This is a genomic window from Corallococcus sp. AB038B (assembly GCF_003668955.1).
Taxonomy (GTDB): Bacteria; Myxococcota; Myxococcia; order Myxococcales; family Myxococcaceae; genus Corallococcus; species Corallococcus exiguus.
Genome location: NZ_RAWO01000008.1, coordinates 1 through 55,614, shown reverse-complemented (window position 1 = coordinate 55,614; position 55,614 = coordinate 1). Strand labels below are relative to the sequence as shown.

At 69.7% G+C, this 55,614-nt stretch carries 56 protein-coding genes; 27 read left to right on the top strand and 29 right to left on the bottom strand.

Annotation, left to right across the window (positions count from 1 at the left end):
* Positions 1 to 106 precede the first annotated feature (106 nt).
* The 6 genes from exoE (at position 107) to D7Y04_RS27470 (ending at position 7,264) form a co-directional block, all read left to right on the top strand.
* Positions 107 to 1,474 (top strand): polyisoprenyl-phosphate hexose-1-phosphate transferase ExoE, encoded by a 1,368-nt coding sequence (exoE, locus tag D7Y04_RS27495; RefSeq protein ID WP_120595989.1) that lies wholly within the window; start codon positions 107 to 109, stop codon positions 1,472 to 1,474.
* Positions 1,475 to 1,584: 110 nt separating this feature from the next.
* Positions 1,585 to 2,667, top strand: coding sequence for a gluconeogenesis factor YvcK family protein (gene yvcK, locus D7Y04_RS27490; RefSeq protein ID WP_120595990.1), 1,083 nt, complete (start codon positions 1,585 to 1,587; stop codon positions 2,665 to 2,667).
* A gap of 36 nt (positions 2,668 to 2,703) precedes the next feature.
* Positions 2,704 to 3,822: a GNAT family N-acetyltransferase gene (locus tag D7Y04_RS27485; RefSeq protein WP_121761354.1), complete on the top strand. Its 1,119-nt coding sequence runs from the start codon at positions 2,704 to 2,706 to the stop codon at positions 3,820 to 3,822.
* Positions 3,810 to 4,988: a DegT/DnrJ/EryC1/StrS family aminotransferase gene (locus D7Y04_RS27480; protein WP_171807096.1), complete on the top strand. Its 1,179-nt coding sequence runs from the start codon at positions 3,810 to 3,812 to the stop codon at positions 4,986 to 4,988. Before D7Y04_RS27485 ends, D7Y04_RS27480 begins: the two co-directional genes overlap by 13 nt.
* Positions 4,989 to 5,068: 80 nt before the next feature.
* Entirely contained in the window at positions 5,069 to 6,265 is a 1,197-nt protein-coding gene (locus tag D7Y04_RS27475; RefSeq protein WP_121761191.1) for a GNAT family N-acetyltransferase, read from the top strand.
* A gap of 36 nt (positions 6,266 to 6,301) precedes the next feature.
* Entirely contained in the window at positions 6,302 to 7,264 is a 963-nt protein-coding gene (locus D7Y04_RS27470; protein ID WP_121761353.1) for a D-2-hydroxyacid dehydrogenase family protein, read from the top strand.
* Between the two features lie 4 nt (positions 7,265 to 7,268).
* On the opposite strand, the gene D7Y04_RS27465 is transcribed toward D7Y04_RS27470, so the two are convergent.
* The 10 genes from D7Y04_RS27465 to ccmA all read right to left on the bottom strand — a co-directional run bounded on the left by D7Y04_RS27465 (position 7,269) and on the right by ccmA (position 15,574).
* Entirely contained in the window at positions 7,269 to 8,231 is a 963-nt protein-coding gene (locus tag D7Y04_RS27465; RefSeq protein WP_121761190.1) for a tetratricopeptide repeat protein, read from the bottom strand.
* Between the two features lie 3 nt (positions 8,232 to 8,234).
* The gene (locus D7Y04_RS27460) at positions 8,235 to 8,738 is read right to left on the bottom strand and encodes a cytochrome c-type biogenesis protein (protein ID WP_120595994.1); all 504 of its coding nucleotides are present in this window, start codon (positions 8,736 to 8,738) and stop codon (positions 8,235 to 8,237) included.
* Between the two features lie 113 nt (positions 8,739 to 8,851).
* Positions 8,852 to 10,084, bottom strand: a complete 1,233-nt coding sequence (locus D7Y04_RS46595; RefSeq protein ID WP_147454559.1) for a zinc ribbon domain-containing protein — start codon at positions 10,082 to 10,084, stop codon at positions 8,852 to 8,854.
* 156 nt (positions 10,085 to 10,240) lie between these two features.
* Positions 10,241 to 10,801, bottom strand: a complete 561-nt coding sequence (locus D7Y04_RS27450) for a redoxin domain-containing protein (RefSeq protein WP_120595996.1) — start codon at positions 10,799 to 10,801, stop codon at positions 10,241 to 10,243.
* On the bottom strand, positions 10,798 to 12,822 hold the full coding sequence (locus tag D7Y04_RS27445; protein WP_120578275.1) for a heme lyase CcmF/NrfE family subunit: 2,025 nt from the start codon (positions 12,820 to 12,822) through the stop codon (positions 10,798 to 10,800). Before D7Y04_RS27445 ends, D7Y04_RS27450 begins: the two co-directional genes overlap by 4 nt.
* Positions 12,819 to 13,313, bottom strand: coding sequence for a cytochrome c maturation protein CcmE (locus tag D7Y04_RS27440; protein ID WP_120578274.1), 495 nt, complete (start codon positions 13,311 to 13,313; stop codon positions 12,819 to 12,821). Before D7Y04_RS27440 ends, D7Y04_RS27445 begins: the two co-directional genes overlap by 4 nt.
* 4 nt (positions 13,314 to 13,317) lie before the next feature.
* Positions 13,318 to 13,488 carry a hypothetical protein gene (locus D7Y04_RS45205; RefSeq protein WP_171807092.1) on the bottom strand — a complete coding sequence of 57 codons (171 nt, stop codon included), beginning with the start codon at positions 13,486 to 13,488 and terminating at the stop codon, positions 13,318 to 13,320.
* A gap of 2 nt (positions 13,489 to 13,490) precedes the next feature.
* Entirely contained in the window at positions 13,491 to 14,204 is a 714-nt protein-coding gene (ccsA, locus tag D7Y04_RS27435; RefSeq protein ID WP_120595998.1) for a cytochrome c biogenesis protein CcsA, read from the bottom strand.
* 3 nt (positions 14,205 to 14,207) lie between these two features.
* Positions 14,208 to 14,912 carry a heme exporter protein CcmB gene (locus D7Y04_RS27430; RefSeq protein ID WP_120595999.1) on the bottom strand — a complete coding sequence of 235 codons (705 nt, stop codon included), beginning with the start codon at positions 14,910 to 14,912 and terminating at the stop codon, positions 14,208 to 14,210.
* Positions 14,909 to 15,574: a heme ABC exporter ATP-binding protein CcmA gene (gene ccmA / locus D7Y04_RS27425; protein ID WP_120578271.1), complete on the bottom strand. Its 666-nt coding sequence runs from the start codon at positions 15,572 to 15,574 to the stop codon at positions 14,909 to 14,911. Before ccmA ends, D7Y04_RS27430 begins: the two co-directional genes overlap by 4 nt.
* Positions 15,575 to 15,984: 410 nt before the next feature.
* On the opposite strand from ccmA, the gene exoL reads away from it, so the two are divergent.
* The 5 genes from exoL (at position 15,985) to exoP (ending at position 21,769) form a co-directional block, all read left to right on the top strand.
* Complete coding sequence (exoL, locus tag D7Y04_RS27420; RefSeq protein ID WP_368666428.1) at positions 15,985 to 17,238, top strand: spore coat polysaccharide deacetylase ExoL; 1,254 nt, start codon at positions 15,985 to 15,987, stop codon at positions 17,236 to 17,238.
* Positions 17,235 to 18,752: an oligosaccharide flippase family protein gene (locus tag D7Y04_RS27415; protein WP_121761188.1), complete on the top strand. Its 1,518-nt coding sequence runs from the start codon at positions 17,235 to 17,237 to the stop codon at positions 18,750 to 18,752. Before exoL ends, D7Y04_RS27415 begins: the two co-directional genes overlap by 4 nt.
* A gap of 101 nt (positions 18,753 to 18,853) precedes the next feature.
* Complete coding sequence (locus D7Y04_RS27410) at positions 18,854 to 19,384, top strand: serine O-acetyltransferase (RefSeq protein ID WP_120578268.1); 531 nt, start codon at positions 18,854 to 18,856, stop codon at positions 19,382 to 19,384.
* 33 nt (positions 19,385 to 19,417) lie between these two features.
* The gene (locus D7Y04_RS27405) at positions 19,418 to 20,479 is read left to right on the top strand and encodes a glycosyltransferase family 4 protein (protein WP_121761187.1); all 1,062 of its coding nucleotides are present in this window, start codon (positions 19,418 to 19,420) and stop codon (positions 20,477 to 20,479) included.
* Positions 20,480 to 20,566: 87 nt separating this feature from the next.
* Positions 20,567 to 21,769, top strand: coding sequence for a spore coat polysaccharide biosynthesis glycosyltransferase ExoP (gene exoP, locus D7Y04_RS27400; protein ID WP_120578266.1), 1,203 nt, complete (start codon positions 20,567 to 20,569; stop codon positions 21,767 to 21,769).
* 72 nt (positions 21,770 to 21,841) lie between these two features.
* Here the strand turns inward: exoP and D7Y04_RS27395 are convergent, their stop codons facing one another.
* Genes D7Y04_RS27395 through thiS form a run of 6 tightly spaced genes read right to left on the bottom strand, consistent with a single transcriptional unit; the run spans position 21,842 to position 26,612 of the window.
* Positions 21,842 to 23,026 carry a DUF4350 domain-containing protein gene (locus D7Y04_RS27395; RefSeq protein ID WP_121761186.1) on the bottom strand — a complete coding sequence of 395 codons (1,185 nt, stop codon included), beginning with the start codon at positions 23,024 to 23,026 and terminating at the stop codon, positions 21,842 to 21,844.
* Entirely contained in the window at positions 23,023 to 23,907 is an 885-nt protein-coding gene (locus D7Y04_RS27390; protein WP_121761185.1) for a DUF4129 domain-containing protein, read from the bottom strand. Before D7Y04_RS27390 ends, D7Y04_RS27395 begins: the two co-directional genes overlap by 4 nt.
* A gap of 6 nt (positions 23,908 to 23,913) precedes the next feature.
* The gene (locus D7Y04_RS27385; RefSeq protein WP_120598754.1) at positions 23,914 to 24,957 is read right to left on the bottom strand and encodes a hypothetical protein; all 1,044 of its coding nucleotides are present in this window, start codon (positions 24,955 to 24,957) and stop codon (positions 23,914 to 23,916) included.
* Between the two features lie 22 nt (positions 24,958 to 24,979).
* Complete coding sequence (locus tag D7Y04_RS27380; protein ID WP_121761184.1) at positions 24,980 to 25,594, bottom strand: thiamine phosphate synthase; 615 nt, start codon at positions 25,592 to 25,594, stop codon at positions 24,980 to 24,982.
* 2 nt (positions 25,595 to 25,596) lie between these two features.
* Positions 25,597 to 26,382 carry a thiazole synthase gene (locus D7Y04_RS27375; RefSeq protein WP_120598755.1) on the bottom strand — a complete coding sequence of 262 codons (786 nt, stop codon included), beginning with the start codon at positions 26,380 to 26,382 and terminating at the stop codon, positions 25,597 to 25,599.
* Positions 26,383 to 26,408: 26 nt separating this feature from the next.
* Positions 26,409 to 26,612: a sulfur carrier protein ThiS gene (gene thiS, locus D7Y04_RS27370; protein ID WP_120530083.1), complete on the bottom strand. Its 204-nt coding sequence runs from the start codon at positions 26,610 to 26,612 to the stop codon at positions 26,409 to 26,411.
* A gap of 336 nt (positions 26,613 to 26,948) precedes the next feature.
* On the opposite strand from thiS, the gene D7Y04_RS27365 reads away from it, so the two are divergent.
* The 4 genes from D7Y04_RS27365 to D7Y04_RS27350 all read left to right on the top strand — a co-directional run bounded on the left by D7Y04_RS27365 (position 26,949) and on the right by D7Y04_RS27350 (position 30,375).
* Entirely contained in the window at positions 26,949 to 27,533 is a 585-nt protein-coding gene (locus D7Y04_RS27365) for a hypothetical protein (RefSeq protein ID WP_233601604.1), read from the top strand.
* 219 nt (positions 27,534 to 27,752) lie between these two features.
* Positions 27,753 to 28,886, top strand: a complete 1,134-nt coding sequence (locus D7Y04_RS27360) for a serine/threonine-protein kinase (RefSeq protein WP_120598757.1) — start codon at positions 27,753 to 27,755, stop codon at positions 28,884 to 28,886.
* A gap of 64 nt (positions 28,887 to 28,950) precedes the next feature.
* Entirely contained in the window at positions 28,951 to 29,958 is a 1,008-nt protein-coding gene (locus D7Y04_RS27355; protein WP_120598758.1) for a dipeptidase, read from the top strand.
* A 36-nt stretch (positions 29,959 to 29,994) separates the two neighbouring features.
* Complete coding sequence (locus D7Y04_RS27350; protein ID WP_121761183.1) at positions 29,995 to 30,375, top strand: hypothetical protein; 381 nt, start codon at positions 29,995 to 29,997, stop codon at positions 30,373 to 30,375.
* 3 nt (positions 30,376 to 30,378) lie between these two features.
* Here D7Y04_RS27350 and D7Y04_RS27345 read toward each other — a convergent pair whose 3' ends face one another.
* The 4 genes from D7Y04_RS27345 to D7Y04_RS27330 are packed head-to-tail and all read right to left on the bottom strand — an operon-like array spanning position 30,379 to position 32,839.
* Positions 30,379 to 30,738, bottom strand: a complete 360-nt coding sequence (locus D7Y04_RS27345; protein ID WP_121761182.1) for a carboxymuconolactone decarboxylase family protein — start codon at positions 30,736 to 30,738, stop codon at positions 30,379 to 30,381.
* Between the two features lie 30 nt (positions 30,739 to 30,768).
* Entirely contained in the window at positions 30,769 to 31,038 is a 270-nt protein-coding gene (locus D7Y04_RS27340) for a peroxidase (RefSeq protein ID WP_120598761.1), read from the bottom strand.
* 38 nt (positions 31,039 to 31,076) lie between these two features.
* The gene (locus tag D7Y04_RS27335) at positions 31,077 to 31,862 is read right to left on the bottom strand and encodes an alpha/beta fold hydrolase (protein WP_121761181.1); all 786 of its coding nucleotides are present in this window, start codon (positions 31,860 to 31,862) and stop codon (positions 31,077 to 31,079) included.
* A 35-nt stretch (positions 31,863 to 31,897) separates the two neighbouring features.
* The gene (locus D7Y04_RS27330) at positions 31,898 to 32,839 is read right to left on the bottom strand and encodes a magnesium transporter CorA family protein (protein WP_120580315.1); all 942 of its coding nucleotides are present in this window, start codon (positions 32,837 to 32,839) and stop codon (positions 31,898 to 31,900) included.
* 88 nt (positions 32,840 to 32,927) lie between these two features.
* Between D7Y04_RS27330 and D7Y04_RS27325 the strand changes: the two genes are divergently transcribed.
* The 3 genes from D7Y04_RS27325 to D7Y04_RS27315 are packed head-to-tail and all read left to right on the top strand — an operon-like array spanning position 32,928 to position 36,099.
* Entirely contained in the window at positions 32,928 to 34,070 is a 1,143-nt protein-coding gene (locus tag D7Y04_RS27325) for a hypothetical protein (protein ID WP_120598763.1), read from the top strand.
* Positions 34,067 to 34,906 (top strand): HAD-IIB family hydrolase, encoded by an 840-nt coding sequence (locus tag D7Y04_RS27320; protein WP_120598764.1) that lies wholly within the window; start codon positions 34,067 to 34,069, stop codon positions 34,904 to 34,906. The genes D7Y04_RS27325 and D7Y04_RS27320 overlap by 4 nt, the downstream gene beginning before the upstream one ends.
* Entirely contained in the window at positions 34,903 to 36,099 is a 1,197-nt protein-coding gene (locus D7Y04_RS27315; RefSeq protein ID WP_120598765.1) for a class I SAM-dependent rRNA methyltransferase, read from the top strand. Before D7Y04_RS27320 ends, D7Y04_RS27315 begins: the two co-directional genes overlap by 4 nt.
* Before the next feature lie 64 nt (positions 36,100 to 36,163).
* Here the strand turns inward: D7Y04_RS27315 and D7Y04_RS27310 are convergent, their stop codons facing one another.
* Genes D7Y04_RS27310 through D7Y04_RS27300 form a run of 3 tightly spaced genes read right to left on the bottom strand, consistent with a single transcriptional unit; the run spans position 36,164 to position 38,072 of the window.
* Positions 36,164 to 36,670: a hypothetical protein gene (locus D7Y04_RS27310; RefSeq protein WP_233597390.1), complete on the bottom strand. Its 507-nt coding sequence runs from the start codon at positions 36,668 to 36,670 to the stop codon at positions 36,164 to 36,166.
* Positions 36,667 to 37,095: a hypothetical protein gene (locus D7Y04_RS27305; protein WP_120580319.1), complete on the bottom strand. Its 429-nt coding sequence runs from the start codon at positions 37,093 to 37,095 to the stop codon at positions 36,667 to 36,669. The genes D7Y04_RS27310 and D7Y04_RS27305 overlap by 4 nt, the downstream gene beginning before the upstream one ends.
* 32 nt (positions 37,096 to 37,127) lie before the next feature.
* Positions 37,128 to 38,072 carry a hypothetical protein gene (locus D7Y04_RS27300; RefSeq protein ID WP_120598766.1) on the bottom strand — a complete coding sequence of 315 codons (945 nt, stop codon included), beginning with the start codon at positions 38,070 to 38,072 and terminating at the stop codon, positions 37,128 to 37,130.
* A 202-nt stretch (positions 38,073 to 38,274) separates the two neighbouring features.
* Here D7Y04_RS27300 and D7Y04_RS27295 point away from each other — a divergent pair, with 202 nt between their 5' ends.
* The 3 genes from D7Y04_RS27295 to D7Y04_RS27285 all read left to right on the top strand — a co-directional run bounded on the left by D7Y04_RS27295 (position 38,275) and on the right by D7Y04_RS27285 (position 41,095).
* Complete coding sequence (locus D7Y04_RS27295; protein WP_121761180.1) at positions 38,275 to 38,910, top strand: alpha/beta hydrolase; 636 nt, start codon at positions 38,275 to 38,277, stop codon at positions 38,908 to 38,910.
* Positions 38,911 to 39,068: 158 nt separating this feature from the next.
* Complete coding sequence (locus tag D7Y04_RS27290) at positions 39,069 to 40,883, top strand: S8 family serine peptidase (protein ID WP_121761179.1); 1,815 nt, start codon at positions 39,069 to 39,071, stop codon at positions 40,881 to 40,883.
* Entirely contained in the window at positions 40,880 to 41,095 is a 216-nt protein-coding gene (locus tag D7Y04_RS27285) for a DUF5818 domain-containing protein (protein WP_120580769.1), read from the top strand. The genes D7Y04_RS27290 and D7Y04_RS27285 overlap by 4 nt, the downstream gene beginning before the upstream one ends.
* Before the next feature lie 33 nt (positions 41,096 to 41,128).
* Here D7Y04_RS27285 and D7Y04_RS27280 read toward each other — a convergent pair whose 3' ends face one another.
* The 6 genes from D7Y04_RS27280 to D7Y04_RS27255 all read right to left on the bottom strand — a co-directional run bounded on the left by D7Y04_RS27280 (position 41,129) and on the right by D7Y04_RS27255 (position 50,581).
* Positions 41,129 to 42,301: a type II CAAX endopeptidase family protein gene (locus D7Y04_RS27280; RefSeq protein ID WP_233601602.1), complete on the bottom strand. Its 1,173-nt coding sequence runs from the start codon at positions 42,299 to 42,301 to the stop codon at positions 41,129 to 41,131.
* A 77-nt stretch (positions 42,302 to 42,378) separates the two neighbouring features.
* Positions 42,379 to 44,934, bottom strand: a complete 2,556-nt coding sequence (locus D7Y04_RS27275; RefSeq protein WP_121761178.1) for a 1-acyl-sn-glycerol-3-phosphate acyltransferase — start codon at positions 44,932 to 44,934, stop codon at positions 42,379 to 42,381.
* A 14-nt stretch (positions 44,935 to 44,948) separates the two neighbouring features.
* Entirely contained in the window at positions 44,949 to 46,670 is a 1,722-nt protein-coding gene (argS, locus tag D7Y04_RS27270) for an arginine--tRNA ligase (protein ID WP_121761177.1), read from the bottom strand.
* 74 nt (positions 46,671 to 46,744) lie between these two features.
* Positions 46,745 to 48,445: a hybrid sensor histidine kinase/response regulator gene (locus D7Y04_RS27265; protein ID WP_121761351.1), complete on the bottom strand. Its 1,701-nt coding sequence runs from the start codon at positions 48,443 to 48,445 to the stop codon at positions 46,745 to 46,747.
* A 138-nt stretch (positions 48,446 to 48,583) separates the two neighbouring features.
* Complete coding sequence (locus D7Y04_RS27260) at positions 48,584 to 49,312, bottom strand: HEAT repeat domain-containing protein (RefSeq protein WP_120599115.1); 729 nt, start codon at positions 49,310 to 49,312, stop codon at positions 48,584 to 48,586.
* An 81-nt stretch (positions 49,313 to 49,393) separates the two neighbouring features.
* Positions 49,394 to 50,581 carry a DnaJ C-terminal domain-containing protein gene (locus D7Y04_RS27255; RefSeq protein ID WP_121761176.1) on the bottom strand — a complete coding sequence of 396 codons (1,188 nt, stop codon included), beginning with the start codon at positions 50,579 to 50,581 and terminating at the stop codon, positions 49,394 to 49,396.
* A 121-nt stretch (positions 50,582 to 50,702) separates the two neighbouring features.
* Between D7Y04_RS27255 and D7Y04_RS27250 the strand changes: the two genes are divergently transcribed.
* The 6 genes from D7Y04_RS27250 to D7Y04_RS27225 all read left to right on the top strand — a co-directional run.
* A complete protein-coding gene (locus D7Y04_RS27250) occupies positions 50,703 to 51,437 on the top strand; it encodes a hypothetical protein (RefSeq protein WP_121761175.1) in 735 nt (244 codons plus the stop codon).
* Positions 51,434 to 51,928 carry a ribosomal protein S18-alanine N-acetyltransferase gene (rimI, locus tag D7Y04_RS27245; RefSeq protein ID WP_120600172.1) on the top strand — a complete coding sequence of 165 codons (495 nt, stop codon included), beginning with the start codon at positions 51,434 to 51,436 and terminating at the stop codon, positions 51,926 to 51,928. The genes D7Y04_RS27250 and rimI overlap by 4 nt, the downstream gene beginning before the upstream one ends.
* Before the next feature lie 219 nt (positions 51,929 to 52,147).
* On the top strand, positions 52,148 to 52,519 hold the full coding sequence (rpsL, locus tag D7Y04_RS27240; protein WP_014395857.1) for a 30S ribosomal protein S12: 372 nt from the start codon (positions 52,148 to 52,150) through the stop codon (positions 52,517 to 52,519).
* A gap of 169 nt (positions 52,520 to 52,688) precedes the next feature.
* On the top strand, positions 52,689 to 53,159 hold the full coding sequence (gene rpsG, locus D7Y04_RS27235) for a 30S ribosomal protein S7 (RefSeq protein WP_014395858.1): 471 nt from the start codon (positions 52,689 to 52,691) through the stop codon (positions 53,157 to 53,159).
* 109 nt (positions 53,160 to 53,268) lie between these two features.
* Positions 53,269 to 55,350, top strand: a complete 2,082-nt coding sequence (fusA, locus tag D7Y04_RS27230) for an elongation factor G (RefSeq protein WP_120600171.1) — start codon at positions 53,269 to 53,271, stop codon at positions 55,348 to 55,350.
* A gap of 139 nt (positions 55,351 to 55,489) precedes the next feature.
* Positions 55,490 to 55,614, top strand: a 125-nt coding sequence (locus D7Y04_RS27225) for a GTP-binding protein (RefSeq protein ID WP_233601620.1), incomplete at its 3' end; no start/stop codon positions are given.

Sequence of the window (55,614 nt, the reverse complement as noted above, 5' to 3'; positions counted from 1 at the left end):
CGGTTGTCGAGTTGAAGTGATTCGTGGCCCGACCCGCTCCTCGCACCGATGAGGTGCGATGGGCGGGGGGCCTGGAGCGGCGGCGGGTTGGGGTTGGAGGAGTCACGTGCTTCGCGTTTTCCACCACTATTTTTCAGCCAAGAAACTGACGTTCTTCCTCGCCGAGTCCTCGGCGATCGCGCTGGCCTGTGTCGCGGGTGCCGCGGCCTGCGCGGCCCTCTTCGCGCCCCTGGGTTCCCAGCCTCCGTTCGCCACGATGTGGCCGACGCTGGTGGGACTGGGCCTGGCCTTCGTTGTCACCTTCCAGTTCACGCTGTACCTGTTGGACCTGTACGACCTGCGCATCGCGGCCGAGGACCGGACGCGCGGTTACCGTTTCCTCAAGGCCGCGGGCGTCACCGCGATGGTGGCGGGCGGGGTGATGCTGCTCCTGCCGCTGGCCCTGCCGGTGGTGCTGCCTCCGGGCACGCTGCTGGGCGGCGCGATGGGCGCCCTGGCCGGCACCCTGGTGGTGCGCGTCTCCATCCGGGCGCTGGTCGGTGAGCCCGACGCGGTGCTCGTCGTGGGTGACGGCCTCAAGGCCCGCGCGGTGGCGAGCGCCATTGAAGACGGCGGCGAGGGTTCCTTCCGCGTGGTGGCCCTGGTGGACCCGCGCAAGGTGGAGGAGCCGCTGGATGCGATGGCGGCTCGGCTCAACGCCTCCTACGTGGTGCAGGCCGCGGATGACATGCGCGGCGCCAACTGGGTGGACTCGCTGCTGCGCTGCCGGCTGGACGGGCGGCGGGTGTACGACGCGGCGGGCTTCTGCGAGCGCGTGCTGCGCCGCATCCCGGTGCAGTTCCTGCGAGCGAGCGACTTCGCCTTCGCGGATGAGATGACGGTGTCTCCGCTGCGCAGGGCCTTCAAGCGGGTGTTCGACGTGGCGGTGGCGTCGCTGCTCCTCCTGATGGCTTCGCCCTTCCTCATCCTGGTGGCGCTGGCCATCAAGCTGGACTCCAAGGGCCCCGTCTTCTACCGGCAGGACCGAGTGGGCCTGGGCGGCCACGCGTATCCGCTCTGGAAGTTCCGCAGCATGCGCACCGACGCGGAGAAGAACGGCGCGGTGTGGGCGCGCTCCAACGACGACCGTGTCACGCGGGTGGGCAAGTTCATCCGCAAGACGCGCATCGACGAGATTCCGCAGGTGTTCAACGTGCTGCTGGGCCACATGAGCTTCGTGGGGCCTCGTCCGGAGCGCCCGGTGTTCACCGAGCAGCTCAAGCAGCAGATTCCGTTCTACGGCGTGCGCGAGGCGGTGAAGCCAGGCATCACGGGGTGGGCGCAGATCCGCTACCCCTACGGCGCTTCGGTGGAGGACGCGCGCAACAAGCTGGAGTTCGACCTGTACTACGTGAAGAACGGGTCGCTGTTTCTCGATGTCGGCATCATCTTCCACACCGTCCGGCACGTGCTGTTGGGGCGGGGTGCTCGGTAGGCAGGTTCAGTAGTAGGCGTTGATGACCGTCCGCGGCCTCCGGTTGTCGGGGGAGGCCGGGATGCCAAGGGTGGGTAGCCATGGATTGGGATGGGCGAGGGGGTCGGAACATGGTGGGCATGGACGTGGACGCACCGTTCTCAGAGCAGTGGAACCAGGACGACGCGCGCAACAAGCAGCAGGCCGTGGAGCGCAACGAGCTGCTGCAGGCGCCGAAGAACCGTCCCACGCGCATCGTCGCGATGGGCGGCGGTACGGGCCTGCCCATGGTGCTCAAGGGGCTGGCCCGGCGCGCGGCCCCCAAGGGCGGCCAGCCAGGCGTGGACATCACCGCGGTCGTGGCGATGAGCGACGACGGCGGCAGCTCCGGCCGCCTGCGCCGTCAGCACGGCGTGCTGCCCCCGGGTGACATCCGCAACTGCCTGGTGGCGCTCGCGGGTGGCAAGAGTGCACTGAAGGACGTGTTCCAGTACCGCTTCGGCGGCGCGAAGGGCCTCGCCGGCCACGCGGTGGGCAACCTGCTCATCGCCGCGCTCGCGGAGCTGAAGGGCGACTTCCTGGAGGCGGTGCGGCTGTCCGGGGAGCTGTTGGGCGCGCAGGGCCAGGTGCTGCCCAGCACGCTCGCGTCGGTGCAGCTCGTGGCGCAGATGCATGACGACACGGAGGTCGTGGGCGAGCGCAACATCTGCCGCGCCCAGGGCCGCGTGCGCCGCGTGTCGCTCAGCCCCCGTTCTCCTCCTCCGGTGGACGGCCTGCTGGAGGCCATCTATTCGGCGGACCTCATCGCCATCGGGCCGGGCTCGCTGTACTCGAGCGTGCTGCCGAATCTGTTGGTGGATGGCGTGGCCCAGGCGCTGAAGGAGACGCGCGCGCTGAAGGTCATGGTGGCCAACCTGATGACCCAGCCGGGCGAGACGGACGGCATGAACTGCCTGGACCACGTGCAGGCCGTCATCGACCACGTGGGGCCGGTGCTGGACGCGGTGCTCGTCAACGGCCGGGCGCCCAATGAGGATGCCATCCAGCGCTATGCGCGCAAGGGCTCCTTCATGGTCACGGCGGAGACGCGGGAGCTCTTGTCCTCCGGCGTGATTCCGGTGCAGGCGGACCTCCTCAAGGAAGGTTCCAAGATCCGACACGACAGCCGCAAGGTCGCTGCCTGCCTGCTGAAGATGGCGCGCAGCGGGTTGTAGGCCGCATTGGCCATCACCACCTTGGGGCCCGCGAACATGGAAGCCATTCAACTATCGACTGCCTCCCAGGTCGTGGAAGTCAACGACCGGGCGGACTTCATGTCCCTGGAAGCCGAGTGGAATCAGCTCGTGGAGACGACCTCCCACGAGCTGTTCTACCGGCATGAGTTCCTGCGGCTGTGGCTGGACAACTTCGCCGCCGGGGCACGCATGCGCGTGCTGCTGCTGCGCGGCGAGGATGGAACGCTCACCGCCGCGCTGCCACTGGTGGAGGAGCGCACGTCGATGTACGGCGTTCCTGTCCGCCAGCTCACCTCCGCGGCCAACGCGCACTCCTGCCGCTTCGACATGCTGGCGCGGGAGCCGGATGCCGCGGCCCAGGCCTTCCTCGCGCACCTGCGCGCGACGGGCGGCTGGGATGTGCTGCGGCTGACGGACGTGCCGGACGGCGGCGCTGGCTTCCGCCTGATCGAGGCCGCGAAGCAGGGCGGTCTGCCGGTGGGCGAGTGGGAGTCATTGCAGTCGCCCTACGTGCCGCTGCCCTCGAAGAAGGACGCGTACTTCGCGAAGCTGCCGTCCAAGTTCAAGGCCAACTGCCGCCGCCGACGCCGCAAGCTGGAGGAGCGGGGGAAGGTCACCTTCGAGCGCATCTCTGGCGGGCTGGACCTGGAGGGCACGCTGGAGGAAGGGCTGCTGCTGGAGCAGAGCGGCTGGAAGGGCGCGAATGGCACGGCCATGGCGCAGGACGCGAAGACGCGCGGCTTCTATACGGAGCTGGCGCGGGACTCGGCCTACCGCAAGCGGCTGGCGCTGTACTTCCTGCGCGTGGACGGGCGCGCGGTGGCGTTCCAGTACGGCCTGGAGTTCGGCGGGCGCTACTTCCTGCTGAAGCCTGGCTACGACGAGTCCCTGAAGGAATGCAGCCCGGGGCAGCTCCTGATGGAGGAGGTGCTGGCGGACTGTCTGGACCGGGGGCTCACCGAGTTCGATTTCCTGGGGCCGGACATGGTGTGGAAGCGCGACTGGACGGATCAGGTCCGGCGGCACACCTGGCTCTACGTATTCAACGACACCGCCTTCGGCCGGGCCCTGTGCGCGGCGAAGTTCCGGTGGGTACCGGCGGCGAAAGAGGTGGTGGCGCGATGGAAGAAGTGAAGACGACCGACAAGATGTTCGTGCCGTCCCTGCCCACGCTGTGGCCGGGCATGCTGATGACCCCGCCGCGTCCGGGGGCGCTGCCGCCGTTCTCGTCTCCCAACGCGCGGTACTTCTACTTCGCGCGCAATGCCGTCTGGCTGACCATCAAGATGCTGCGCCTGGACGGCGGCGAGGTGCTGATGCCCGCCTACCACCACGGCGTGGAGGTGGAGGCGGTGGTGGACGCGGGCGCCATTCCGCGCTTCTACCGCGTGGGCAGCCGCTGGGACGTGGACGTGGCGGACGTGGCGAAGCGGATTACGCCGAAGACGCGCGCGCTCTACCTCATCCACTACGCGGGCTTCCCGGGGCCGGTGGACGCCATGCGCAAGCTGGCGGACGAGCACGGCATCCCGCTGATTGAGGACTGCGCGTTGTCGCTCCTGTCTTCTGACGGCGCGACGCCGCTGGGCACCACGGGCGACGTGGGCATCTTCTGCCTCTACAAGACCCTTCCGGTTCCCAATGGAGGTGCGCTGGTCGTCAACGGCAAGCGCTCGTACAGCCTGCCGGAGCCGCCGTCGCCGCCCCTGGCATCCACCTTCAGCCACACCGTGTCCGCGCTGCTGCAGAACATGGAGCTGCGCGGCGGGGCGGTGGGCCGGGGGCTGCGTGGCCTGGTGCGCTCGGTGGGGCACGGCACGGTGAAGGCCGCGAGCATCGAGCGCGTGGCCACGGGCACGCAGCACTTCGACCGGCGGCACGTGGACCTGGGCATGAGCCCGCTGACGAAGCGGATTGCCCTGGCGCAGGACCTGGAGTCCATCGTCGAGGCGCGCCGCCGCAACTACTTCCTCTTGCTGGGCCGGCTGCGCGACGTGTCGCCGCCGCTCTTCAACCAGCTGCCCGCGGGCGTCAGTCCTCTGTTCTACCCGATGGTGGTGCAGGACAAGGAGCTGCTGCTGGCGAAGCTGCGAGAGAAGGGCATCGACGCCATCGACTTCTGGAAGCGCTTCCATCCCGCGTGCGACCCGTCCGAGTTCCCGGAGGTCGCGCAGCTGCGGCGCACGATCCTGGAGATTCCGTGCCACCAGGATCTGTCGCCGGAGGTGATGGGGCAGGTGGCGGACGCGGTCCGGGAGGCGCTGAAGTCCGAGCGCCGGCCGAGCAAGCGCGCGTCGTGAGGGAACAGGGGCTGGCTCCCGGGTTGCAATCGCCCCCGGGGGCCGGGGCATTGCTTCGGGAAAGGCATCAGGGTGACGCGGTGATCCGCGAAGACGAGTTGACGTCGGGGCCAAGGTTGGCGCCGCGGCTGGACGTGGCGGCGGTGGGCAGTGCCTCGCAGCTGGCGGGGATGCGGGCGGAGTGGAACTCGCTGCTGGACGCGAGCACGGCCGGTCCGTTCAACGCGTGGGAATGGCTGTATCCGTGGTGCAGGCGCATCTCGCCCGACGTGCGGCCGCTGGTGCTGACGGCTCGGGACAGGCTGGGCACGCTGGTGGGCCTGTTGCCGCTGGGCTTGGAGCACCGCTGGGTGAACGGGATGCGCGTGCGGCGCCTGGGCTTCCTGGGTGAGACGCACGTGGGCAGCGACTACCTGGACGTGGTGGCGCGCAAGGGCCGTGAGGCGGAGGTGGCCCGGACGTTCTTCAACGTGCTCCAGGGGCTGCGCGACGAGTGGGACGTGCTGGATTTGACGGACCTGCGCGAGGGTTCGACGACGCTCGGCGTGGCGCGCGAGGTGTTTGGCGACGTGCGCGTGTCGGAGCGCTACGTGTGCCCGTACGAGGCGCTGGTGCCGGGCGAACAGTTCGACGCGTTCCTCAAGCGCACGGGCCGCCGGGACAACTACCTGCGCCGCCGCAAGTGGCTGGAGAAGCAGGACGGCTACCGCATCGAGCGGACGGACGCGCCGGGTGCGCTCGCCGGGCCGATGACGGACTTCTTCCGGCTGCATGCGCTGCGCTGGTCCTCGGATGGAGGGTCGCAGGGCATCAAGGGCGCAGGGGTGGAGGCGTTCCACCGGGACGCGACGCAGTGGTTGGCGGAGCGGGGCCGGCTGCGGATGTACACGATGAAGGTGGGCGGCCAGGCGGTGGCGTCCGTGTACGGCATCCTGCATGGCCAGACGTTCGTGTACTTCCAGTCCGGCTATGACCCGGCGTGGCGCAACCGCAGCGTGGGCCTGGTGCTGGTGGGCGAGACGTTCAAGGACGCCATCGAGATGGGCCTGACGGAGTACGACTTCCTGCGAGGCACGGAGACGTACAAGTCCGACTGGGTGACGAAGCAGCGCCAGACGGTGTCCCTGCGCGCGCACGGCGCGGGCTTCGCGGGCACGTGGTTCACGCGCTCCGAGGAGTGGGCCCGCCAGACGCGCAACGCGGTGAAGGGTGTGCTCTCCGACGAACTGGTGGAGAAGGTGCGCCGGTTCCGTCGGCGGAAGGCCGCGGTGCATTGACGTTCGGTGGCGGCGCGGCGGATCCTGGCGGGTGCCATGGAGAAGCTGCGCTGCGCCGTCCTGGATGACTATCAGGGTGTATCCACGCGGCTCGCGGATTGGTCTTCCGTGAGTGGACAGGTCGAGGTGACGGTGTTCCGCGAGCACTTCTCCGGTGAGGAGGAGTTGGTCGCGGCGCTGTCGCCGTTCGACCTGCTCGTCGTCATGCGGGAGCGCACGCCGTTTCCGAAGTCACTGCTCGAGCGGCTGCCACGGCTGCGGTTGCTGGTGACGACGGGGATGCGGAATGCGTCCATCGACGTGGCCGCGGCCACCGCGCGCGGCGTGACGGTATGCGGGACGGCGAGCGCGACCGAGCCTCCGGTGGAGCTGACGTGGGCGTTGATATTGGCGCTCGCGAGGAACGTGGTGGGAGAGAGCACGGCGTTCCGGCAGGGAGGCCCGTGGCAGCACTCCGTGGGCGTGGACCTGCACGGGAAGCGGCTGGGGCTCCTGGGCCTGGGGAAGATCGGGAGCCGTGTGGCCCGCGTGGGCGCGGCGTTCGGGATGGACGTCGTCGCGTGGAGCCCGAACCTCACGGATGCGAGGGCAGGGGAGGTGGGTGTGACGCGGGCCGCGTCGAAAGAGGCGCTCCTGGAGACGAGCGACTTCGTGTCCATCCACCTGGTGCTGGGCGAGCGTTCGCGGGGACTGGTGGGGCGTGCGGAGCTCGCGAGGATGCGGCCCACGGCGTACCTCATCAACACGTCGCGCGCGGCCATCGTGGACCAGGCGGCGCTGGTTGAGGCGCTTCAGCGGGGCGTCATCGCGGGCGCGGCGGTGGATGTCTTCGAGACGGAGCCGGTGCCCGCGGACGACGTGCTGCGGACGCTGCCGAACCTGCTCGCGACGCCGCACCTGGGATACGTGTCCCAGGGGAACTACGCGACGTACTTCCGCGAAGCCGTGGAGGACATCCGGGCGTTCCTCGACGGCGCGCCCATCCGCAGGCTGGGGTGACTGGCTACTGCTGCGCGACCTGCTCGCGCAGCTGGGCGATGGCGGGGGCCAGCTGGGGGGGCTGCATGTTCTTGGGCACTTCCACCGTGAAGCGTTCGAAATGCTCCAGCGCTCCGGCCTTGTCGCCCCGGCGCAGCGACAGGCTGCCCAGGAAGATGAGCGCCTCCTGCGCGTCCGGCCACGTGTCCACCAGCTCCAGCAGCTCCTGCTCCGCGCCCTGCACGTCACCCTGCGACGCCGCGCGCAGCACGCCCCGGTGCACCCGCAGCTCCACGCTGAACGGATCCACCGCCAGGCCCTTCAGCGTCACCTTCAGCGCTTCGTCGAATTGCTGCTGACGGATGAGCTCGTGGCTCAGCATCGACGCGGCCTCCACGTCGCCCGGGTTCGACGCCAGCCGCTGACGCGCCTGCTCCAGCTCGTCGTTCATCTCGGGCGCCTGCGGCATCTGCTGCTGCTGGGCCATGCCCGGCGGCGTCGCGCCCGTGCCCATCTGGCCTTCCTCACGCGGCTTCTGCTCGGAGACGAGCAGGTAGCCCAGCCCTCCGAAGAAGACCACCACGCCCGCGCCCCACAGCGCGCCCACCATCTGCGGGTTGCGCGACGCCCATCCCGTGGGCGCCGGCACGTTGCGCGCGGGCGCCTTCACTCCCGCTGCCTGCCGCTTCTGGTGCTCGTCCTTCGCGCGCAGCGCCGCGGCCGCTTCCTTCTCCAGCCGCGCCTTCTCCGCCGTGTAGTGCTCCGCGGTGAAGTGGTGCTTCTCCGCCTCCAGCGTGCGCAGCTGCTCGATGAGCGACTGCGCCCGCTGCGCCAGGTCGTCCGCCGTGCCGTCCGCCTTCGTCGTGGTGTCCGACGGCAGCGCGCTCCCCGTCTTCATCTTCATGTAGAGGAGCCACGCGGCTGCCAGCACGAAGGCGACCGAGAGGACGATGATTCCGGGCAACCAGTTGGTGGGCTCGGGCTGCATGGCTTAGCGCTCCAGCTCCCGGCGCACGGCCTGGAGGTAGGGGTCCGCTTCGTCCGTGGACGGCGCGGGTGTGGAAGGGGAGGGGACCGGCACGGCTTCCGCGGGCGCGGCGTCCTCGGGCAATGGCTGACGCTGCTTCAGGATGACGAAGAGGCCGCCCAGCACCAGCGCGACCGGCCCCAGCCACACGAACCAGTTGAAGCCCTCCGCGCGCGGCTCCAGCAACACCCACTCGCCGTAGCGCGCCACGAAGTAGTCGACGATTTCGGTGTCCGTCTTTCCGTCGGAGACCAGCTCGCGCACCTTGTCCAACTGCGCGCGCGCCATGGACGACGGGCTGTCCGCCACCGACAGGCCCTGGCACACCGCGCAGCGCAGCTTCTTCGCCAGCTGCTGCACTCGCACCTCCTGGGCCGGCGCGAGAGGCTCACTCGCGGCCTGCTGCGGCGCGAACTGCCCCGTGGCAAGGCTCAGGGCGAGGGTCAACGAGACGAGGACGGCATTCATCGGGGGCTCCAGCGGGGGCCGTCCCTAACTACCGCCCCCTGACGGGTATTGCACACGGAATCCTGGGCCGCACGCCCGCCGCCCGGGCAGCCCTTCCGATTGAAGCCAGCGGCCTAGCCCCGGTAGCCCGAGTCGGGCTCGGTCTCCAGGTCCTGGTCCGGATCGTACGGGTCGTCCTCTGGCGGCAGGTACTCGGCCGGCTCGTCGCGGCCCATCGCGTGGCGCACCGCATGGAAGCCCACCGCCCCCAGGCCCAGGAGGAACGCGATGGGGCCCACCGCGAGCTTCACCCCCGCGAGCGCCCAGAGCAGGCTCACGCTCACCGCGCCCACCGGCACCCACCGCAGGAAGGCCGGGCGCTCCACATCCGTCCGCAGCGCCGCGAGCACGAGCACCGACAGGAGCGCCAGCAGCGGCAGCTCCGACAGCGGCAGGTCCCAACCCGAGCGCGACGCGACGCCGCCCCCCGCGCTGTAGAGCGAGTCGTCCGAGGGCCGCGTCGTGGGAATCACGCGCAGCTCGGCCGGCACGCTGCGCACGCCGCCCGGCACCGGCGCGTTGTCCGGCAGCGCCGAGCCGTCCGCCATCACCTTGCCCCACGACAGGAAGAGCGCCACCACGCACACCGCCACGCCCGCCAGCGCCACCACCCGGGGGAAGCCCAGGAGCGAGCGCAGGTCGAAGTCGCGCGCCACGCCGTCCGGCTCCGCGATGACCAGCTTGTACTGCTCCACGGCGATGAGCGCCGTCCCCGCCGCCCAGATGGGGAAGAGCAGGTTGAAGCCGGCCAGCAGCCGCACGGACAGCGCCAGCAGCAGCAGCGTGAACGCGGCGGGGATCTCCGGCCGCATCAGCACCAGCGGTACGGAGTCCACCCAGCCGGGCGCGTTGCCGTCGCGACGCAGCTCCCTCGCGACGAGCGACACGCAGCCCACCAGCGACAACAAGGTCCCCAGCACGCCCACGCTGGGGAAGAAGGGCAGGATGGACAGCACCAGCGAGAACGCCACCAGCCCCACGCCCAACACACTCTGCGAGTGACCCGGCACGTCCTTCAGCCAGCGGGGGCCCGTGTACGGATCCTCGTCCTCGAACGCCTCCGGCGGAGGCTGTGCCTTGGAGCCGCGTGGGGGCTGAGCGCCGCTGGCCTGGCGCCGGTCTTCCTCCTCTTCGTCCAGGATCTCCGCCGCATAGGCCGGCTCGGTCATGGGACGGCTGGGGCGGTTGCTCCTGGCGCTGCTGGCACGGGGCGGGGTCGCGGGACGTGCGGGCATCTTCGCGCCGCAGTTCTCGCAGTACATCAAGCGGACGTCCGCCGCGCTTTCACCGCACTCGGGGCACTGCATGGGAAGCCCACCTCGCTGGAGCAGGGGCCGGGGGAAGCCCTCGCGAACGACGCCGACAGATGGGACTTACTACGGATTCCAGGCCTCCCGCGAGGCGGCCCCGGGCCTCCCTCGCGGGCTCCCGGGTGCCTGCCTTCCGAGCGGGCGCAAGTTGACTCAGTTTTGACGCGCGGCTTCCGCGGTGGGACGGGCTGCCGGCTGGGTCAGCTCCTGCACCCGGGTGACCAGCGTCTTCGGGTCGATGGGACCCACGTGCTTGCCGCGGATGATGCCCTGCGCGTCGATGAAGTACGTCTCCGGCACGCCCGCGACGCCGTAGTCCACCGCCATGCGCGAGCGCTCATCCATCAGCTGCGGGAAGCTCGCGCCCATGCGGCGCAGGAAGTCGCGCGCGTTGGGCTCCGTGTCCTCGAAGACGACGCCCATGAACACGGCCTGGGTGCCCAGCTCGCGCGCGCCCCACTCGAGCACCGGGTGCTCGTACTTGCAGGGCCCGCACCACGACGCCCAGAAGTTGATGACCACCGGGCGGCCCTTCAGGTCCGCCAGCTTCACGGCGTCGCCGCCATCCAGCGGCTTGAGTGTGAAGTCCGGCGCGGCCGCGCCCTTCAGCATGAAGGGCACCTCGTGCGGGTTCCGCCCGAAGCCCTGGAAGAGGACGAAGAGCAGCGCCGCCCCCACCGCGGCGAACACCAGCGGAAGCCGCCAGCGCTTCATGCCGCACCCCGTTCGGCGTCCGTGCCGGGCAGGGGAGGCGAAGCACCCACCGTCGGCGCGTCAGCGCGCAGCACCGCCGCCCGGCGCGAAGGCCATACAGCAATGAGCGTGCCCAGCATCAGCAGCGGCAGGCTGTACCAGATCCATCCCACCAGCGGGAACACCCAGACGTTGAAGCTCGCCGTGCCCGTCGTCTCGCTGAAGGCCATCAGCGAGATGTACAGGTCCTCCTTCGGCGACTCACGCACCGCGGGCGTGCCCACGGGGTCCGTGCTCCGCTCGTAGTAGTTCATGCGCGGGCGCGCCTCCGTCACGTCGCCGTTGGGCGCTGTCACCTCCAGGCGCGCGGCGACGAAGGTGCGGTGCGGCTCCTCGCCGCTGGACAGGCCCAGGTACTTCAGCTGGTAGCCGTCCAGCATCATCGTGCCGTCCTTCTTCAGCGTGCCGGACGTGTGCTTCACGTACGCGCTGGAGGCCGCCACGGCGACGATGATGAGCACGATGCCCAGGTGCACCACGTAGCCGCCGAAGCGCCGGCGCGACTTGCTGGTCGCGGTGGTCAGCGCCGTGACGAAGCCCTCCTTGCGCTCGGTCATACGCACGCGCACCGGCACCACCAGCTCGCGCAGGGTGATGAGGGTGACGAAGCCCGCCAGGCCGAACGTGAGCAGCGGATACACGCCGCGCAGCCCCGCCGCGTAGCAGGCGATGGTGATGACCACGCCCACCGCCGCGGGGATGAGGAACTGCCGGCGCAGCGTGGCCTTGTCCGGCGTGCCCCACGGCAGCACCGGGCCCACGCCCATCAGGAAGAGCACCGCGATGCCGCCCGGCACCGCCATCTTGTTGAAGTACGGCTCACCCACGCTCACGCGGATGCCTCGCACGGCCTCCGACACCAGCGGGTAGAGCGTGCCCAGGAGCACCGTGAAGGTGATGGCCACGAACACCAGGTTGTTCACCAGGATGCTCGCCTCGCGAGACAGCAGCGACGAGAGCCGGCCCTCCGGCGCCAGCAGGTGGCCGCGCGTGGCCAGCAGGCCAATGCACACCACCAGCAGGATGGCGATGAAGACGAGGAACGTGGGCCCGATGTCCGACTGGGTGAACGAGTGCACCGAGTTGAAGATGCCGGAGCGGGTCATGAACGTGCCCAGGATGGTGAGCACGAACGACGCCAGCGCGAGGCTCAGCGTCCACAGCTTCAGCATCCGCTTGCGCTCCTGCACCATGGTGGAGTGCATGAACGCCGTCGCGGTCAGCCACGGCAGGAACGACGCGTTCTCCACCGGGTCCCACGCCCAGTAACCGCCCCAGCCCAGCACGGCGTACGCCCACCACGAGCCCAGCACGATGCCCAGCGTGAGGAACATCCACGCGATGAGCGTCCAGCGCCGCAGGGGCGCCATCCACGCTTCGCCAATCTCCCCGCGCAGCAGGCCCGCCACGGCGACGCCGAACGGCACCGTCATGCCCACGTAGCCCGCGTAGAGCATGGGCGGGTGGATGATCATCAGGAAGTGGTTCTGCAGCAGCGGGTTGGGGCCTGGACCGTCCGCCGGCACCGGCGACACGGCGCCCCAGGGGTTGGCGGGGCCCGCGATGAGGAAGGCGAAGAAGACGCCCACGGCCAGCATGGTGCCCAGCGCCAGCTGCATGTAGCGCGCGTGCTCCTTGCGGTGCACCCAGGCGAACGCCGCCAGGTACACGCCCATGATGAGGCCCCAGAAGAGGATGGAGCCTTCCAGCGCGCTCCACAGCGACACGATGGTGTAGATGAGCGGCGTCGCGCGGCTGCCCACCTGGGCCACGTACTTCACGCTGAAGTCGTGGTTGATGAGCGCTTCCACCATCACCAGGTTGCTGCCGATCATGCACGCGGCGAAGCCCCACACCGCGCGCAGCACCCAGGGGTAGCTGGCGTCGTTGCGGCGCATGCCGCCCACCAGGCCCAGGATGGCGCCGAACGCTGCGAAGGCCAGGCCCGCGAGGACCAGCCCATAGCCCAACATTCCGTTCACGGCGCCCCCGGCGGCGTCGCGGTCGCGGTGGTGGCGCCTTCAGCCAGCGTGTCCTGCCACTTGCGCGGCTCCTCGCCTTCCTTGGGCGCGCGGTACTCGTTGGAGTGGTTCACCATCAGCCGGTTGGACGTGAAGACGCCGGACTTGTCGTAGGTGCCCTCCACCACGACGCCGATCTTCTCGCGGAACATCTGCGGGGGCGTCTCCAGCGAACGCACGTGCACGCTCTTCGCGTTCGCGTCCGGGCCGTCCGCCACGCGGAAGTCCAGCGTGGTGTGGCCTTCATTCCACTGGATGCTGCCCGGCTGCACCACGCCGCCCAGGCGGATGGTGGCCGTGTAGGCCTTGTCGCCGTTGGAGATCAGCTCCGACGGGCTCCAGTAGTAGACGAGGTTGTCCCCGATGTTGCCGAAGGCGATGAAGCCAAGGCCAGCGCCGGCGAAGAGCAGGGCTCCCAGCGCGATGAGACGGTTGCGGTTGACGGGCGTCATGGGCTCACTCCTTCGAATCGGCAGCGGCGCGGGGACGGCGCGCCCAGAGGGACACCGAGTAGAGCACGAAGGCGGCCACGGAGATGCCGTAGCAGGCCCACACGTACCCCCAACCACCCTGGACACGGCCACTGCCCACCTGGGCCAGCAGCATCAGCGACGTCAGCGAGGTCATGTTCAGGCCACCTTCGAGGAATGGGTCGCGCGCTGCGCGGGGTCATCCGAGGGCAGCGCCTCCGGCAGCGCCACCTCCGCCTGCCGCTCCGCGAGCGCGATGCGGTAGCGGTGCACCATGAAGACGATGAGCAGCGCCAGCATGCCGAACGCCGACACGCGCAGGGGCAGCACCATCTGCGGGTCCACCGTCTTGGGGCTGGACTGCACCTGATGGAGGCTGCGCCACCAGCGCACGGAGAACCACACGATGGGCAGGTTGATGGCCCCGATGATGGCCACCACCGCGCTCCACACCGCGCGCTTCTCCGGGTCTTCGACGAAGCGCCGCAGCACCAGGTAGCCCGTGTAGGACACCAGCAGGATGGCCTCGGACGTCAGGCGGGGGTCCCAGGACCAGTACACGCCCCAGGTGGGGCGGCCCCAGATGGAGCCCGTAATCATCCCGAGCGTGCCGAAGAGCAGGCCGATCTCCGCCGAGGCCTCCGCCATCGCGTCCGTCTTCCACGACTGACGCAGCAGGTACGTCACCGCGGCCACGAAGTTGATGAACATGGCCATCATGGCCATCCACTGGAGCGGCACGTGGACGTACATGATGCGCTGCACTTCGCCCATCTCCCGGTCCGGCGGTGCCCACGCAAGGCCCAGCCACCAGCCCGCGCCCAGCAGCGCCAGCGTCACCGCCGGCAGGCCAAACTTGACGAACTTGTTCATCCTTCAGTCCTCGATGACCCGGGGAAACAGCAAGAAGCCCACGCCCCAGTAAATCAGATTGAACCCCAGCAGAAGCCCCTGCCATGAGCCCAGCTGCTGCATCGGATCACCCTGGAGTACGAGCGTGGTGCCCTTGGCGGCGGAGAGGAGGGCTGGGATGACGAGCGGGAACAATAGCAGAGGCAGCAGCACATCCCGGGCCCGGGCATTGCTGGAGATGGCCGCGTACACGGTCCCCGGAGCGCTGAGCGCCATGCTGCCCAGCACCAGGATGCCCGCCAGGTCACCGACCCCGGTGACGATGCGCACGCCGTAGAGCGCCACCATTACCGGCACCAGCACCACCGCCAGCGCCAGGAGCAGCAGGGCGTTGCCCAGCGCCTTGGACAGGAAGATGGCGCGCGCGTCCGCCGGGGCCAGCCGCACGCCGTCCAGGCAGGCGTTCTCCGTCTCCACGCGGAAGGACTCGCCCAGGGACAGCACGCTGGCGAAGAGGATGGCCAGCCACAGGTAGCCGCCCGCGTTGCGCTCCAGCAGCTTCGTGTCCGGGCCCAGCGCGAAGGAGAAGAGCAGCAGCGTGGCCATGGCGAAGAACACCAGCGCGTTGAGCCGCGCGCGGGTGCGCCATTCGATGAGCAGGTCCTTGCGCATCAGGACGAGCGTCGTCGTCAGCAGGCCCGGGCGGCGCTTCGCGTTCGGAGGGCTCATGCCGCCACCGCCCGGCCGTCCTGAAGGTGCAGCCGCTCCTCGCACAGGCTCAGGCCCTGTTCGATGAGGTGCGTGGCCAGCACCACCGTGGTTCCGCCCGCCTTCAGCTCCGCGATGACGCCCTCCATGTCCTGGATGCCCGCGGGGTCCAACTCACCGAAGGGCTCGTCCAAGAGCGCCAGGGCCGGGGCCTTCATCAGCAGTCGCGCGATGGCCAGGCGCTTGCGCATGCCCGCGCTGAAGCCTCGCACCGGGCTGTCCGTGCGGCGGTTGAGGCCCACGCGGTTGAGCAGCGCGTCCGCGACGTCCTGCGGCGCGTCCACGCCCAACAGGCGCCCCAGCACCATCAGGTTCTGCTGCGCGGTGAGGTCCTCGTAGAGGAAGCTGGCGTGGGAGAGGAGCGCCACGTCGCGGCGCACGGCCTCACGGTCCTGCACGGCGTCCCGGCCCAGCACCTCCACGCGGCCCGCGGTGGGCCCGAGCGCGGTGGCGACGAGTCGCAACAGCGTCGTCTTCCCGGATCCATTGTGGCCGGTGAGCAGCAGCGAACGGCCGGCGGGCAGCGCGTAGGTGAGCCGCGCCAGCGCCCACCGTCGCCCATAGCGCTTGCTCACGTCGTGGAGGGCGAGCGCGGGCGCTGATCCAGAGGGGAGAGGAGGCATCGGCGGGCCGTTTCGTAGCCTTAAAAGCCCGTGTTCACCAGTGAAACCCCTGGGGTCGCCCGCCGGAGGACAAGAAGTTTTTACGCCTGCTTCTTCCGCCGCTTTCGCCGGGGGACTGAAAGGTTTTCGCCACGGGTGGGCGCGCGACTGCCCTGGTACACCCAGGTACGACCTCCAAAGGGGCGTTCCTGCCCTCGGGGGCACCGGGTTTCCTGGGGTTACGGGGGATTTTCACCACCTACCTGCCCTGGCATCCAGCATGCACACAGGCGGCGCGGGGCCTGTTCCATTGGGGGGAGCGGGCAGACGGCGAAAGCCGCGAGGGAGGCGTGATGGCAGGCAGGGTGTTGCGGCGGGCGGCGAAGGCGGCGGCGGCGGGGTTCCTCCACTACAGCGGGGCGCGCAAGGCGATGGCGGCGTACCGCCGTTCGCAGTCGGGTGGCCGGCGCATCCTCATCGTGAGCTACCACCGCGTGGTGAGCGACTTCACGGGGGAGCTGCAGCGCTCCATCCCGGGGCTGCTCATCTCCCAGGAGACGTTCCGTCGTCACCTGGAGCAGGCGCACGCGGCGGGCTTCGAGCTGGCGAGCATTGGCGACGCGGTGGACGTGATGGAGGGCCGCCGCGCCGCGAAGAAGGACCTGTTCGTGGTGACGTTCGATGACGGCTACCGCGACGTGTACCGGTATGCGTACCCGGTGCTGAAGCAGATGGGCGTGCCGGCCATCACCTACCTGCCCACCGCGTTCATCAACACGGACAAGCGCTTCAACCACGACCGGCTGTTCCACCTGCTGCGCTGCGTGCAGGAGCGCCGGTTCCGCCCGGACTACTCCACCATGCCCGGCCCGTCCGTGCAGCTCTTGGGGCCCATCCTCTCCGGGCAGAAGACGACGTCCGCGGCGCTGGACGACTTCATCGGCGAGCACCCCACGCGCGTGCTCACGGGCATCATCGACGCGCTGGAGCAGCGGCTGGGCGGCGGCTCGGACCTGCTGCCCGAGCAGGGCGACGTGATGAACTGGGACGAGGTGCGCCAGATGGCGCGCGACGGCTTCGAGTTCGGCGCGCACACGCTGGGCCACACGGTGCTGACGCTGGAGCCCACGGCGGTGGTGGAGAAGGAGATCGTCGAGTCCAAGCAGACCATCGAGCGCGAGGTCGGCGTCCAGGTGAAGGACTTCGCGTACTGCAACGGCTGGTACTCGGATGAGATGATCCGCGTGCTCAAGCAGAACGGCTTCCGCTCGGGCGTCACCACGGAGGACCTGCCCAACCGCGTGGGCGGCGACCCGTTCGCCCTCAAGCGCAAGGTGATGTGGGAGAACTTCAGCCTGGGGATGATGGGGGACTACTCGTCGTCACTCACGGTGTGCCAGTTCGATGACTGCTTCGGCGTGCTGGGCATGAGCCACCCGGTGCTGGGCCACCGTCCGCACATCCTCTCGCCGGCCGTCAGCGGCGCCCCCAACATCCTGGTCCAGGAAGCGGCCGCCGCGGAGGTCGCGCTCGCGAAGGCGACGCCGGTGGAAGTCGTGGACGTGACAGCGCCGGTGATCGTGACGGATCCGCGGGTTGCGGCCGCGGTGACGGGTGCGCAGGTCGTGGTGGCGCCGAACGTGGCCCTTGCCCCGGAGGCGGCGCAGCCGGAGGAGCTCCAGTGAGTGTGTCACCCAAGCCGGCCCCGTCCCCGTCGTTCCTGGGGCGGGCCGGCCCGTTGGTGTTGGCCCGGTTGTTCACCGCCGGGCTGACGCTGTCCATTCCGCTCGTGCTCGCCCGGGTGCTTCACCTGGACGAGTACGGCACCTACTACCAGCTGTTCCTCATCGCCACGACGCTGTCGTACGTGCTGCCGTTCGGCGTGGCGCAGAGCCTCTACTACTTCCTGCCCCGCGCGGAGGCGAAGCGGCCGTACCTGGGCCACGCGCTGCTCTTCGTGACGGGCGCGGGAGTCGTGGCGGCGGGCCTGGTGTGGTTCTTCCTGGGCCACGTGGCGGCCTACTTCAACAACCCGGCGCTGATGGATCACCGCGCGGCGCTGGCGCTCTACACGGCGTTCTTCCTGGGCAGCTACCCGCTGGAGATTTCGCTCACCAGCCAGGGGAAGACGAAGGCGTCCGCGGTGGTGTACCTGGCGTCGGACGCGGTGCGCTCCGGCGTGATGGTGCTGCCGCCGCTGTTGGGCTTCTCCCTGCACGGGATGATGATCGCCGTGGCCTGCTTCGCGGGCCTGCGCTACGTGGCCACGTGGGTGGTGTCGCTGCGTGGCTCCACCGGGCCGCTGGTGGACTGGAAGCTGTTCAAGGAGCAGCTGGTGTACGCGGCGCCTTTTGGTGCCGCGATGTGCCTGGCCATCCCCCAGCAGAACGCGCACATGTACGCGGTGGCGGGCGTGGTGGCCCCCGCGGTGTACGCGCTCTACCGGGTGGGCTGCTTCCAACTGCCGGTGGTGGACCTGCTCTACACGCCCACCAGCGAGGTGCTGATGGTGCGCCTGGGCGAGCTGGAGCGCGAGGGCCGGCTGGAGGAGGGCGTGGAGGCCTTCCGGGAAGCGGCTGGAAAGCTGGCGTACGTGTTCCTGCCGTTCGCGGCGTTCCTCTTCGCGGCGGCGCCGGAGTTCGTGGGGGCCATGTTCGGCCAGAAGTTCCTGTCCGCGGTCCCCATCTTCCGGGTGAGCGTGCTGGGCGTGGTGCTGTCCATCCTGCCCATGGACGGGACGCTCCGGGCCCGGGGACAGACGCGGGCCATCTTCGCGTCGTACCTGGTGAAGGCAGTCGTGACGGTGCCGCTCCTGTGGTTCGGCGTGAAGCACTTCGGGATGATGGGCGGCATCGCGTCCTGGGCGCTGGCGGAGGTGGTGGGCAAGGGCATGCTGCTCATCCGCGTGCCCCGAGCGCTGTCCACGCCCGAGCGCAAGCTGGGGCTCACGGATGTCATCCCGTGGCGGGAGCTGGGGCAGGCGTCGCTGGCGGCTGTCGCGGCGGGCGGGAGCATCTTCCTGCTGCGCACCGGCGTGCATGACACGTGGATGAACCTGCCCACGGGCTTCCTGTGGCGGGTGCTGCCACTGGCGGTGGCGGGGCTGCTCTTCGTGGTGGGGTACGTGGTGGGTCTGTATGCGCAGGGCGTTCGCCCGTGGAGCGCATTGCAGTCCCTCCGTCCCCGCCGCGCGGCCTGATTCACCGTCGGGTATCGCACGCGTGGGGGGCACTTCCCTCCCCACGCGTGGGTACCTACCTTCCAGGCGTCACGGAGTTCGGGTGGGCGAGGAGAGGCGTGATGGGATTCGACGCGATGACGCTGTACCGGATGGCGCATGGGCTGAAGAAGCGAGGGGTGCCGTTGCTGCCCGCTGTTCTGCGCAAGGCCATCTACTACCTGCACAGCTCCTACATCCCTGAAGACGCGGAGCTCGGCGAGGGGACGCAGCTGGGCTACGGCGGTATCGGCGTGGTCATCCACAAGGCGGCGAAGGTGGGCCGTCACGTCCTCATCTCGCAGCAGGTCACGATTGGCGGACGCTCCGGGTTGGAAGGCGCGCCGGTGATTGGCGACTACGTGCGCATCGGCGCGGGCGCCAAGGTGCTGGGCAACATCCACGTGGGCGACTTCGCGGTGATTGGCGCCAACGCGGTGGTGGTGAAGGACGTGCCCTCGGGCGCGGTGGTCGCGGGCGTGCCCGCGAAGGTCATCCGGCAGGACGCGGATCCGCTCACCACGTACCAGCGCGAGATGGGCCTGTTGCCCACGCGTGCGCCGCCGAAGCTCACCCAGGTCCCACGTCCCTCCGCGCAGGCTTCCGCGCGCTAGGCACTTCGCTTCGTTGGACAAGGGGCTTCCTTCATGCGCGTGCTGCTCGTCGGGGACTACCCGCCGCCGTACGGGGGCGTGGCCATCCACGTCCGTCAACTCCATCAATTTCTGCGCGACCGCGAGGTCGAAGCGAAGGTGCTCGATATCGGGAAGGGTGGCCGGCCGGCTCCGGACGTCCTCCCCGTACACGGCGCCGCCGCCTTCGGCCTGCGGCTCGCGGGATTCACCTCCGCGGGCTGGACGGTCCACCTGCACACCAGCGGCAACAACCCGAAGGCGTGGGTGCTGGCGGCGCTGGTGGGCACCATGCCCGGGCCTCGCTCGCCGCGCGTCATCACGCTGCACTCGGGGCTGATTCCTGACTACCTGGCGGAGTCGCAGGCCCGGCGCGTGTTCGCGCGCACGGCGCTGGCGGGCTACGCACGGGTGGTGGCGGTGTCCCCGGCGGTGCGCGACGCGGTGGTCGCGTGCGGTGTGCCGGAGGAGAAGGTCGTGGTGCATCCGGCCTTCTGCGGTTCGCAGGTGCGGCCCGGTCCGGTGACGCCGGAGGTGGAGGCCGCGCGGTCCCGGCGCGGTCCGCTGCTCACGATGGCGCACCACCCGTCGCCTGTGTACGGGCGCAAGCAGATGTTCCGGGCGCTGAAGCTCGTGGCGGAGACGCACCCGGGCGTGGGTCTGGCGCTGTTCGGTCCGGGCACGCGCTCTGAAGAATTCATCCGCGACGCACGCGAGCTGGGCGTGGCGGGGCTGCTGGAGGACCTGGGCGAACTGGAGCACGCGAAGGCGCTGGGGCTCCTGTCCCAGAGCGATGTCTTCATCCGGCCCACGACGCACGACGGGGACTCCATCTCCGTGCGCGAGGCGCTGGCGTTGGGCGTGCCGTGCGTGGCCAGCGACGTGTGCGCTCGGCCGGAGGGCACGCGGTTGTTCAAGGCCGGGGACGAGCGGGCGCTGGCGCAGGCGGTGCGCGACGCGCTGGCGGCGGGCCCGGCGAAGGTGACGGCTCCGGATGCGGGGCCGGTGATGCTGGACATGTACGCGGAGTTGCTGCCGTCCGGCATGGCAGGTGCAGGAACCGTGAACGCGGCGTGACGGAGTGGGGACAGGTTGGGGCGCCTTCGAGTGTGAGGGCGCGCTTCAGGGCTTTCAGCACGGAACTTTTGACTTCAGGAGAAGACGATGCGGCGCAGTGAAGAGATGGACCTGTCGAAGCGGGCCCTTCGTGGGCGGGACCTGGTGGTGTTCTCCAACGACTGGGACGGGGATCCGCTGTCGAAGGTCCACATCATGCGGATCCTCTCGCGGGACAACCGCGTGCTGTGGGTGAACAGCATTGGCAACCGCGCGCCCAAGGCGAACGCGCACGACGCGCAGCGGATCATCAAGAAGCTGAAGACGTTCACCCAGGGCATCCGCGAAGTGGAGCCCAACCTGCACGTGCTCGCGCCGCTGGCGATTCCGTTCTACGGCTCGGAGACGGTGCGCCAGGCGAACCGCCACCTGCTGCGGCTCCAGGTGCTGCGCGCGATGAAGCAGCTGAAGTTCGAGCGCCCCATCTCCTGGAGCTTCCTGCCTGCGTCCGCGCCGGTGTCCGGCACGCTGGGCGAGGACTTCGTCGTGTACCACTGCGTGGACGAGTTCTCCGCGTTCAGTGACACCAATGGCAAGCACATCGCGGAGCTGGAGGAGCGCCTGCTGCGCCGCGCGGACATGTGCATCACGTCCGCGGAGCGCCTGTATGAGAACAAGAAGCGCATGAACCCGCGCACGGTGCTGGTGCGGCACGGCACGGACCACGCGCACTTCGTGAAGGCGTGCGACCCGGCGACGAAGATTCCGGAGGACATCGCGAAACTGCCCAAGCCCATCATCGGCTTCTTCGGGCTGGTGGCGGACTGGATTGATCAGGACGCCATCATCGCGTGCGCGAAGGCGCACCCGGAGGGCTCGGTGGTCATCGTGGGCAAGACGACGCCGGACTGCGACGACAGCCGCCTGCGCGCGGTGCCCAACATCCACATGCTGGGGCGCAAGCCGTACGCGGACCTGCCGGGCTACAACAAGGCGTTCGACGTGGCGCTCAACCCGTTCGTCATCAACGAGCTGACGCTGAACTCCAACCCGCTGAAGGTGCGCGAGTACCTGGCGTCCGGCCTGCCGGTGGTGTCGTCGGATCTGCCGGAGGTCCGCAAGGTGGGCCTGTGCCGCATCGCCACCACGCCGGAGGACTACGTGAAGCAGGTCAACGCGGCGCTGGCGGACAACCCGGGTCCGAACCGGGAGCGCGCGGAGAAGATTTTCCACGAGAGCTGGGAGGCCCGCGTCACGGAGATCCGCCAGCACGTCGGTGAGGCGATGCTCGCGGCGGGCAAGAAGCTGTAGGCCCGGTCCGGTACCGGGCGGCAGGAGGGCGCGGGTCCGGAGCGTGTGAGCGCGCCGGACACCGCGCCTTCGTCATTCCTGGAGGGCGCCCGCGCGGCCCGTTACGCGGCGCTCCAGCAGGGCGTAGCGGCGAGCGAGGCGGGTGTAGTCGGCGGGGCGGATGGGCGTGCGCTCCCGCGTGCGCACGAGGTCCCCCTTCGCGTCCAGGTAGTCGCGCGCGGGGATGCCGCAGGTCTCCGCCAGGAGGCGCGCGGCCTCTGTGTCCGGCAGGGAAGGGGCGATGCCCAGGCGCTCGTGCATCAGGCGTCGCAGGCCGGTGTCGAGCTCCGGCAACAGCTCCGCCTCCACCTTCGCGCGGCGCATGAGCCAGCCCAGGGAGCGCACGTACTCACGCGACGAACGGTGCCGCTCCACGCGCACGGGTCGGGGCGCGCCGAAGCGCGTGCCTCGGGAGACGACGTAGGCGAGCCCCACGGCGAGGCTCTGCGCGATGAAGACCCAGAGGCCCTGGGACAGGGGCGGGCGGGTGATGACGGCGTGGTGGAACTCGTCGAAGCGCAGGGGACCGCGCGCGGCGAGCGCATCCCAGAAGCGCAGGTTGTCGAGCAACTCCAGTCGCCGGTTCTCCGCGAGGTCCGGGCCCGCGGCGACATAGACCTCGCCCTTGTCCAGGCCCCAGCGCCACAGCACGCTCGCGCCGCCCAGGCCCGCCAGCGGCACCGCGTCCCCGTGTTCCACTCTCAGGCTTCGGTCCCGGGCCACACGCAGGAGCGACAGGTCGCGCAGCGCGCCCGCGGGCAGCCACACGTCCACGGTGACGCCAGCGGGATCCACCCATTCGGAGGCAAGGCCTTGGTGGTTCGTACCGGGCAGTGCGCCCGAGGCGATGTGCAGCCAGTCCTCCATGCCCGGCTGGTGTTCCGCCAGCGCATGCGGAGACAGATACACCAGCGTGCCTCCGCCCCGGACGAAGCGCTCCAACGCGGCGACTTCTTCCTTCGTCACGGGCTGGGCCTGTGGCGCCGCGATGACCAGCGTGCGCGTGCTGGCGGGAATCGAGTCCAGGGATGAAGTCTGCGCGCTGACGTCCCGTCCGCGTTCCTTCAGGTAGACGAAGAGGGCCTTGAGTCCCAGCGGGCCCGGGTTCGTGATGGACGGCACGGGGGAGTCCGGCGGGGCCTCGTGCGACGCAAGGCCCACCGCCAGCGCCACGGCGATCATCAAGCCCAGAACGACCGCGACGCGAGCATTCCTCACGGCCGGACCTCCGCGAGCGAGCCGTGCAACTGCTCCACGGACTCCACGAAGCGCGTGGCCTCTTCGCGCGACACCGGCTCCAGCGAATAGAAGGCCCGGTCGTACCATCCGACCAGCCGCTCCACTTCACCCGTCACGCGCGCGGGGGCGCCTCTCGTGGGTAGCTCCGCGGCGAGCTCGCGGTTCGTCTTCACGCGGTCCGGCCGCGCCAGCTTGCGCTGCTCCAGCGTGGACAGCAGGCCCAGCAAGCCTTCACGGATGGCCTCGCGCGAGTCCTCCGTCTCCAGCGCAGTGCGCGCCCGGCCCAGGTGTTCTCCGGGCGTATCCAATTCCAGGGGCGCGGCTTCACCTTCCACTCCCTGCGCGGTGACGGTCTTCTTGCTCCGGTGCCAGCGCACCCGAAGCACGCCGAACAACACCACCGCCAGCGCCAGGCCCAGCATCACCGCGCGCGTGGCCACCGCGAAGCCCTGTGCCCCCCGGGATTCGAAGAGGCCCTCCAGCCAGGTCTGCAGCTCGCGCAAGAGGCGCGTCAGCAGGTCGCTGTTGCGCTGCCGGGCCCTCGCGAACTCCGGCCGGTCGAGGATGGCGCGCAGCCGCTCCGGTTCGCTCGTCACTCCGGGCGCCACGGCCGGCTCCGCGTCCAGAGCGCACACGGCCTCCAGGTACACGGTGAGCTGCCGGGCACGGTCGGGCTCCGTCTGGCCGGAGGTTCCGGGCGGCAGGGGCACGCCGTCCAATGCCTCCACCAACCGATTCACCTCCGCGTTGAACGCGGCGGGCCGCGAGCGTGCTGTGTCCTCGAGCCGGCGCGACACGGCCTCCCGGTCAGCGCACGGGGGCAGGGCAGCCAGCAGGAGGAGCAGGGGCAGGGCGGGCACGGGTTGTCAGGGGGACGGCGTCGCCGGCTCCGCGGTCGCGATGCGTCGCTCCAGGTCCAGGCCCTCGCGGCGCACGCGCATGTCCACGTAGAAGAACGCGGACACCACGAAGCTCAGCGGCGTGAAGAAGGACTGTCCCACCACCTGCAACAGCTCCGCGGGGACGAGCAGTGCCTGCGGAATGGCCGCCTGCGCCGCCGGGTCCAACAGGTTGCCACCGTAGGCGAGCCGGACGATCCACGCGGGCAGCCCCGACACCAGGCTCACCGCGATGAGGATGCCGCCCACCACCGTGGACAGCACCATGGCCCGCACCGTGCCCCGGCCAAAGAAGCCCGGCTCGACACTGCCCTTCAGCAGGGCCCCGGAGCGCTTGAAGGCCGCCCACGCGCCCACGTCCTCCATGGCCAGCACAGGGGGAAGGAGCATGAAGCGGAGGAAGTACCAGAGCACCGCCGCCAACGCGCCCAGGCCCAGCACGATGGCGCCGATGATGATCAGCGCGATGCTCAGCGCCGTTCCGCCGCCAGTGCCCTTGCCGGTGACGGCCGCGACCACGCCCATCCCCATGACGAGCGAGCCGGGCAGGCACAGCAGGACCGTCACCCCCGCCGCCCACGCGATGGACAGCAGGTAGGTCGCGGTCAGCGTGCCCAGGCGCGACACGGCCCGCCGCAGACCTTCCGAGGGACGCACCGGCTCACCCAGCCGAGCGGGAATCACGTACCGGGCCGCCGCCGTGGTGGCCACCCAGAAGTTCCACACCAGGAACGTGTACAGCACGAGCATCAGCCCCATCACGATGCCGGACTGGGTCAGGGCCTGCGTGGGGTCCGTGCCCGCGGGAGCCCCGCCCAACCCGGGCAGCACGCCCACCGTGCGTGTCATCGCGACGGTGAATGCCTTGACCGCGATGTAGTTGAGGAGGTCGAACCCCAGGCACAGCACGAACAGGGGTTTCAGGTGAGCGCGCCAGAATGTCGCCGCGCGGTCGATGATTTCTCCGATGGCGAGCGGGCGCAGCTCAACGGAGTTCGGGGATGGCGTCACGGCCGCGCAGCATAGCGCCGCCTCAATCGCGCGGGGGCCGGCATGCGTCCAGCAGCGCCCGGGCCGCCGCGAGCGGATCCTCCGCCTCCAGCACGGCGGAGATGACCGCGACACCCCAGGCCCCTGGCACCTCCCGGGCCCGCTCCGGCGTCATCCCCCCCAGCGCCAGGGCAGGGCAGGGCAACCGCTCCGCGAGCCCCTTGAATCCGTGAGGCCCCAGCGTGTCGCGCGTGTCCCCCGGCTTGGACCCCGGAGCGAACACGGGGCTCACCAGCGCCAGGTCCGCGCCCAGCGCGGCATCCGCCTCGCGGGCGTCATGCACCGCCACGCTCACCCACCGCTCCGCGGGCAGGAACGGGCGCACGTCGCGGGGAGAAGGGCCAGAAACAGGCAGATGCAGGTGCGCGCCCACGAGCAGCGCGACATCCAGCCTGCCGTTCACGAACAGCGTCCGGCCCCGGCACACGTCCGCCAGGAGCCGAGCCTCCTCCAGGAACAGCCGCCCGGAGGCCTCCGGGTGACGGTGCTGCACGGCGACGTCCGGCCCCGCCTCCAGCGCCCGCTCCAGCGCGGTGAGCAACCGCGCCCGGGGCAGCCGCCAGTCCGTGATGACCACGAGGCGGGGCAGGGCGGGCACCGCTACTCCACGAGCCCTTCGATGGGGCTGGACGCGGAGCCGTACGCCTTGCGCGGGATGCGGCCCGCCAGGAACGCGTCACGGCCGGCCTCCACCGCCTTCTTCATGGCCACGGCCATGCGCACCGGATCCTTCGCGCCCGCGATGGCGGTGTTCATGAGCAGCGCGTCCACGCCCAGCTCCATCGCGATGGCCGCGTCGGACGCCGTGCCCACGCCCGCGTCCACGATGACCGGCACCTTCACCACCTCGCGGATGAGCCGCAGGTTGTGCGGGTTGCGGATGCCCAGCCCGCTGCCGATGGGCGCCGCCAGCGGCATCACCGCCGCGCAGCCCGCGTCCTCCAGCTTGCGCGCGGTGATGGGGTCGTCGCTGGTGTACGGAAGCACCGTGAAGCCTTCCTTCACCAGGATGCGAGCGGCCTTCACCGTCTCCTCGACGTCCGGGTAGAGCGTCTTCTCGTCGCCAAGCACTTCCAGCTTCACCCACTTGCTCATGCCCAGCTCTTCCGCCAGCCGGCACGTGCGCACCGCGTCGTCCGCCGTGTAGCAGAGCGCCGTGTTGGGCAAGAGGCGCATCTTGTTGCGGTCGATCCAGTTCATCAGCGACGCCTCGCCCGTCGCCTTCAGGTCCAACCGCCGCACCGCCACCGTGACGAGCTCCGCGCCCGACGCTTCGTGGCACTGCTTCATCACCTCGTGGCTGGGGTACTTCCCCGTCCCGACGATGAGCCGCGAGGTGAATGTCACCCCCGCCAGCGTGAAAGGCTTGTCCGCGATGCCGCTCATGACCGTCTCCTCTCCAGGGCCTGCACTCACCCGCCACCCACGAAGGTGACGATCTCCACCCGGTCCCCGTCCTGGAGCCGGTGCTCGGGATGACGTGCGCGGCGCACCACCTCCGCGTTCACCTCCACCGCCACCCCCGGGCCGCTGCCCAGCTCCAACAGCGCCAGCAGGGACGAAAGGGTGCTGCCCTCTGGCAGCGTCCGCGCTTCTCCGTTGACCCACACGTTCACGGCCTCACGGCTCCTTCCGGTCCCCTTCGGACGGGACCCGCCGGTGCCAGTACAAGGGCGGTTCTGCCCTGTCAACGCACAGCCTCCCCCACGCAACAGGCCTGCTTCAGCGCACTGGAACGGATTTTTCGCGCTCGAATGCGTTTTGTTCCGCTTCCCCAGCAGGCGGGCGGCCAGGCCCTTCCTCGTGCGCGGGCCGCCCCTGCGCATGGCTCCATGCGTTGCCAAGCGCTGTGCAGGTACGGGGGGAGCGACCAGTTTCTGCCCAACGCCGGGGAACAAATCACCGGCACTCAAGAACACACTCACAGGGGGCGGTCACACATGCGGAAGCTCATGATTGCGGTTACGGCGGTCGCGGGTCTGACGATGGTCACCGGCTGCAAGAAGGACGATGTCCAGGCGCAGCGCGAGGACGTCGCCGAGGCCCGTCAGGAAGCGGCGCAGGAGACGGCGGAGGCGCGTCAGGACGAGAGCCGGGAGATGGCGTCGGCGCAGCATGACGCCAACGAGGACATCGCGGAGGCGCGCCAGGACGCGAACGAAGAGATCGCCAGCGCCAACGAGGACGTCCGCGACGAGGAGCAGGACCTGGCCGAGGCCCAGGCCAACCGGAATGAGGAACTGGCCGCGGGCGGCTCCGGCATGGCCGGGACCACCAGCGCCGCGGCGGCGACCACCGTCAACGGCCGCGTGATCGCCAAGTCCGGTGACACGCTGACGCTGGTGGACAGCACCAACAAGGAACTGAAGATCAAGACCAATGACCGGACCGCGCTGATGGACAACGGCAGCCGCGCGGTGAAGCTGGACGACATCAAGGAAGGCTCGCAGGTGCGCGCCTCCTACGTGATGGACGGCAAGGACATGGTCGCCCGCGACGTCACCCTGGTGGCGGCGGTGAAGAAGCTGGACAAGTAATCCCCGCGCCTCACGCGCCTCCGTCCTTCCGGACTGGGGAAAATACTTGAAGGCGACGGCTCCCACCCTCGCGGTGGGGGCCGTTTCCTTTTGAGTCGGGGAGATGCCCGGTGGGGTCGGATGGGGATGTCTGACCCGGGTGGTAGGACGCGGGCGTGAGGAGTTCCTCATGCCTTCCCACCCCCGGGAAGCGCCTCTTCGTCAGGAGCGTCACCCACGATGGCCACCCATCCCCCCGCGTCCTCCGCGTCCCGGCCCTTCATCCTCTTCACCACCGGGGCCACGTCCTATGAGCTGGTGCGCTACCTGGGGTCGCGCGCCGGTGGGGAGCTGCTGCTCGCCCGCCGGCACTACGCGCGCACGCCGGGCGGACTGGTGCTCATCAAGCGCCTGCGCGACGTGACGGATGACGTGGCGCGGGCACGGCTGCGGGAAGAGGTGAAGCTGCTCATGCGGCTGTCCCATCCGGCCATCGCGCCGGTGTACCTGGTGCGGGTGCATGACGGCGCGCCCCACCTGGTGACGGAGTACGTGGACGGGCCGTGCCTGGAGACGCTGTCCAGCTTCGCGGCGCTGCGGCGGCGGCCCTTCTCGGAGGCGTTCGCCGCGTACGTGGGCGCGGAGGTGGCGGACGCGCTCCATCACGCCCATTCGCTGGAGGACTCGCGCGGCCTGCCCGTGGGCGTGGTCCACCGCGACATCAGCCCCCGCTCCCTGCGCGTGGACGTGCACGGGCGGGTGCGGCTGTCGGACTTCGCGCTCGCGTGGTCGCGGCTGCCCGGGCGCGTGGTGACGGAGCCGGGGCTCGTGCGCGGGGACGTGGCCTATGCCTCGCCAGAGGCGCTGGAGGGCCTGCCGCTGGATGGCCGCGCGGACCTGTTCTCCCTGGGGATGGTGCTGCTGGAGTTGCTCACCGGGCTGCACCTGCTGGACCTGGACGACGTGGAGCGCGCCGCGCAGCAGGCCCAGCCCGTGCCTGGAACGCGCGGGCTGTGCGCGGAGACACCCAGCTGGCTCCCCGCGCCGCTGATGGCCGCGCGCATGGCGTGCCTGACGCCGGCCCACGTGGAGCAGGCCACGCGGGGGCTTTCGCCAGGAATGCGGGCCGTGCTCCAGCGGGTGCTCCATCGCGACCGTGACCTGCGCTTCCAAACGGGCGCGGAGCTGCGGGATGCGCTCCGGGGCCTGCTGAACGCGGAGGGACGGCCCTATGGCCCCCCGGAAGCGCTGCGCGAGGTGTCGGAGGTGCGCACGGACGCGCTCGTGGGCCCGGCGGGAGCGGCGGAGGCGGGGCTTCCGCTGGAGGATGACCTCTGGGACGGCTGCGATGACGAAGGCGCGGACTGGACGTGACGTGTGACGGTGGGATGTCCCGGGGCGCTTGTCATCGCGGGAGGGCGTGGCGAAGACTGCTGGCATGGGTGACGTGAAGGAGCTGCATCGCCAGTGGTGCATCGCGGATGGACACGCGGATTCGCTGATGTGGAACCGCGACCTGTGCGAGCGGTCGACGGAGGGGCACGTGGACTTCCCCCGCCTGCGCGAGGCGGGGGTGAAGCTGCAGTGCTTCACGCTGGTGACCCGGGGCTTCCCGTTCATTGGCGGCTTCCCGCTGTTCGCCGCGTGGCGCAAGTGGCCCCGCGAGGCGCGCGGCAGCGAGTGGACTCGCGCGCTCTGGCAGATTGAAAAGTTGGACTCCTTCTGCGCCCGCTCCGGGGACACCGTGCGTGTCGCCACCACGGGGGCGGCGCTGGAGGACAACCTCGCGCACGGGCGGCTGTCCGCGGTGCTGGGCGTGGAGGGTGGCCACGCGATTGAAGGCCAGGTGGAGCGGATCGCGGAGTTGCACCGGCGTGGGGTGCGCTTCATGGGGCTCACGCACCTGTCCAACAACGACCTGGGCGGTTCGTCCTTTCCCATGATGGGCAACCGGGGGCTGACGCCGCTGGGGAACCAGGTGATGGAGGAGATGGCCCGCCTGGGAATGAGCGTGGACGTGGCGCACGCCTCCGAGCAGACGCTCACGGACCTCTTCGCGCACCCCACGGTGCGCTACTTCTGTTCGCACACGGGCGTGCGCGCGGCGGGCGGCGGCTGGCGCAACCTGTCCGACGCGGCCCTGCGCACCATTGCCCAGCGCGGCGGTGTGGTGGGCATCATCCTGGCGCCGGTGTACCTGGGCGGCGACACGTGGGACGACGTGGTCCGCCATGTGGAGCACGCCGTGGACGTGATGGGGGAGGAGGGCGTGGGCGTGGGCAGCGACTACGACGGCATGGTGGCGCTGCCCCGGGGCATGCGGGACGTGACGGATTTGCCGCGACTCACGGAAGCCCTGCTCAAACGACACCCGGAGTCGTGGGTGGAACGTGTGATGGGTGGCAACTTCCGGCGTTACTTTCGCGAGACGCTCGGCGGCGGTTGACAGCGAAAAACCTGTCGAAAAGAGTCGCCGGCACTCATGAACCGTCTTCCCCTCGCGCTCTTGTCCCTCGTCGGTTTCTTCCTTCTTTCCGGTTGTGGCGGGCCGGGTTCGGGCGACTCGTGTGACGGCGGCGACTACGTGTGCCAGGACGACGCGCAGGCCCTGGAGTGCCGCAACGGCACCTGGCGCCCGCTCGCGTGCCGGGGGCCACTGGGCTGCCGGGAGCTGGCGGACAGCGTGCGGTGCGACACGTCCCTCAACCAGGAGAACGACGGGTGCGCCACGAACGCGGAGGGCAAGGGCGTGTGCAGCCCCAACGGCGCCGCGATCCTCACGTGCCAGCAGGGCGTGCTGGTGAAGACGGCGGATTGCTCGTCGTGCGCCGTGCAGGACTCGCAGGTCGTCTGCCAGCCCTGAGCCTCAGCGCTCCGGTTCCCCTCCGGATTTGGCTGGGGAACCGGGAGGTGGCGTGGGCAGGTAGCCGCCCGCGGCCATGCGCTTCCCTGACCGTTCGTACATGGCCGGTGAGAGGCCCTGGACGCCGGTGCCGTCAATCCACCGGTTGTAGAAGTTGAAGAGGGCGCAGACGGAGACCGCGTCGTACACGGCCTCGTCCGACCAGCCGGCCGCCTTCAGGCGCTCCACGTCCTCGCGGCGCAGGTCTCCGGGCGCGTCGTTGAGTTGGTCCACGAAGGCGAACAACGCCTTCTCGGCCTCCGGGATGGGGGCCGTCTTCACGTCGTCCAGTACCGCCTGGACGTGCTCCTTGCTGCCCAGCAATTCCGCCGCGACCGCGGCGTGAGAGCCCGTTCAAAATACGCAGGCGTTGCGCCGCGACGTGTACGCGGCGATGAGCTCCCGCAGCCCGGCCGACAGCGGGGACGGACCGCGCATCACCTCGTGGGTGAAGGCGGACAGCGCGTCCGTCATGCGCGGCTTGAACGCGAACAGGTGCCAGATTCCCGGCGGCGTCATGCCCCCGGCCCGCGCCATGGCGATCAGCTTCCCGTAGTGCCCGTCGGACTCGTGCGACTCGACGTCGGGCAGGTACATGTTTTCCGGAGCGGGGGACTTCATCATCGCGCACTTCCCTGGCGAAAGGACGGGGATGCCGCCCATCAGGCCAGTGACGCGAGGAAGCTGTCCAGCACCGAGTTGAAGGCCTCCGGCTGTTCCTGGTTGGGCAGGTGCGCCGCGCCGGGGATGACCTCCAGCCGTGCGCCCTGCACCAGGTCCGCCATCTGCTTCGCCTTCGCCAGCGGCGTCACGGTGTCGTGCTCGCCCACCACGACCAGCGCGGGCCCCGCGTAGCGCGCGAGCAGGTCCTTGCTGTCCAACCGCAGCGCCATGCCCCGCTGCGCGGCGGCGATGGACTCCGGCGACACGGACAGCCCCAGCTTCGTCACCTCGCGGCCCACCGGTGATTCCGGCCCCGCATGGACCAGCTTGGGCACCAGCCCCTGGACGACGGACGCCGTACCTTCCTTCCGCGCCTGTTGCGCGGTGGCCTCTCGCTTGTCCTTCCCGGCGGCGTCGTCCGCGGTGCACTGCGTGTCCGAAAGCACCAGTCCTCGCACCCGGCCCGGGTCCTCGCGCAGGAGCGCCAGGGCCGCGTAGCCGCCCATGGACACGCCGCCCACCACCGCCGTGTCGATGTTCAACGCGTCCAGCAACGCGAGCGCGTCCTGCGCCAGCTTGCGCATCTCCGTGGGGCCTTCACCCAGCCGGCTCTGCCCGAAGCCGCGCAGGTCCGGCACGAGGAAGCGGTAGCGCCCGGACAGCGCGGCCACCTGCCGGTCGAACGCGGAGCCATCCAACGGGAAGGCGTGCATGAGCAGCACCGGCAAGCCCTGGCCCACGTCCCGGTAGTGCAGCGGAATCCCATCCACGGCGACCGTCAGCATGTGTGCCTCCTCGCGGCCCGTCGCAGGGGGCGGCGTCAGATCCACTTCTTGTACTTGAACCAGCCCACGAGCCCCAGGGGGAAGCCCACCATGGTCACCCACATGGCGACGTACCAGCCCGTTCCCGTCAACTGTTCGAAGTTCTGCCCGAAGAACCCCACGATGAAGGACAGGGGCAGGAAGAGGGTGGCGAAGATGGTGAGCTGCTTGCTGATGTCATTGGTGCGTTGGGCCACCACGGACAGGTAGCCGTCCATCACGTTGCCCACCACGTCGCGGCTGGCGTCGATCTGCTCGTACAGCCGTATCAGGTGGTCGTAGACGTCGCGGAAGTACAGCGTCGTCTTCTCTTGAATCTGCGGGATGCCCCGGCGCGACAGCATGCCCACCACGTCCCGCTGCGGAGACAGCACGCGGCGCAGCGTCACCAGCGCGCGCTTGAGCTGGAAGATGCGCTGCAGGTGCTCCGGATCCGGCTCGGCGAAGATGGCGTCCTCCAGGTCATCCAGCCGGTCGCCGAATTCGTCCATGATGGGGAACTGCGCGTCCACGAGCGCGTCCGCGAGCATGTAGAGGATGACGTCCACGCCCCGGCCCAGCGTGCCCGCGGGGTCGTCCTTCACGCGCCGTAGGACGGCGTCATGGCTGGGCAGGCGCAGCTCGTGCACGCTGATGAGCCAGTCCTGCGCGAGGAAGAAGTGGTGCTCGTGCAGCGTGAGCTCCGTGACGTCCGAACCGCAGCTGAAGCCCTGCATCACGATGAACTGGTGGTGCGGGTATTCCTCCAGCTTGGGCCGCTGGTCCAGGTGCAGGCAGTCCTCCACGGCCAGCCGGTGCAGCTGGAAGCGCTCGGCCAGTCGGCCCAGCACCTCCGCGTTCGGCTCCAGGACGTCGATCCACTTGGGCCCCGGCCGATCGAGCAGTTCCTCACCCCCCGAGACAGCCCTGCCGTCCTCCCACAGACAGACCTGGATCATTTCCGTGGACTCCCCGGCCCACCCCTTGGGCCCGGGACGCTTGCTAGAACTCCCCGGACGCGATGTCGAGCGGTAGAGTGGGGGCAACGTGTCCGCTGCCGCCGAGAATCCACCGCCGGCCTCCCTGACCCCGAGGCTCGAACAAATCCTCCAGTCGCTGCCCGACCGCGCCTTTTCCGCGCGGCTGAGAGCGGTGTATCTCGCCGCGGCCCAGGCCATCTCCCGGCTGAGTGACCTGGACCTGGTGAAGTACGAGACGCCCGTCGTCGACGCCAGCCCCGACCTGTCGCTGTGGGAGGAGATGGCGCCCGTCATCCGCGACACGGTGATGGACGTCAACGCGCTGCTCAACGTCATCCGGGAGCAGTTCCCCGGTACGCCGCAGCCGGCCGCGTCCCGCAAGGGCCCCGGGGACGTGCCCTCCCTGCTCCAAGAGGGCATGGGCAAGCTGGCCCAGAGCATCACCCAGCTGGGCGAGGCCATGCGCAACCCGTCCGTGGTGAGCGACCGCTGGCAGCTGTTGGCGGAAATTCAACGCTTCCGGTCTGACTACCGCGAACAGATGAGCCAGCTCGTCTTCGAGTCCGCGAGCACCTTCGGCGAGGTGTCTCGCGCCCAGGTGGTGCCCGGCTACGAGGCGGAAGTGAAGGCGGCCGTCACGGTGCGCGCCATCACGTCCGACCTGTCGCGCATCGTCACGGCGCGGCTCAACAAGGTGCGCGACGCGAAGCCGGAGGAGGTGCTGTGGAACGCGCAGCAGCTCCAGACGGAGCTGGACGCCTTCGGCCGCACCGCCGCGTACCGGAACCTGCGCGCACAGGACAAGCGCCACATCGTGGAGGCCCGCGCGGAGATTGGCGCGCTCGCGCTCGAGTCCGCCCCCGAGCCGGGACGGCTGCTGACGGTGACGGCAGGGCTGGAGGAGCTGGTGCGGAGCCTGTCCGCGGTGAACCAGCGCCAGCTGCTCATCCACCACGACCGCGAGGTGTGGGCCGCGTGCGGCGTGCGCCTGGAGCGCGCGCTGGCCCAGTCCACGAAGGATCCGGTCGCGTCCGCGAAGGCCCTGGCGGAGGCCGCGGCCAGCGCCCAGTCGCTCTACGGCCGGGACCCCACCATGGACGCGTTCCTGCGCAAGGCGCGCAAGCTGAAGCTCGCCACGCTCACGGGCCCGGAGCTGCTCTCCACCATCGAGTCCTTCCAGTCCCAGCTCGCGCAACTGGACGTGATGTGAAGACAGCGAATGTGAAGGCCGTGGAGCCGCGCCCCCTGCGGCAGGCGGACCTGTCCGGTGTGCAGGGCGTGTTCACCGACGTGGACGGCACGCTGACGACGGGCCACAAGCTGCGCAGCCAGACGGTGCGCTCTCTGGAGCAGCTGTCCGCGTCCGGCCTGCGCGTGGTGCTGGTGAGCGGCCGTCCGGCGGGGTGGGGCGAGGCGTGGGCCCGCCAGCTCCCCGTGGACGGCGTCGTCGTGGAGAACGGCGGGCTGTTCTTCCTCAAGGACGCCAAGGGGAAGCTGCGCAAGGTGTACCTGGAGCCGCCCGCCCAGCGCGTGGCGAACCGCCAGCGCCTGGAGAAGGAGGTCGAGCGCGTGCTCGCCCAGGTGCCCGGCGCGCGGCTGTCCGTGGACAGCCGCTACACGGAAGTGGACCTGGCGGTGGACTACAACGAAGAGGCCCGGCTGGGCGATGACGGGGCCTCCCGCATCGAGTCGCTGCTGCGGGCCCGGGGCGTGACAGCGGTGCGCTCGTCGGTGCACGTCAACTGCTGGCTGGGCCGCTTCGACAAACTCTCCGCGTCGCGCCGCTTCGCCAAGGTAGCGTGGGGCGAGAAGCTGGACCCCGCGGACGGCCGGTACGTCTACGCGGGGGATTCTTTCAACGACGCTCCGATGTTCCAGGCGTTCAAGCTGGGCGTGGGCGTGGCCAACGTGCGCGCGGTGCTGGATCGCATCGACGCGCCGCCGGCCTTCATCACCCGGGCGCCCGAGGGGCGGGGCTTCGAGGAGCTGGCGCGAGCCCTCCTCGCCCGCCGCCGGACGGCCCGCAGTCGAGGAGTTTCAACGTGAATGTCGTGAAGCTGGAGCTGGCCCGAGGCCTGGGGCGTCACCTGCGTGCGGGGCACCCGTGGGTGTTCCGCAAGGCCCTGGAGCACATGCCGCGGATTCCGGCCGGCAGCGTGGTGGACCTGACGGAGAACGGGAAGTTCGTCGCGCGCGGGTACTACGACCCGCACTCGGCCATCGCGGTGCGCGTGCTCACGCGGGACGCGCGAGAGACGGTGGACTCGCGCTTCATCACCCAGCGCGTGCAGCGCGCCCTGGCCGCGCGCACGTCTCTCATCGACCTGAAGGATACGGACAGCTACCGCCTCATCCACGGCGAAGGCGATGGCCTGCCCGGCGTGGTGGTGGACCTGTACGCGGGCTGGGCGGTGATGAAGCTCTACTCCGCGGGCCTCACCCCGTACCGTCCCCTCATCGTGGAGGCGCTGAAGGCGGGCGTCCCGGGCCTCAAGGGCATCCTCGGCCGCGACGAGGTGGGCCGCGACGACGTGGAGGAGGACGACGGGCGCGGCAGCGGGAAGATGCTGTGGGGCGAGGAGGCCCCGGAGCTCATCCCCATCCGCGAGCGCGGCGCCATCTTCCTGGTGGACGCGTGGAAGGGGCAGAAGACGGGGTTCTTCCTGGATCAGCGTGAGAACCGCTACCTCATCCGCCGGCTGGGGCAGGGGAGGGACGTGCTCAACTGCTTCAGCTTCAGCGGCGGCTTCTCCGTGAACGCGGCGCTGGGCGGGGCCAACAGCGTCTTCTCCGTGGATCAGGACCCGGAGGCCATCGCCCTGGCGCGGGAGAACTTCACGCGCAACGGGCTGCCGGCGGCGAAGCATGACTTCCTCGCGGCGGACGCGTTCGACCTCATCCAGTCGTTCAAGGGGGAGGGCCGCACGTTCGACCTCATCATCCTGGACCCGCCCGCCTTCGCGAAGAGCCAGCGCGCGGTGGAGGCAGCCGTGGACGGCTACGCGTCCCTCAACCGGCAGGCCCTGGCGCTGCTGCGTCCCGGCGGCCTGCTGGCCACGGCGTCGTGCTCCGCGCGCGTGACGGGAGACATGTTCATGGGCGCCGTGCGCGAGGCGGGCTTCAAGGCCGGCGTGGACCTGGCGCTGGTGGAAGAGCGCTACCAGCCGCCGGATCACCCCGTGCGCCTGCAGTTCCCGGAAGGGAAGTACCTGAAGTTCTACGTGATGCAGTCGGTGTAGCGGCTTTGCCCGGCCCCGGGGCGCGCCTGACATGAGGCGCGCCTCCCGTGGTGCTCGGGAATGCTCAGGTGCCGAAGACCTTGTGGGCCACGCGGTCCAGCACGTCCTTGCCCCAGACGATGCTGGCCTTGCCCAGCCGGTCCAGGTCGCGGGTGAACTCGCGGCCGTCCGGCATGACTTCGTAGGTGCGGGTCAGGAACAGGTTGCCGGTGTCCGGCTCGAAGTCGACGTTGCCGCCGCCGGTGTCCGTGCCCTCTTCCTGCTGCTGCCGGAAGCCCTCGATGATGCCGGGCTTGGGCGCCTCACGGAACCGGTAGATGAGGGCGCTGCACTTGAGCGCGGGCGGGGACTCGACGTGCTCGAAGGCGTACTGGCCTTCGCCGCTCATCATGCCGCCCAGCCCCTGCTCGTTGAGGCCCTCGGTGACGCCGGCGCCCTGGGACTGGAGGTACCACTTCACCAGCTGCCGGGCCGCGTCGCGCGTCATCGGGCCCCCCGCGGGCGGCGCAGGACGCGCCAGGCCCATGGAGGACAGCAGCCACTGCACCTTGCTGGAGAAGGAGCTGATCACTTCGCGGGGATGACGCGATCCGCGACGCGGTTGAACACTTCGTCGCCCCACACGAGGCTGGCTTCCACGAGCCGGTCCACGTCTTCCTTGAACTGCTGCTCCGACGGCACCACGCCGTACGTGCGGCTCAGGAAGAGGGACTTGTTCTCGGTTTCGTAGTCCACCTTGCCGCCGCCGGTGTCCGTGCCCTTCTTCTCTTCGTCACGGAACCCGTCGATGACGCCCGGCCGGGGCGCGTCGCGGAAGCGGTAGATGAGGGCGCTGCACTTCAGCGCCCCCGAGTCCTTCACGTGTTCGAAGTAGACCTGCGCGTCGCCAAGCGCGGCGCCGCCAAATCCCTTCGCGTTCAGCCCGGAGGCCTGCGCATCGCCTCCGTGGCCCCGGATGAATGACTGCACCAGTCGCTGGGCTTCTTCGAGCGTCATACGTGCAGTCATATCACACGCCGTTCCCTACCTCAGAAATTGCCGGTGCGGGCCTGGTCGAACGGGACGCGCTGGTTGAGGTACGTGTCGTTGATGTTGTGCGCGCCGGAGAAGATGCTCTTCTCGGAGAAGTAGTGGATCTTCGCGTCCTTGCCCGCGTGCTTGATCAGATCCAGGGGGCCCTTGCCGCTGGTGCCCAGACCGAAGAGGCCCGGCACGGGGTCCTTGTCGTTGACGTAGTGGACGTACTTGGGCCCGTCCGGGTAGGTCGCCGCCGCGGCGCCGAAGGTCTCCACGGAGACCTTGCCCAGCTTCTCCTGCACCTGCGCGGGGGAGAGCCCGTCTTCGATGCGCAGCCGCTTGGCCACGTCGTTCAGCGCGCGGCTGGTGATGAGGCCACCCTGGCTGTGCGCCATCAGGTGCACGTCACGGCCGGCCTTCAGCTCCGTGTAGAGCGAGTCCGCCAGCGTGTCGACGGCCGGGTTCTTGCCCTTGTCCAGCTTGTCCGTGACGCACTGGCCCAGGTCCTTGAAGAAGCCCTCGGTGGAGTTGTGGATACCGATGGTCTTCTGGCCCGTCTTGTCCGCGATGGCCTGCATCGTGGTCTCCTGGCCAGCCTTGTCCGTCATCATCCCGTTCACGTAGATGATGGTTCCGGGCTGCTTCACGCCGCCCTTGGGCTCGTAGGCGGGGATCTGGCTCAGCGGGGTGCTGGCGTCGAAGGCCTGCCCGCCCTTGCCCATGATCTTGCCGTCGTAGGCCTTGTCCTTCGCGCCGGCCGGAGCCGTGAACACGCCCGTGGGGGCCGCGGTGCGGACCGCGCCGCTCGACGACTTGGTGTCGAAGCCGTCCTTCACGGTGTTGGCCGGCTTCGCCGTGACCGGGGTCGCCGTCTTGGCCGGGGCGGCCGCGCCGGCCCCCGTGGTCGTGGTGGTGCGCGCGATGGTGTTGTTGGAGGTGCGCCCGATGGTTCCCATGGCTTGAGGCTCCTGCGGTGTGCGGATTTTTGAAGGGGGAAGGGAAAGCTTGCTGCGTTGATCCATTCTCACCCGAAGCGCCGAAAAGTTGCGAGCAGGTCACGGAATGTGTGCAACGCGCTGCGTCACAGGAAGTCCAGGAGGGGGGCGGGGACAGGAATCCGGCCCGGGCGCGGACGGGGGGACGGCTTATGGTGGGGGCATGGTCCAGAAAGGTCAGTTCCTGGAGCGCTCCACGCTCATCCCCGTGGGTTCGTCCGGCGCGGTGATGGAGGGCACGGTTCACCGGGGCCAGAAGTCGCCGCCGCTGCTCATCCTCCCGCCCCGGCCGGAGGAGGGAGGGGGGATGGATCACGTCCTGGCGGCGGAGCTGGCGTTCGCGGTGGCGCGGGCGGGCTTTCCCACCCTGCGCTTCAACTACCGGGGTGTGGGGGCCAGCCAGGGCGTCCGGGGCACCGGTGGGGCGCTGGTGGAGGACGCGGAGGCCGCGATGCGGGTGACGCTGGAGAACGCGGGAACGACGGCGCTCGCGGTGGCGTCCCTGTACGGAGGGGCCCGGGTGGCGTTGGCGCTCCAGGAGCGGCACCCGGCCGTGGGCGGACTGTGTCTGGTGGCTCCGGATGTGGACCCGCTGTCACTCGTGCGACTGTCGTGTCCGCTGCTGGTGATTGTGGGGGCGGAGGACACCCGGGTGCCCCGGGCGGCGCTGGCCGCGGCTGTCGCGGAGGCCGGGGGCGATTTAGAGGTCATCGACGATGCCGGGGCGACCTTCCATCGCAACCTTCCCCAGGTGGGGCGGGCGGCGGCGGCGTGGCTCCAGCGCCTGTCGGGTGGGTAGGGCGTTGGCGTGCAAACCGTTGGACTTCTTCACCTTTCTTCATCCTCCATGCCTTGCACGGCCGGCCGGGGGGCGGACAGACTGAAAGCGCAGACCCAATCGTCCCGCCGTGCGTTCGTAGTGGGTCTTCGAGGCGTCTTCGTTCAAGGAGTGTCCCGATGCGGATGAGGCGATGGAACGTGGTTCTCGCGGCGCTGGCCCTGTCGGCCTCGGCGTGCGCTTCCGCATCGCGGGAGCCGGAAGCCCCCGCCGGGCAGGACCTGGCGGCAGCGCAGGCGGAGGTGTCCCAGGCGGTGGCGGGCGGCTCGGACGACGTGGTGTCCGGCGCCATCGTGGTGGACTTCAAGGACGGCACCACCAAGGAGCAGTTCGACGCCTGGGAGCAGGAGTGGGGCGTGGACCTGGAGTTCAACTCCCTGGAGGGGCCTCGCACGGGTGTCACGCTGGCGGTGGGCGTGGACGACGTGGAGGACGTGCTCCAGCGCATCCGTCAGAACCCGGCGGTGGAGTCCGCCGAGCCGCTCATGCAGGTGCGCACCAGCTACACGCCGAACGACCCCCAGTTCGAGTCCCAGTGGAACCTTCGGATGATCGACATGCCGAAGGCCTGGGACGGCAACCGGGGCAAGGGCGTGGTGGTGGCGGTCATCGACACGGGCATCGCCTATGAGGACCACGACGACTTCAAGCAGGTGCCGGACCTGAAGGGCGTGTCGTTCGTGAAGGGCTATGACTTCGTCAACGACGACGAGCACGCCAACGACGACCACGGCCACGGCACGCACGTGGCGGGCACCATCGCGCAGGCCACCAACAACGGCGAGGGCGTGGCGGGCGTGGCGTTCGACGCGACGCTGATGCCGCTCAAGGTGCTGAACCACTTCGGCAGCGGCACCTCCGCGGACATCGCGGACGCCATCCGCTTCGCGGCGGACCACGACGCGAAGGTCATCAACATGTCGCTGGGCGGTGGCCTGTATTCGCAGGTCATGGCCAGCGCGGTGGAGTACGCGCGCAAGAAGGGCGTCACCGTGGTGGCCGCGGCGGGCAACACCGGGCGCGGCAAGGTGGAGTTCCCCGCGGCCTACCCGGGCGCGGTGGCGGTGAGCGCGGTGGGCCCGTCCGGCACGCGCGCGCCGTACTCGTCCTACGGCAAGGAGCTCGACATCGCGGCGCCCGGTGGTGACAAGAGCCGGGGCGACACGGGCGGCATCCTCCAGAACACCATCGACCCGCGCGACCCGTCGCGCTCCATCTACGCCTGGTACCAGGGCACCAGCATGGCCGCGCCGCACGTGGCCGCGGTCGCCGCGATGCTCTACGGCGCGGGCGCCACCACGCCGGACGAGGTGGAGCAGGCGCTCTACGCTGGCGCCAAGGCGACGGAGAACCAAGCCTGGTCGGAGGAGTACGGCCATGGCGTCCTCAATGCGAGTGCTTCGCTGAAGGCCTTCAACGGCGCTTCGCCCCGGTGGCCGTCGTTGGGCTGGGCCGCGGCGCTGCTCGCGCTGGTGCTGATGACACTGCGCGGCCGCGAGCGCCCGGGCTACCTCAACGTCCTCTTCCGCCCGGCGTTCCTCGTGCCGTTGGTGCTCTCCACGGTGGGCTTCTTCTTCCTGCGCACCTGGTTCTCGGGTGCGGCGGGCGCGGCCCAGGACGTGGTGAGCGTGGCGTCGCTGCCCATCCCGGACTGGCAGAGGATCATCTTCGGCCGGGGCGCGGTGAACCCGCTGTTCTACAGCGCGCTCATTCCCCTGGTGCTGTCGCTGCCGGCCATCGCGTGGCGGGGCTTCCGGCCGGCGGTGGGCGGCCTGGCGTTGGGCTTCGCGGGCTTCCTGGCCTACGCGGCGTGGGTGGGCGCTCCGGCGCTGGCGTGGATGCCGTTCACCTTCCTGGCGAAGCCGTGGCTGGGCTTCAACACGGTGGTGTGCCTCGTCATCGCCCGCGCGATGCTCAAGCGGGAGGACGCATGAAGCTCTCCGGCACGGTGCAGTACCAGGACCTGGAGGGCGGCGTGTGGGTCCTGAAGGCCGACGACGGCCGGACGTACCAGCTCGCGGGCGGTGACCGGAAGATCAAGAAGGACGGTCAGCGCATCTCCGCCGAGGGCAGCATCCAGCGCGACGCCGTCACCGCCGCCATGGTGGGGCCGGTGTTCCACGTCAGCTCGTACAAGTCGGAGTGACGTCGTGCCCGGGGGGAGTCATCCCTCCGGGCCTCAGCGGCTGCGCTTGTCCTTCGCGGGGCCATAGGCCTCCGACTGGCGCAGCCGCTCTTCTTCGTAGGCCTCCATGGGCACCTCGCCCTTGCGTACGGCGTCGCGGAGCTGCCGCATGGCCTTGCGCTCGGCCTGGAGCGCGGGAGCCGCGTCCTTGGGCAGCGGATCCACCGGATGCTGGACGTCGTAGACGCTCAGCGACACGCCACGCCCATCCACGAGGCCCAGCCCCACCAGGGACAGCGTGGCCGCCATCACCCAGGGCAGCAGCTGGAGGGCGAAGAGGGGCACGGGCTTCGTGGCGCGCACCTCCTCGTCGCTGGGGGGAGTGCCGCGTCCCCACACGGAAGGGAAGTGCCGGGACGCGGCGCGCAAGCCCAGCAGCGCCGTCCAGCCCACCAGCACCAGACCCACCACGGCGCGCCAGTCCGTCACGTCGTCCGTCGCTCCGTCCTTCGCGAGCCCCGAGTGCGTGGCGATGAGGAACAGCGCTGACGACACGATGTTGTTCGCCGCGTGAGCCGCGATGCCCGGCCACAGCGAGCCGGTGCGCCAGAAGAGCCAGCCGAACAGCAATCCCAGCTCCGCGCGGGCGAGGAAGCCCACCGGATCCAGGTGGAACGCGCTGAACACCACGGACGAGATGATCAACGCGCGCCAGGGGGACGCGGGAGCCGGCGGCGTCAGGGAGCGCTGGAAGAGGCCGCGGAAGAAGACCTCTTCGCACAGCGGAGCGGCCACGGACACGCCGCCCAGCAGCAGCGCCAGCTCAATCGGCGTCTGGCCTTCGAAGAGGCGCGAGGCGTCGAACATCTCCCGCAGCCATGCGGGAGCCACCTTCTGCGCGAGGAACTGTACGGGCACCACCACGCCGACGAAGTTGGCCACGCCCAGCAGGAAGCCGAACAGGGTGGGGGCGCCCAGGAACGGAGTGAGGCCCACGTACGCGGCGGGCCGGTACCCCGAGCGACGCAGCATGATCCACGCGAGGCCCAGGAAGAGGAACACCTCCGTGAACCACACCCCGAAGGCGGGGTTGAGCAGCTGGGTGACGGCGCCCACCGTCACGAAGAGCCCGAAGGCCAGGGCCGCGGCGAGCACGGGGTGGGGCGGCGACAGCGGCGCGGGGGCCTCCGCCGGCCGCGGGTCGCTGGAAGGGAATGCTTCGTCCACCGTGTCGTCTCCTGCCCCCTCTCCGTCAGGCGGAGAGGGGTGGGGTGCCGCGTTCGCTTCGAGGAGGAAGTGCTTCGTCAGGCCCGGTGGAGGTAGCCGCGGATCTCCTCCGCGAGCGGGTTCTTCCGGGGAAGCTCCGCCGCCGCGGCCGGGTCACCCATCCGCAGCTTCTTGTCCTCTTCCACGAGGATGCGCTGATCCAACAGGTACTCCACCGCGTTCTCCAGCGTCGTCTTCGCCAGGGACTCGGCGGCGGTGATGCGGCCGGCGTTGTACTCGCCGCGCCCCGTCTCCAGCGCCAGCTTGACGAACGTCTTGCGGTCGGTGGCCACGCCCGCGGCCACGTCCGGCAACGTCATGGCGGCCAGCAGGTAGGCCTCCAGGAAGTCGCGCAGCAGGTCCGCGAGGAACTCCAGGTCCGGCTGGGCATGGGCCTCCGGCGCGCGCGTGAGCGTGTCACCCTCGTGGATGACCAGACCCATGCGCACGAGCCGCTCCACGCATTCGGCGAAGATGGTCTCGAACGACGCGCCCACCCGGTAGATGAACTCCACCTTGAAGAGGCGCGACAGGAACAGCGCGCGCGCCTTCACGGTGTCGTACGGCGCGGGCGTGCCCGCGAGCAGCGCGTTGGCCACCAGGCTGCGCGCGGCCACCAGGTTCATCAGCGTGTTCTTGTAGAAGGACATCTCCGGGCGGCGCGAATCCTCCACCTGGTAGCTGACCTCACCGCGCGCCTCCTGCGTGCGCACCATCTCGTCGGAGATGAACTCACGCATCGCGTCCTGGATGGGGCCCAGCGTCTCCGGATTGCTCGGCGCGTTGGCCAGTTCCTTGGACAGCCGCGCGCCGTCCTCGGAAGCGATGCGGCGCAGCAGGCTGATCCGGTCCGTGAGCTCGCGCTGGGTGAGGCCGCGCCGGCGGTGGGCCAGCAGCGACGCGCTCACCAGCGCGTGAGGCGTGACGGTGGACACCTTGCTGATGCCGTACATCACGCGGTTGCCCAGCGCGCGCACCAGGCCCTTCTTCTGCTCGTCCGTCACCGGCTCCTGCGGCGACAGTCCACGTGCCTGCATGAACTCCACCAGCGACAGCGGCTCGTCGAAGGTGAGGTGGATGCGCCCGTAGCGCGCGGCCAGCACCTTGGGCGCGCTCAAGAGGGCCTTCAGGTCCTCCGGCTTCTTCTCCCCGCCAGCCAGCTCCTTCGAGTAGCTGTCGGACTCCACCACCTTCTCGTAGTCGATGGAGACGGGCACGAAGTAGAGGTCGTTGCGCGCGCCATCCAGCACCGCTTCGACCTGCCACGTGAGCATGCCCAGCTTGGGCGTGAGCAGCTTGCCCGTGCGCGAGCGGCCACCCTCCGGGAAGAACTCCTGGTGGATGCCGTCATGCACCAGCTTCTTGATGTACGCCTTGAAGGACGCGGCGTAGACCTTGTCGCCCTTGAACGAGCGGCGCAGGAAGAACGCGCCGCAGCGGCGGAACAGCACGCCCAGGGGCCAGAAGGACAGGTTCGCGCCCGCGGCCACCAGCGGCGCGGTGTAGCCCCGGTTCCAGAGCACCCAGCTCATCACCAGGTAGTCCACGTGGCTCTTGTGGCTGGGGCAGAGCACCACCGGCGCCTTGCCCGCGGCCTTGAGCGCGCGGTGCAGCCCAGCCTCGTCCACGCCGATGCCGTCGTAGATGCGGTTGAACACCCACTCCAGCATCGGCGCGATGAGCGCCAGCACGGACGGGTTGGGCTTGGCGGCAATGGCCTCCAGGTTGCGCTGGGCCTCGCGGTACACGCTCGAGGGCTTGCGGCCCGTGGCGGCGGCGTGCTCGTCCAGCACCTTGCGCAGCTGGCGGTCGCGCAGCGTCTCCTCGATGAGCCGGTCCGTGGGCTTCTGCGGCGGGCCGAACACCGCGCGCGTCTCCCGCGCGAGGAACACGTGCAGCGTGCTGCGCACCTTGCGCGCCAGCACCTCGTCGCTGACGCCCGGGTTCTCCTCGATGAAGCGGCGCAGGTCGATGGGCTCTCCCACGCGGAACTGCGCGCGCTTGTAGTTGCGGAAGAACGCCACCATGGAGTGCACGAAGCCCGGCGCCTCCGGGCTTCCGAACAGCGCGTCGCGCCAGCCCGGCTTGAGCTTCGCGGGGCGCTTCTCCCAGACGAACAACTCCGGCACCAGGAACACCGGGCGCTCGGAGCTCCGCGCCAGCCGCACCAGTTCGGGGAAGGGGTCCTCGCGCGTCTCCTTGCCGGAGGCGTGCAGGAGCGCCGTGCGGCGCAGGAACACCAGTCCGCTGCCACCCTGCTCGCGGGCGTAACGGAAGCGCTCCTCCACCGCGCCTCCCTGGGCCGTCTGGCGCCAGGGTTTGGTGAACCAGGGGCGCAGGTTCACCACCGCGCGGATGGGCGGCATGGCCCGGCGGACCATGGCCCACGCGATGTAGAGGAAGTTGATCCACGCCGTGGTGCGCATGACGTGCACCACGAAGCCCCGGGCGCTGAGCGCGCGCAGCTCGTTCTCGGCCTCTGGCGGGAAGTGCACCCCGTCGAAGTACCGAGCCCCGAGCACCCGGGACATGGGACCGAATTCCTCCTTCAAGGCCTCTCCTTGCGTCGCGGTCTGCGCCAGCGCGGTGTCCATCGCAGCCCCCCAGGCTACATGTTTTCCGGCGTCGGGATGCCCAGCAAGGTGAGCCCCGCAGCCAGCGTGATACGCGTCGCGTCCGTGAGCGCCAACCGGGCCGCGCGCACCGCGTCATTCCCCTCCACGAGGATGCGCTTGTCGCGGTCCTTGTTGCCGGCCGTGTAGTAGCGGCTGTACGCCGCCGCCACGTCCAGGAGCAGCCGCGCCACCAGGCTGGGCTCGTACTGCTCCGCCGCCGCCTTCACCGTGTCTGGCAGCCGCATCAGCTCACGCACCAGGGCCTGCTCTTCCGGGAGCGTGAGCAGGGACGGATCATACGCCGAGGGCACGCCGCCGCCCTTGCGCAGCACGTTCGCGCTCCGGGCATGCGCGTACTGGAGATAGGGCCCCGTGTGCCCCTCGAGGCTCGTCACCTCGTCCCAGTCGAACGTGTAGTCGCTGGCGCGGTTGTGCTTGAGGTCGCCGAAGACGATGGCGCCCAGGCCGATCTGCTCCGCCAGCGCCTCCGCGTCGGTCGTCTCCAGGTTGCCTTGCGCGACGTTCTCCTTCACGCGCTGGAGCACGCGCTCCTTCGCCTCGTCCAGCACCTGATCCAGCTCCACCACCTGGCCCTTGCGCGTGCTCATGCCGTGGATACGGCCGAACGGCACGTGCACGCACTTGTCCGCCCACGGCTGGCCCATCTCCGTCAGGGTGCGGAACACCTGCCGGAAGTGCAGCGCCTGGTCCTGCGCGACGACGTAGAGCGACTTGTCGAAGTTGAAGCGCGCGTGGCGGTCCTCGGCGGCGGCCAGGTCGCGCGTGGCGTAGAGCGTGCTGCCGTCGTTCTTCTTGAGCAGCACGGGCGGCTCGCCGTCCGCGTAGGGCATGTCCACGATGATGGCGCCCTGGGACTCCTTCACGCCGGGCTTCTTCGCGATCTGCTCGATGACCGCGTCCATCTTGCCCTGGTAGCGGCTCTCGCCCTCGATGTGCTCGAAGTCGATGCCCATGCGCGCGTAGACGCGCTTGAAGCCCTTGAGGCTCGTCTCCCGGAACTGGTTCCAGAGCTTCATCGCCTCCGCATCACCCGCCTCCATGCGGCGGAAGAACTCGCGGGCCTTCTCGTCGAAGGCCGGGTCTTCACCGGCGCGCTTGTTGGCCTGAACGTAGACCTGGACCAGATGCGCCATGTCCTCCCGGAGTTCCTCCTTGCCGAACTCCTGGAAGCCCACGGCGACGAGGCCGAACTGCTTGCCCCAGTCACCCAGGTAGTTGACGCCCTCCACGCGCCAGCCCAGCGCGCGGTACAGGTTCGCGATGCAGTGGCCCAGGAATGTGGTGCGGATGTGGTGGAAGCCAATGGGCTTGGCGATGTTGGGCGACGAGTAGTCGATGACCACCGTCTTGCCCTTGCCGTCCTCCGCGTCGCTCCCGTAGGCGAGCCCCGCCAGGCGCACGCCGTCGATGACCTCCTGGGTGAAGGGGAGGGGGAGGAAGCGCGCGTTGACGTAGGGGCCCACGGCCTTGACCTCCAGGCCCGGGACCTGGAGCGCCTGCGCGAGCTGCGCGGCGATGGCGGGGGGCGCCTTCTTCTGCGCCTTGGCGAGAGGGAAGGTGGCGAAGCTCAGGTCGCCGTGCGCGGGATCCGCGGGCTTGACCTGGGGCTCGATGTCAGCGGCGGGGACACCCAGGGCCCCGGCAAGGGCCTGGGCGAACGCGGCGCGATAGCGGCTATAGACAGAAGTGCTCATGGACCGCGCGGATACTACCCAAGGCGGGGCGCCTTCCATCCACCTCTTCTGTGGGGAAGGCGTCAGAGCGTCATTCAGGTCACGGCGGGGCCGCGGCTCTTGGGGCGCACCACCGAGGCCACGGTGTCCAGCAGCTTGGGCAGCTTCAGGGGCTTCTCGAAGTACCCGTCGATGCGGTCCGGCCCTTCACCCGAGGTGAGGGACGCGACGTCGCTCGCGCCGGAGATGATGTAGACGACCACGTCCGCCAGCGACTCCGTGGTGCGGATGTAGTGGAGCACGGAGCGTCCGTCCTCCCCCGACAGCCGCAGGTCCAGCAGCACCATGGCCGGACGGATGTGGGACAGGATGGAGCGAGCTTCGGCGGCGCCGGAGGTGGCCATCACCCGGTAGCCCTCCTGCTCCAGCACCTGCTCCAGCACCTCGCGGCAGTCCACGTCGTCCTCGACCAGGAGGATGCCGCCGGCCTTGGGCGCGGCCTGGTTCACGTCCGGGGCGCTCACTGCGCTCGCGAACAGGGGCAGGACCATCTGGAACGTGCTGCCCTCGCCCAGGATGCTGCTGGCGTCCACGCGGCCGCCGTGCAGCGCGACAATCTTGGCGACCAGCGGCAGGCCCAGGCCCGTGCCTGGGGGACGGGGCATGCCCGGCTGCGCCCGGTAGAACGAGTCGAAGACGTGCTCCAGGGCTTCCGCCGTCATGCCCTGTCCGGAGTCCTTCACGGTGAGGACGCCCAGGCCCTCGCTGGAGGACACGCTCACCTCGACGACGTCGTCCGTCTCGCTGTGATGGATGCCGTTCTCCACGAGGTTGTGGATGGCCTCGGAGATGCGCTCGCGGTCGCCGCGGACGAACACCTCCGGGCAGGGGGGAATCACCACGCGCACGCGGCTGTGTTCCGCGACGGCGCCCAGGCCCCGCACCACCTCTTCCGCCACGGCCTTGAGGCCGAAGGGGCGCTGGTTGAGCTGCATCTTCCCGGACGACAGCCGGGACATCAGCACCAGGTCGTTCACCTGCTGGAGCAGCCGGTCCGCGTTGCGATCGCAAATCTGCACCGCGCGGCGCTGCCCATCCGTCAGCGTGCCCAGCTTCTCCCGGCCCAGCATGGCCAGGTAGGCCTTGATGGTGGTGAGCGGGTTCTTCAAGTCATGGGACACATTGCCGAGCAGCTCCTCGCGGTTCTGCTCCAGGCTCTTCAAGCCCGCGATGGCCGTCTGCAGGTCCTTGTTGCGCCGGGCGCTGTCGTCGCGCAGCCGGGCCACCTCGTAGGCGGCGGTGAGCTGCGACGCCAGCGACTGCATCAGCACGTCGGACGCCTTCCGGCGCGCGCCCAGCACCACGAGCACGCCCGTCACGCCCTGCGGTCCCTCGAGGGGGACGGCGACGGTGTCGTCCTCGCGCAGGAGCACCTTGTCGGTGAAGCACCGACCCACCACGCCCTCGCCCGGGACGGCGGCGGTGACGCGCTCGTCGTAGCGTCCGCGCACGTGCTCCACGTGCAGCTGGTTGCGCGACGGGAAGTGGCGCGCGACGTAGCAGACCTTCGGCTTGAGCAGCGTGTGGAGCGTCTGCAGCTGCGCGCGCAGGGCCTCGGTGGGGCCCGCGTTGTCGGTGAGCTGCCGGCCCATCTCCAGCAAGGCCTGGGCGGCGGTATCGGTGTCCACCGGAGGAGGCGGTTTCGCCGCCCGCTTCGGTGGAGCCTTCTTCGCGATGGTGGTGGGGCGCAGCGGGACGACCTCTGCGAGCTGCGGACCCTTCTTCTTCGATGGCACGGGTGAATCCTGCTTCATGTCTCGCGTGGGAGGGAACCGCACCGAAGCCCGGTGCCCTCCACCAACGCCGAGCGTGTCAGGTGCCCGACAGCCCCCCAGCCCCGCTGTCCGCTTCCCTGGCCGGGGTACTGGAATGACTCAGGGTCGGCGCTGGATGCGGCCGTCCTTGTCCAGGCTGTAGGGCTCCACGAGGGCGGCCTGCACCTTCTCCTGGTAGCCCTGCACGCCGAAGCCGCTCTCCGCCAGGGCCGCCAGCGCCACGGTCTGCACGCGGCGCGCGGTGTCCTCGGAGGTGAGCAGCTTGAGCAGGGGCTCGCGCGCCGGCTCGTACTTCAGGGGCCCCAGGACGTTGATGGCGGCGATCTTCACGTCGTCGGACATGTCCTCCAGGAAGGGGAGGACGGCCGGGGCCACGCGCGGATCCTGCTTGCCCAGCACGTGGTGGAGCAGCACGACCTTCTTCTCCGGGTCGCGCGTGTAGCGGGAGGACAGGTGCTGGAGCGTGTCCGTGATGACGCCCATGAGCGCGTCCTCGGCGAGCAGCTCCTGGAGGATGCGCAGCGCCCAGGACGTGGCCTGATCACTCGACTTGAGGAAGGCGCTCACCGGCGCGACGGCGTCCTGGCCGAAGTGCTTGATCAGCTCGAAGGTGTGCTCCTTCTCGTCCGCGTCGGTGGTGAGCGGGTCCACGGTGATGGTGAACCGGCTGAGCAACACCGTGACGGCCTCGGGGTACTTCATCTCCCCCAGCTGCTGCAGGGCCTTCTGCCGCGTGGACGGCTCCCCGTACTTCTGGGTCACCTTGGACTTGAGCTTGAGGGCTTTGTCGGGGCCCGAGCCGCCCGTGAGGAAATCGAAGAGACCCATAAGTACGTACCCGCTCCGGATTCGGAAGAGTGGAGGCGCGATGTAGGACGGTGCGCCCTCCAGGACAAGTGGCAATGACAACTACAACGTCAGCTCCCGGCGCACGTCGCCCCGGTAGGCCCGCGCCAGCGTCTCCGCTGCGGCCCGGACCTCGTCCGTGGCCTCCTCGGGGACCTTCACCTGGAGCAGCAGGTACATGTCGCCCGGAGCGCCGCCCCGGAGCGAAGGCACGCCGCGCCCCTTGAGCCGCATCTTGCGGCCGGACTGTGAACCTGGAGGCACCTTCAGCGTCACCTCACCCTGGAACGTAGGCACGCGCACCTCGCCGCCCAGCAGCGCCTCGGAGACCGTCACCGGCAGGTCCAGGTAGAGGTCATCGCCCTCGCGGCGCACCAGCGGATGCTCGGCCACCTCCGTCTCGATGTAGAGGTCCCCCGGAGGGCCTCCCTGGACGCCCGCCGCGCCCTGGCCGGCCAGCCGCACCTTGGAGCCGGTGACGACGCCCGCCGGAACCTTCACCGTCAGCCGGGTCGTCTCCTCCTTGATGCCGCTGCCACCGCACTGGGAGCAGGGCTCCGGGGCCTTCCCGCTGCCGCGGCAGGTGGGGCACACGCCGGATCCGCCGAACATGGCGCCGCCTCGCCGGGCCCGGCCCGTGCCGTTGCAGGTGGGGCACGTCACGAGCTTCCCGGTGTTGCCCTCGCCGTGGCACTTGGAGCAGCGCCCCGGCCGCTGGAGCGTCAACGTGCGCTCGGTGCCGGTGACAGCCTCCGCGAGGGAAACCTGCACGCGGGTCGTCAGGTCATCGCCGCGCTCGGCCGCGGTGGACCGGCTGCCGCCCCGGCCCCGGCTGAAGAGGTCGTTGATGTCGAAGCCGCCAGCGCCCCCGCCACCTCCTCCGCCCGAGCGCCCGAAGATGTCGTTGAAGAGGTCCCCCAGGTCCACGCCCTCGGTGCTGAAGGGGATGCCGCCGCCCCCGCTGCCCCCGGCCGCCTGGGCGGCGCGGTACTGGCGGTAGGCCGCGGCCTTCTTCTCGTCGAAGCCGATCTTCTCCGCGTCCTCGCCGAACTCGTCGTAGAGCGCGCGCTTCTTCGTATCGCCCAGCACCTCGAAGGCGGTGTTGATGCGCTTGAACTTCTCCTCCGCCCCCTTGTCGCCAGGGTTGACGTCGGGGTGGTGCTGGCGCGCCAGCTTCCGGAAGGCCTTCTTGAGGTCGTCCGCCGAGGCCGTCCGTGGCACGCCCAGAATCTGGTAGTAGTCGTCAGCCATAGGTCTTTGGGGTGGTGCAGTACCCGACAAAGGAGAACGTAACCAGCGGTGCGGTGAGCGCCAGCACGGGATGTCCGGACAGCACCGCGATGGTTACAGTCGCCGCAAGATGAGGAAGGCCATGCCAGCACCGCGCGCCCGCCGGAAGGCCCCCCTGTGGCTGGCATGCGGGCTGCTCCCCGCGGCCCTGGGGACAGCCCTGGGGTCCGGGGTGACCGCCCACGCCGCCCCCCCGCCGCCCGCTCCCGCCCTGGAGGAGGGCAGGGTGGTGGACCGCGTCGTGGCGGTCATCGAGGGCCAGGTCCTCACCCAGAGCGAACTGGAGATGGAGGCCCGGGTGGCGCTGATCCAGCGAGGGGCCGTGCAGGCCGCCGCCCTGCCTCTGGACGAGCAGACGCTCCGGGGAGCCCTGGAGCTGTCCATCAACCAGCGCCTCCAGGTCCTGAGCGCGGACCGCCTGCAGGCCTTCCCGGCCGAACCGGCGGAGGTGGAGGGTCGGCTGGAGGCCGTCCGGGCGCGGCTGGGTGGGGAGGCGGCGCTCCAGCGCTTCCTGGACCGGCATGGCGTGGACCGGAACGCCCTGGAGGCCGTGCTGGCTCGGGGCCTGCGGGCGGAACGAATCCTCGACAGCCGCGTCCGGTTGAAGGCACAGGTGAGCGAGGCGGAGGTCCGTCACCACTATGACGCCCACCGGGACCTGTACCCCGGTGAGTTCGATCAGGCGGCGCGCACGGCCATCCGCGAAGAGCTGGTGCGGGCGCGCTACGGAGAGCTGGCGGCCCAGGCCCTGGCTGAAGTACGCAAGTCAGCGCAGGTGCGGCGGGTGGCACCCTTCGCGCGGGAGGCACGGCGATGAGACGGCTGCGGGACGACGGGACGCCCGACAAGGCAAAGGGCTTCCTGATCCGGCAGATGACCGTGGACGACATGCCGGCGGTGATGGCGCTGGAGAAGGCGTCCTTCAAGAACCCCTGGTCCACGGAGCTGCTCGGGCGCGAGCTCCAACACGACTGGTCCACCATCCTCCTCGTGGAGGAGCCGCTGCCCGAAGGCGGCGTCGCCCTCCTGGGCCTGGCCATCTTCTGGATTGTCCACGACGAGGTCCACGTCCTCAACGTCGCCACCGCCCCCGTGCACCGCCGCCGGGGCGTCGCGCGCGTCGTGATGGAGGAGGTGCTTCGCCGGGGCGTGGCGCGGCGCTGCTCGCTGGCCACCCTGGAGGTGCGCCGGGGCAACGAGTCCGCCCTCAACCTCTACCGCTCGCTGGGCTTCCGGCCGGTCGGCATCCGCCCGAACTACTACGCGGACGAGGGCGAGGACGCGATCGTGATGGTCCTCGACTTCTAGGGGCGTAAGGGAGTAGAGCGTCCGGCCGTCGTCGCAGTCCCAGGTTGTACGGGTGAGGGGATGCACCCGGGTCCTCTGGCCGGTTCTGGCCCAGGGGCAGGCCATGCTTGACACCCGGGGGGCCCTCCCTATACTCGCGGGCCTTTTGTGTAGCCTGTAGGTAGATATGCTCCGCTTTCGTGTAGCCGGACGCGGGGTTCCCACGAAGAAGAGGTTTCAGTGCCGACCATCAGCCAGCTCGTCCGCAAGGGCCGCGAGAAGCTCAACATCAAGGGCAAGAGCCCTGCCCTGAAGGAGTGCCCCCAGAAGCGCGGTGTTTGCACGCGCGTCTACACCACGACCCCGAAGAAGCCGAACTCGGCCCTCCGCAAGGTGGCCCGCGTGCGTCTCACCAACGGCATCGAGGTGACTTCCTACATCCCCGGCGTGGGTCACAACCTCCAGGAGCACTCGGTGGTCATGATCCGCGGTGGCCGTGTGAAGGACCTCCCGGGCGTTCGCTACCACATCATCCGCGGCACGCTGGACTCCGTGGGCGTTGCCGGTCGCAAGCAGAGCCGCTCCAAGTACGGCGCCAAGCGCCCGAGCTAGTCCGGTTCTCCCGCGCGTCGTTGGCGCGGAACACCTTCGCGGTATCTGAAGCAGTGTTGGACGCTGGCCCCACACCCTGGGGAGTGTCCCTGGAAGTTCCAAGCAGTGTTCTTGAAGCCCCTGAACAAGGCTTTCCTCCGAGTGAGGAGAGTGGGGCGTAAGGGAAGAGATGCCTCGTCGTCGCGTAGTCGCCAAGCGGAAGATTCTCCCGGATCCGAAGTTCCAGGACCGGCTCGTCACCAAGTTCGTCAACGACCTGATGCGCAAGGGGAAGAAGTCCATCGCGGAGGGCGTGTGCTACGGCGCCTTCGCCCTCATGGAGGAGCGCGCGAAGGAAGACCCCCTCAAGACGTTCAAGAAGGCCTTGGACAACGTCAAGCCCGTCCTCGAGGTGAAGAGCCGCCGCGTCGGTGGCGCCACCTACCAGGTCCCCGTGGAGGTCCGTCAGGACCGCCGCGTCGCGCTGGGCATGCGCTGGATCATCTCCTACGCCAAGGCGCGTGGTGAGAAGACCATGCAGGAGAAGCTGGCCGGCGAGATCATGGACGCCGCCAACAACCGCGGTAACGCGGTGAAGAAGCGTGAAGACACGCACAAGATGGCGGAAGCCAACAAGGCCTTCGCTCACTACCGCTGGTAGGTCCCGAAAGGGGCTTCGCGGTTGCCGCCCGGATGCGCTGCCAGCGTCCGGGCGGTTTTGTTTATCTGCCCTGGCAGAAGCCTAAGAGAAGTCCGGAAGGAACCGAGTCATGCCCCGTGAGTTCCCCCTCGAGCGCTACCGCAACATCGGCATCATGGCGCACATCGATGCCGGCAAGACGACCACCACCGAGCGGATCCTGTTCTACACAGGCGCCATCCACAAGATGGGCGAGGTGCACGAAGGCACCACCACCACGGACTGGATGGTCCAGGAGCGCGAGCGCGGCATCACCATCACCTCCGCTGCCATCAGCGCCTTCTGGGAGCGGACGGGCCAGCGCTACCGCGTGAACATCATCGACACGCCGGGCCACGTGGACTTCACCATCGAGGTGGAGCGCTCGCTGCGCGTGCTCGACGGCGCCATCGCCGTGTTCGACGCGGTGAACGGTGTCGAGCCGCAGTCGGAGACGGTGTGGCGCCAGGCGGACCGCTACAAGGTCCCGCGCATCTGCTTCATCAACAAGATGGACCGAGTGGGCGCGGACTTCGAGATGTCCGTCGGCACCATCAAGGAGAAGTTGGGCGCGCGTCCCGTGCGCATGCAGCTGCCCCTGGGCAGCGAGGACAAGCTCAAGGGCGTCATCGACCTGGTGCGCATGAAGGCGCTGGTGTTCCAGGACGCGGAGCAGGGCAGCCGCTTCGAACTCCAGGACATCCCTGCGGAGTACCAGGAGGCCGCCGCCGCCGCGCGCGGGGAGCTGCTGGAGGCCGCCGCCGAGCAGGACGACGCGCTCACGGAGAAGTTCCTCAACGGCGATGAGCTCACCGAGGACGAGGTGCGCGGCGCCATCCGCAAGGGCTGTGTGGGGCTGAGGCTGTTCCCGGTGTTCTGCGGCTCGGCGTTCCGCCACAAGGGCGTGCAGCCGCTGCTGGACGCGGTGGTGGACTACCTGCCCAGCCCGCTGGACATCCCGCCGGTGCAGGCCAAGACGCCCAAGGGCGAGGACGTCATCCGCGAGACGCGCGACGACGCGCCCTTCAGCGCGCTGGCGTTCAAGATCATGAACGACCCGTCCTTCTCCTCGCAGACGCTGACGTTCCTGCGCGTCTACTCGGGGAAGCTGGAGGCGGGCACGGCGGTGTGGAACTCCGTGAAGGGCAAGCGCGAGCGCGTCAGCCGGCTCGTGCAGATGCGCGCGGACAAGAAGGACGAGCTGACGGAGTGCTACGCCGGCGACATCTGCGCGGTGGTGGGCCTGAAGCTGGCGAGCACGGGCGACACGCTCTGTGACGACAAGCAGCCCGTCATCCTGGAGCGGATGGAGTTCCCGGAGCCCGTCATCGACATCGCCATCGAGCCGAAGTCCACCGCGGACCAGGACAAGATCATCCAGGCCCTGCAGCGGCTGGCCATGGAGGACCCGTCCTTCCGCGTGCGCTCCAACGAGGAGACGGGCCAGACGCTCATCGCCGGCATGGGCGAGCTGCACCTCGAAATCATCGTCGACCGGCTCCTGCGCGAGTTCAAGGTGGACGCGAACATCGGCAAGCCGCAGGTGGCCTACCGCGAGACGGTGACGGCGACGAAGGTCGCGGAGGGCAAGTACATCCGCCAGGCGGGTGGCAAGGGGCAGTACGGCCACATCAACCTGCGCGTGTCCCCGAACGAGCCCGGCAAGGGCTTCGAGTTCGTCAGCACCATCACCGGTGGCGCCGTGTCCAAGGAGTTCGTGGACGCCGCGCGCGACGGCGCGAAGGAGGCCATGCAGAACGGCCCCGTCGCCGGCTACCCCATGGTGGACGTGAAGGTGGAGGCCTACGACGGCTCCATGCACGACGTCGACTCGTCGGAGATGGCCTTCAAGATCGCCGGCTCCATGGCCTTCAAGGACGCGGTCCGCGCGGCGAACCCCGTCCTGCTGGAGCCCATCATGGCCACGGAGGTCGTCACCCCGGAGGCGGCCATGGGGGACGTCATCGGCGACCTGAATGGCCGGCGCGGGAAGATCCTGGGCATGACGCCCCGGCCTGGCGGCGTGCAGGCCATCCAGGCGGAGGTGCCCCTGGCCGCCATGTTCGGGTACTCGACCGACCTGCGCAGCAAGAGCCAGGGAAGGGCGACCTACACCATGCAGTTCAAGCACTACGCACCGGCGCCGAAGTCAGCGCTCAACCCGAGCTACTGACCTCTTGCCCGTCAGGGGTGCCGCCGGGCGAATTCTGTTGACGTTCCGGCAGCTTTGAAGCACACGCAGCACCCCTCGGAAGTTCTCCCGAAGTCCTATACCGCCGGGGTCGCATCGGCGGCGTCGTGAGGAGCGGTTCATGTCCAAGGAAAAGTTCGATCGCAGCCTGCCCCACGTGAACATCGGAACGATTGGGCACGTGGACCACGGCAAGACGTCGCTGACGGCGGCCATCACGAAGGTGCTGGCGAAGTCCGGTGGCGC

Coding starts and splice junctions, on each gene's coding strand:
- D7Y04_RS27465 (WP_121761190.1), bottom strand. CDS start 8,231: ATGCAGCCCGAGCCCACCAACTGGTTGCCCGGAATCATCGTCCTCTCG.
- D7Y04_RS27405 (WP_121761187.1), top strand. CDS start 19,418: ATGCGCGTGCTGCTCGTCGGGGACTACCCGCCGCCGTACGGGGGCGTG.
- D7Y04_RS27485 (WP_121761354.1), top strand. CDS start 2,704: ATGGAAGCCATTCAACTATCGACTGCCTCCCAGGTCGTGGAAGTCAAC.
- D7Y04_RS27340 (WP_120598761.1), bottom strand. CDS start 31,038: ATGATGAAGTCCCCCGCTCCGGAAAACATGTACCTGCCCGACGTCGAG.
- ccsA (WP_120595998.1), bottom strand. CDS start 14,204: ATGAACAAGTTCGTCAAGTTTGGCCTGCCGGCGGTGACGCTGGCGCTG.
- D7Y04_RS27330 (WP_120580315.1), bottom strand. CDS start 32,839: ATGATCCAGGTCTGTCTGTGGGAGGACGGCAGGGCTGTCTCGGGGGGT.
- D7Y04_RS27450 (WP_120595996.1), bottom strand. CDS start 10,801: ATGAAGCGCTGGCGGCTTCCGCTGGTGTTCGCCGCGGTGGGGGCGGCG.
- exoL (WP_368666428.1), top strand. CDS start 15,985: ATGGCGGCGTACCGCCGTTCGCAGTCGGGTGGCCGGCGCATCCTCATC.
- D7Y04_RS27350 (WP_121761183.1), top strand. CDS start 29,995: ATGAACCGTCTTCCCCTCGCGCTCTTGTCCCTCGTCGGTTTCTTCCTT.
- D7Y04_RS27355 (WP_120598758.1), top strand. CDS start 28,951: ATGGGTGACGTGAAGGAGCTGCATCGCCAGTGGTGCATCGCGGATGGA.
- fusA (WP_120600171.1), top strand. CDS start 53,269: ATGCCCCGTGAGTTCCCCCTCGAGCGCTACCGCAACATCGGCATCATG.
- D7Y04_RS27255 (WP_121761176.1), bottom strand. CDS start 50,581: ATGGCTGACGACTACTACCAGATTCTGGGCGTGCCACGGACGGCCTCG.
- D7Y04_RS27430 (WP_120595999.1), bottom strand. CDS start 14,912: ATGAGCCCTCCGAACGCGAAGCGCCGCCCGGGCCTGCTGACGACGACG.
- D7Y04_RS27300 (WP_120598766.1), bottom strand. CDS start 38,072: ATGGGAACCATCGGGCGCACCTCCAACAACACCATCGCGCGCACCACC.
- yvcK (WP_120595990.1), top strand. CDS start 1,585: ATGGTGGGCATGGACGTGGACGCACCGTTCTCAGAGCAGTGGAACCAG.
- D7Y04_RS27335 (WP_121761181.1), bottom strand. CDS start 31,862: ATGCTGACGGTCGCCGTGGATGGGATTCCGCTGCACTACCGGGACGTG.
- D7Y04_RS27375 (WP_120598755.1), bottom strand. CDS start 26,382: ATGAGCGGCATCGCGGACAAGCCTTTCACGCTGGCGGGGGTGACATTC.
- rpsG (WP_014395858.1), top strand. CDS start 52,689: ATGCCTCGTCGTCGCGTAGTCGCCAAGCGGAAGATTCTCCCGGATCCG.
- ccmA (WP_120578271.1), bottom strand. CDS start 15,574: ATGCCTCCTCTCCCCTCTGGATCAGCGCCCGCGCTCGCCCTCCACGAC.
- D7Y04_RS27460 (WP_120595994.1), bottom strand. CDS start 8,738: ATGAATGCCGTCCTCGTCTCGTTGACCCTCGCCCTGAGCCTTGCCACG.
- D7Y04_RS27470 (WP_121761353.1), top strand. CDS start 6,302: ATGGAGAAGCTGCGCTGCGCCGTCCTGGATGACTATCAGGGTGTATCC.
- D7Y04_RS27260 (WP_120599115.1), bottom strand. CDS start 49,312: ATGGGTCTCTTCGATTTCCTCACGGGCGGCTCGGGCCCCGACAAAGCC.
- D7Y04_RS46595 (WP_147454559.1), bottom strand. CDS start 10,084: ATGCAGTGCCCCGAGTGCGGTGAAAGCGCGGCGGACGTCCGCTTGATG.
- D7Y04_RS27410 (WP_120578268.1), top strand. CDS start 18,854: ATGGGATTCGACGCGATGACGCTGTACCGGATGGCGCATGGGCTGAAG.
- argS (WP_121761177.1), bottom strand. CDS start 46,670: ATGAGCACTTCTGTCTATAGCCGCTATCGCGCCGCGTTCGCCCAGGCC.
- D7Y04_RS27365 (WP_233601604.1), top strand. CDS start 26,949: ATGATTGCGGTTACGGCGGTCGCGGGTCTGACGATGGTCACCGGCTGC.
- D7Y04_RS27305 (WP_120580319.1), bottom strand. CDS start 37,095: ATGACGCTCGAAGAAGCCCAGCGACTGGTGCAGTCATTCATCCGGGGC.
- D7Y04_RS27360 (WP_120598757.1), top strand. CDS start 27,753: ATGGCCACCCATCCCCCCGCGTCCTCCGCGTCCCGGCCCTTCATCCTC.
- rimI (WP_120600172.1), top strand. CDS start 51,434: ATGAGACGGCTGCGGGACGACGGGACGCCCGACAAGGCAAAGGGCTTC.
- D7Y04_RS27285 (WP_120580769.1), top strand. CDS start 40,880: ATGAAGCTCTCCGGCACGGTGCAGTACCAGGACCTGGAGGGCGGCGTG.
- D7Y04_RS27290 (WP_121761179.1), top strand. CDS start 39,069: ATGCGGATGAGGCGATGGAACGTGGTTCTCGCGGCGCTGGCCCTGTCG.
- exoP (WP_120578266.1), top strand. CDS start 20,567: ATGCGGCGCAGTGAAGAGATGGACCTGTCGAAGCGGGCCCTTCGTGGG.
- D7Y04_RS27275 (WP_121761178.1), bottom strand. CDS start 44,934: ATGGACACCGCGCTGGCGCAGACCGCGACGCAAGGAGAGGCCTTGAAG.
- D7Y04_RS27250 (WP_121761175.1), top strand. CDS start 50,703: ATGCCAGCACCGCGCGCCCGCCGGAAGGCCCCCCTGTGGCTGGCATGC.
- D7Y04_RS27440 (WP_120578274.1), bottom strand. CDS start 13,313: ATGACGCCCGTCAACCGCAACCGTCTCATCGCGCTGGGAGCCCTGCTC.
- D7Y04_RS27480 (WP_171807096.1), top strand. CDS start 3,810: ATGGAAGAAGTGAAGACGACCGACAAGATGTTCGTGCCGTCCCTGCCC.
- D7Y04_RS27295 (WP_121761180.1), top strand. CDS start 38,275: ATGGTCCAGAAAGGTCAGTTCCTGGAGCGCTCCACGCTCATCCCCGTG.
- D7Y04_RS45205 (WP_171807092.1), bottom strand. CDS start 13,488: ATGACCTCGCTGACGTCGCTGATGCTGCTGGCCCAGGTGGGCAGTGGC.